44 protein-coding genes (1 of these 44 cut by a window edge) are annotated in these 57,671 nt (G+C 42.5%); 13 read left to right on the forward strand and 31 right to left on the reverse strand.

Going from position 1 to position 57,671, the window contains the following annotated elements; genetic code table 11:
* Positions 1-117 precede the first annotated feature (117 nt).
* The 3 genes from BLW31_RS06095 to BLW31_RS06105 all read right to left on the reverse strand — a co-directional run bounded on the left by BLW31_RS06095 (position 118) and on the right by BLW31_RS06105 (position 2,346).
* Complete coding sequence (locus tag BLW31_RS06095; RefSeq protein ID WP_010538448.1) at positions 118-480, reverse strand: DUF2023 family protein; 363 nt, start codon at positions 478-480, stop codon at positions 118-120.
* Positions 481-513: 33 nt separating this feature from the next.
* Complete coding sequence (gene fldA / locus BLW31_RS06100; protein WP_010538447.1) at positions 514-1,020, reverse strand: flavodoxin FldA; 507 nt, start codon at positions 1,018-1,020, stop codon at positions 514-516.
* Positions 1,021-1,170: 150 nt separating this feature from the next.
* Positions 1,171-2,346 (reverse strand): phosphoribosylaminoimidazolecarboxamide formyltransferase, encoded by a 1,176-nt coding sequence (locus BLW31_RS06105; protein ID WP_010538446.1) that lies wholly within the window; start codon positions 2,344-2,346, stop codon positions 1,171-1,173.
* A 202-nt stretch (positions 2,347-2,548) separates the two neighbouring features.
* On the opposite strand from BLW31_RS06105, the gene BLW31_RS06110 reads away from it, so the two are divergent.
* Positions 2,549-3,253: a hemerythrin domain-containing protein gene (locus tag BLW31_RS06110; protein ID WP_010538445.1), complete on the forward strand. Its 705-nt coding sequence runs from the start codon at positions 2,549-2,551 to the stop codon at positions 3,251-3,253.
* Positions 3,243-3,854, forward strand: coding sequence for a response regulator transcription factor (locus tag BLW31_RS06115; RefSeq protein ID WP_010538444.1), 612 nt, complete (start codon positions 3,243-3,245; stop codon positions 3,852-3,854). The genes BLW31_RS06110 and BLW31_RS06115 overlap by 11 nt, the downstream gene beginning before the upstream one ends.
* 599 nt (positions 3,855-4,453) lie before the next feature.
* Here BLW31_RS06115 and BLW31_RS06120 read toward each other — a convergent pair.
* From BLW31_RS06120 to trpB, 13 genes are all read right to left on the reverse strand, one after another.
* Positions 4,454-5,077 carry an acyltransferase gene (locus BLW31_RS06120; RefSeq protein WP_010538443.1) on the reverse strand — a complete coding sequence of 208 codons (624 nt, stop codon included), beginning with the start codon at positions 5,075-5,077 and terminating at the stop codon, positions 4,454-4,456.
* A complete protein-coding gene (locus tag BLW31_RS06125; protein WP_371441465.1) occupies positions 5,059-5,796 on the reverse strand; it encodes a glycosyltransferase family 2 protein in 738 nt (245 codons plus the stop codon). The genes BLW31_RS06120 and BLW31_RS06125 overlap by 19 nt, the downstream gene beginning before the upstream one ends.
* Positions 5,797-5,985: 189 nt before the next feature.
* Complete coding sequence (locus BLW31_RS06130) at positions 5,986-7,146, reverse strand: sugar transferase (RefSeq protein WP_010538441.1); 1,161 nt, start codon at positions 7,144-7,146, stop codon at positions 5,986-5,988.
* Between the two features lie 12 nt (positions 7,147-7,158).
* Complete coding sequence (locus BLW31_RS06135) at positions 7,159-7,524, reverse strand: response regulator (RefSeq protein ID WP_008763087.1); 366 nt, start codon at positions 7,522-7,524, stop codon at positions 7,159-7,161.
* A gap of 240 nt (positions 7,525-7,764) precedes the next feature.
* Positions 7,765-10,179 carry an LruC domain-containing protein gene (locus BLW31_RS06140; RefSeq protein WP_010538440.1) on the reverse strand — a complete coding sequence of 805 codons (2,415 nt, stop codon included), beginning with the start codon at positions 10,177-10,179 and terminating at the stop codon, positions 7,765-7,767.
* Between the two features lie 212 nt (positions 10,180-10,391).
* The gene (locus BLW31_RS06145) at positions 10,392-11,432 is read right to left on the reverse strand and encodes an asparaginase (RefSeq protein WP_010538439.1); all 1,041 of its coding nucleotides are present in this window, start codon (positions 11,430-11,432) and stop codon (positions 10,392-10,394) included.
* A gap of 265 nt (positions 11,433-11,697) precedes the next feature.
* Positions 11,698-12,468: a tryptophan synthase subunit alpha gene (gene trpA, locus BLW31_RS06150; protein WP_010538438.1), complete on the reverse strand. Its 771-nt coding sequence runs from the start codon at positions 12,466-12,468 to the stop codon at positions 11,698-11,700.
* Between the two features lie 19 nt (positions 12,469-12,487).
* Positions 12,488-13,111 (reverse strand): phosphoribosylanthranilate isomerase, encoded by a 624-nt coding sequence (locus BLW31_RS06155; protein ID WP_010538437.1) that lies wholly within the window; start codon positions 13,109-13,111, stop codon positions 12,488-12,490.
* Positions 13,112-13,132: 21 nt separating this feature from the next.
* Positions 13,133-13,924 carry an indole-3-glycerol phosphate synthase TrpC gene (gene trpC / locus BLW31_RS06160; protein WP_010538436.1) on the reverse strand — a complete coding sequence of 264 codons (792 nt, stop codon included), beginning with the start codon at positions 13,922-13,924 and terminating at the stop codon, positions 13,133-13,135.
* A gap of 27 nt (positions 13,925-13,951) precedes the next feature.
* Entirely contained in the window at positions 13,952-14,950 is a 999-nt protein-coding gene (gene trpD / locus BLW31_RS06165; RefSeq protein WP_010538435.1) for an anthranilate phosphoribosyltransferase, read from the reverse strand.
* 4 nt (positions 14,951-14,954) lie between these two features.
* On the reverse strand, positions 14,955-15,521 hold the full coding sequence (locus BLW31_RS06170) for an anthranilate synthase component II (protein ID WP_010538434.1): 567 nt from the start codon (positions 15,519-15,521) through the stop codon (positions 14,955-14,957).
* 69 nt (positions 15,522-15,590) lie between these two features.
* Positions 15,591-16,997, reverse strand: a complete 1,407-nt coding sequence (locus BLW31_RS06175) for an anthranilate synthase component I family protein (protein WP_029425599.1) — start codon at positions 16,995-16,997, stop codon at positions 15,591-15,593.
* A gap of 43 nt (positions 16,998-17,040) precedes the next feature.
* Positions 17,041-18,225 carry a tryptophan synthase subunit beta gene (trpB, locus tag BLW31_RS06180; protein ID WP_010538432.1) on the reverse strand — a complete coding sequence of 395 codons (1,185 nt, stop codon included), beginning with the start codon at positions 18,223-18,225 and terminating at the stop codon, positions 17,041-17,043.
* Between the two features lie 369 nt (positions 18,226-18,594).
* On the opposite strand from trpB, the gene BLW31_RS24380 reads away from it, so the two are divergent.
* Positions 18,595-18,735 (forward strand): hypothetical protein, encoded by a 141-nt coding sequence (locus BLW31_RS24380; protein ID WP_022301897.1) that lies wholly within the window; start codon positions 18,595-18,597, stop codon positions 18,733-18,735.
* Between the two features lie 78 nt (positions 18,736-18,813).
* A complete protein-coding gene (locus tag BLW31_RS06190) occupies positions 18,814-19,959 on the forward strand; it encodes an iron-containing alcohol dehydrogenase (RefSeq protein WP_010538431.1) in 1,146 nt (381 codons plus the stop codon).
* A gap of 118 nt (positions 19,960-20,077) precedes the next feature.
* On the opposite strand, the gene BLW31_RS06195 is transcribed toward BLW31_RS06190, so the two are convergent.
* A complete protein-coding gene (locus tag BLW31_RS06195) occupies positions 20,078-21,694 on the reverse strand; it encodes a PAS domain-containing sensor histidine kinase (RefSeq protein WP_010538430.1) in 1,617 nt (538 codons plus the stop codon).
* 345 nt (positions 21,695-22,039) lie between these two features.
* On the opposite strand from BLW31_RS06195, the gene BLW31_RS06200 reads away from it, so the two are divergent.
* Positions 22,040-23,899, forward strand: coding sequence for an SLC13 family permease (locus BLW31_RS06200; RefSeq protein ID WP_010538429.1), 1,860 nt, complete (start codon positions 22,040-22,042; stop codon positions 23,897-23,899).
* A gap of 67 nt (positions 23,900-23,966) precedes the next feature.
* Here the strand turns inward: BLW31_RS06200 and BLW31_RS06205 are convergent, their stop codons facing one another.
* On the reverse strand, positions 23,967-24,896 hold the full coding sequence (locus BLW31_RS06205) for a Ppx/GppA phosphatase family protein (RefSeq protein ID WP_010538428.1): 930 nt from the start codon (positions 24,894-24,896) through the stop codon (positions 23,967-23,969).
* Positions 24,893-27,010: an RNA degradosome polyphosphate kinase gene (locus BLW31_RS06210; protein ID WP_010538427.1), complete on the reverse strand. Its 2,118-nt coding sequence runs from the start codon at positions 27,008-27,010 to the stop codon at positions 24,893-24,895. Before BLW31_RS06210 ends, BLW31_RS06205 begins: the two co-directional genes overlap by 4 nt.
* A gap of 172 nt (positions 27,011-27,182) precedes the next feature.
* Between BLW31_RS06210 and BLW31_RS06215 the strand changes: the two genes are divergently transcribed.
* A complete protein-coding gene (locus BLW31_RS06215) occupies positions 27,183-27,761 on the forward strand; it encodes an HdeD family acid-resistance protein (RefSeq protein WP_010538426.1) in 579 nt (192 codons plus the stop codon).
* Positions 27,762-27,949: 188 nt separating this feature from the next.
* On the opposite strand, the gene BLW31_RS06220 is transcribed toward BLW31_RS06215, so the two are convergent.
* The 6 genes from BLW31_RS06220 to dapF form a co-directional block, all read right to left on the reverse strand.
* Complete coding sequence (locus tag BLW31_RS06220; protein WP_010538425.1) at positions 27,950-30,139, reverse strand: glutamine synthetase III family protein; 2,190 nt, start codon at positions 30,137-30,139, stop codon at positions 27,950-27,952.
* Positions 30,140-30,183: 44 nt separating this feature from the next.
* Complete coding sequence (locus tag BLW31_RS06225; RefSeq protein WP_010538424.1) at positions 30,184-31,644, reverse strand: ammonium transporter; 1,461 nt, start codon at positions 31,642-31,644, stop codon at positions 30,184-30,186.
* An 80-nt stretch (positions 31,645-31,724) separates the two neighbouring features.
* The gene (locus BLW31_RS06230) at positions 31,725-32,081 is read right to left on the reverse strand and encodes a P-II family nitrogen regulator (RefSeq protein WP_010538423.1); all 357 of its coding nucleotides are present in this window, start codon (positions 32,079-32,081) and stop codon (positions 31,725-31,727) included.
* Between the two features lie 143 nt (positions 32,082-32,224).
* Complete coding sequence (locus BLW31_RS06235; protein WP_010538422.1) at positions 32,225-32,986, reverse strand: hypothetical protein; 762 nt, start codon at positions 32,984-32,986, stop codon at positions 32,225-32,227.
* A 195-nt stretch (positions 32,987-33,181) separates the two neighbouring features.
* Positions 33,182-34,414: an LL-diaminopimelate aminotransferase gene (locus BLW31_RS06240; RefSeq protein ID WP_010538421.1), complete on the reverse strand. Its 1,233-nt coding sequence runs from the start codon at positions 34,412-34,414 to the stop codon at positions 33,182-33,184.
* Between the two features lie 71 nt (positions 34,415-34,485).
* Complete coding sequence (gene dapF / locus BLW31_RS06245) at positions 34,486-35,307, reverse strand: diaminopimelate epimerase (RefSeq protein ID WP_010538420.1); 822 nt, start codon at positions 35,305-35,307, stop codon at positions 34,486-34,488.
* Between the two features lie 415 nt (positions 35,308-35,722).
* Here dapF and BLW31_RS06250 point away from each other — a divergent pair, with 415 nt between their 5' ends.
* Positions 35,723-36,019: a thioredoxin family protein gene (locus tag BLW31_RS06250; protein WP_022301891.1), complete on the forward strand. Its 297-nt coding sequence runs from the start codon at positions 35,723-35,725 to the stop codon at positions 36,017-36,019.
* Positions 36,020-36,120: 101 nt separating this feature from the next.
* On the opposite strand, the gene BLW31_RS06255 is transcribed toward BLW31_RS06250, so the two are convergent.
* From BLW31_RS06255 to gltB, 5 genes are all read right to left on the reverse strand, one after another.
* Positions 36,121-36,858, reverse strand: a complete 738-nt coding sequence (locus BLW31_RS06255; protein WP_010538418.1) for a glycerophosphodiester phosphodiesterase — start codon at positions 36,856-36,858, stop codon at positions 36,121-36,123.
* Between the two features lie 210 nt (positions 36,859-37,068).
* On the reverse strand, positions 37,069-37,914 hold the full coding sequence (locus tag BLW31_RS06260) for a hypothetical protein (protein ID WP_010538417.1): 846 nt from the start codon (positions 37,912-37,914) through the stop codon (positions 37,069-37,071).
* A 79-nt stretch (positions 37,915-37,993) separates the two neighbouring features.
* Positions 37,994-39,673 carry an asparagine synthase B gene (asnB, locus tag BLW31_RS06265; protein WP_010538416.1) on the reverse strand — a complete coding sequence of 560 codons (1,680 nt, stop codon included), beginning with the start codon at positions 39,671-39,673 and terminating at the stop codon, positions 37,994-37,996.
* Positions 39,674-39,836: 163 nt separating this feature from the next.
* The gene (locus BLW31_RS06270; RefSeq protein WP_010538415.1) at positions 39,837-41,177 is read right to left on the reverse strand and encodes a glutamate synthase subunit beta; all 1,341 of its coding nucleotides are present in this window, start codon (positions 41,175-41,177) and stop codon (positions 39,837-39,839) included.
* Between the two features lie 73 nt (positions 41,178-41,250).
* Positions 41,251-45,798: a glutamate synthase large subunit gene (gltB, locus tag BLW31_RS06275; RefSeq protein WP_010538414.1), complete on the reverse strand. Its 4,548-nt coding sequence runs from the start codon at positions 45,796-45,798 to the stop codon at positions 41,251-41,253.
* Between the two features lie 361 nt (positions 45,799-46,159).
* Between gltB and glmS the strand changes: the two genes are divergently transcribed.
* From glmS to BLW31_RS06300, 5 genes are all read left to right on the forward strand, one after another.
* A complete protein-coding gene (gene glmS, locus BLW31_RS06280) occupies positions 46,160-48,004 on the forward strand; it encodes a glutamine--fructose-6-phosphate transaminase (isomerizing) (RefSeq protein WP_010538413.1) in 1,845 nt (614 codons plus the stop codon).
* Between the two features lie 20 nt (positions 48,005-48,024).
* Positions 48,025-49,908 (forward strand): amidophosphoribosyltransferase, encoded by a 1,884-nt coding sequence (locus BLW31_RS06285; protein WP_010538412.1) that lies wholly within the window; start codon positions 48,025-48,027, stop codon positions 49,906-49,908.
* 27 nt (positions 49,909-49,935) lie between these two features.
* The gene (carA, locus tag BLW31_RS06290) at positions 49,936-51,090 is read left to right on the forward strand and encodes a glutamine-hydrolyzing carbamoyl-phosphate synthase small subunit (RefSeq protein ID WP_010538411.1); all 1,155 of its coding nucleotides are present in this window, start codon (positions 49,936-49,938) and stop codon (positions 51,088-51,090) included.
* Positions 51,091-51,099: 9 nt separating this feature from the next.
* Positions 51,100-54,405 carry a carbamoyl-phosphate synthase large subunit gene (gene carB / locus BLW31_RS06295; RefSeq protein ID WP_010538410.1) on the forward strand — a complete coding sequence of 1,102 codons (3,306 nt, stop codon included), beginning with the start codon at positions 51,100-51,102 and terminating at the stop codon, positions 54,403-54,405.
* 265 nt (positions 54,406-54,670) lie between these two features.
* Complete coding sequence (locus BLW31_RS06300) at positions 54,671-55,717, forward strand: mannose-1-phosphate guanylyltransferase (protein ID WP_029425597.1); 1,047 nt, start codon at positions 54,671-54,673, stop codon at positions 55,715-55,717.
* Between the two features lie 3 nt (positions 55,718-55,720).
* On the opposite strand, the gene BLW31_RS06305 is transcribed toward BLW31_RS06300, so the two are convergent.
* The gene (locus BLW31_RS06305) at positions 55,721-56,614 is read right to left on the reverse strand and encodes an AraC family transcriptional regulator (protein ID WP_010538408.1); all 894 of its coding nucleotides are present in this window, start codon (positions 56,612-56,614) and stop codon (positions 55,721-55,723) included.
* Positions 56,615-56,775: 161 nt separating this feature from the next.
* Between BLW31_RS06305 and BLW31_RS06310 the strand changes: the two genes are divergently transcribed.
* A protein-coding gene (locus BLW31_RS06310; protein WP_010538407.1) for a TolC family protein crosses the window boundary here: on the forward strand, positions 56,776-57,671 show its 5' portion. It continues 373 nt past the right edge of the window; only the first 896 of its 1,269 coding nucleotides appear in the window; its start codon is at positions 56,776-56,778; the stop codon falls past the right edge of the window.

A 57,671-nucleotide genomic window follows, 5' to 3' on the forward strand; every position in this document is an offset into this window, starting at 1 on the left:
TTTCTTATTAAACAAGTTTCCAATGGAAAATGTTCTAAAGGAAACCTGTTTTTATGAAACGATTCTACTCGAGACAAACTACATACAAAACAAAGCTAACAATGCAAAAGTTATTTTTTAAACGGCTATCTTTATGCCTTCTTTTTTATTACAATACCGCTTGCATTGTTGGCAAAGGTCATATCCCAGCATGGCTCCCAGAATGAAATCTTCCTCAGCTGTCAGTTGGTTTAAGGGACGAATGATGATGTGCCGCATGGCTTCCATGCATTCAGGCTTGCCAAAAAACAGGTTAATCTTGTTAGTACCTACTTCTTGTATCATATAACTGATCTTCTGATTCTTCAGCCGGCGGATAGCAAATTCTTCGTGCTCTCTGCTCATCGTATAGAGTACCATATTGCGTACGCCTTTCTTGAACTCATAAATGTGGTTGAGGAAAATCCGGATTTCTCCGGGAATGATTCTTTCGGTAGCCATAATGCAAACTGTTATTTAATATGGAGATAAAGATTAGCTGATTTCTTGCTTTATTTGTTCAGCCCATGTGCTGATACGTTCATCGGTCTGACCGTCTTCATTGACTTCGTCGAGTGGGAGACCCACGAATTTACCGTTCACGACAGCGGTAGAAGAATCGAATGTATAACCGGCAGTGTCTACTGCTCCACAAAACTTGCAATGAGTGCCTTTCAACTCTTCATAAAGAATTCCGATGGCATCACAGAAAGTATCACTGTAAGAATCGGAATCACCGCAACCAAACAAGGCTACATGTTTGTGAGACAGGTCGCATTTCTTTAAAACTTTAACTCCGTCATACCAGTCGTCCTGTAATTCTCCGGCTCCCCATGTGGAGCTACCTAATACCAATACATCATATTCATTAACCAAAGCTTCAGTGAGTTTGGATACATCATAAATATGTGTGGAAGGAACTTCTAGTTTTTCTGCAATCCGACGGGCGAGGTCTTCTGTTGTTCCGGTTGTGGAACCATAAAATACTCCAATTTTATTCATCTTTGATTCTATTTTAATGTGATGGTGCAAAGATAGAGGGTATCGGAGACATAGAAAATCCCCATTTATAATGGAATAATTGCTTCATTCTCATTATAAATGGGGATAAAATAGAATATGGAACTGTAAATTAGTTGAGACCAATCCTTTTTAATGGTGGAACAGGCGAATACCTGTGAATGCCATCGCCATATTATACTTGTCGCAAGTACTGATAACATGGTCATCGCGTACAGAACCACCCGGCTGTGCGATATAGCTTACACCGCTTTTATGCGCGCGTTCGATATTGTCTCCGAAAGGGAAGAATGCGTCAGAGCCTAAAGCCACTCCTGTCATTGTATCCAGCCACGCACGTTTCTCTTCACGGGTCAGCACTTCCGGCTTTTCTGTGAAGAATTGCTGCCAGATACCTTCTGCTAATACATCGTCGTGATCTTCTGAGATATAAACGTCAATCGTATTGTCACGGTCTGCGCGGCGGATCTTTTCAATCCAGGGCAGATTCATCACTTTCGGGTGTTGGCGGAGATACCAGATATCAGCTTTGTTTCCGGCAAGGCGTGTACAGTGGATACGTGACTGTTGTCCGGCACCGATACCAATCGCTTGTCCGTCTTTTGCATAGCATACGGAATTGGATTGTGTATATTTTAAGGTGATTAGTGCAATAATCAGGTCACGCTTTGCTTCAGCCGGAATTTCTTTGTTTTGCGTAGGCATTTCTTTCAAAAGACTCTCGTCTATTTTCAGTTCGTTTCTGCCTTGCTCAAAAGTAACTCCAAAAACATCTTTATGCTCAATAGGGGCCGGACGGTAAGCCGGATCTATTTTGATGACATTGTAAGTTCCTTTTCTTTTGTTTTTTAGAATTTCCAGGGCTTCGGGAGTATAATCAGGTGCAATTACACCATCAGATACTTCACGATTGATGATGCGTGCTGTTTCTTCGTCACAAGTGTCGGACAGTGCGATAAAGTCTCCGTAAGAAGACATACGGTCGGCACCACGTGCACGTGCATAGGCAGTAGCCAGTGGCGATAGTTTTACATCATCTACAAAATAGATTTTCTTCAGCGTGTCGCTCATTTCTACGGCAACAGCAGCCCCTGCCGGGCTGACGTGTTTGAATGATGCAGCCGCCGGAAGGCCGGTAGCTTCTTTCAGTTCTTTTACTAGTTGCCAACTGTTGAATGCATCCAACAGATTGATATAACCGGGGCGTCCGTTTAATACCTCAATAGGTAGTTCGCCTTCTTTCATGAAGATACGGGCAGGCTTTTGATTCGGGTTGCAGCCGTATTTCAGTTCGAGTTCGTTTGCCATATTTTTAATTATGAATTACTGATTACAGATTGATAGCGACAAAATTACTAAAAAAAGAATAGCCAGCCTACACTCCTGTTATAAATTAGTAACATGTAATTAGTATTTGGAAAACTGTAAACAGCGAAAATACCTATTTGTGGTGATTGCATATCCTCGAAATATTCCGTTTCTTTGCAGTCGCTAATATAAATAGGTGTAAATGGATAATTTGCAAAAATACAAACCAACTGATAAGATGATCGATCTCATCAGTGATAACTATTCCTTGTTACAAGTGATGAGCCGTTTCGGTCTTTCGTTGGGATTTGGTGACAAGACAGTGAAAGAAGTCTGTGAGCTCAATGGAGTAGATTGCCGGACTTTCCTGATTGTAGTCAATTTTATGTCTGAAGGTTTCTCCCGAATGGATGGAAGCAGTGAGGATATTTCTATTCCTGCACTGATTGATTATCTGCGGCAAGCCCATATTTATTTCCTGGACTTTTCTCTCCCTGCGATTCGTCGTAAATTGATTGAAGCAATTGACTGCTCACAGGATGATGTCGCTTTTCTGATCCTCAAATTCTTCGATGAATATACACGGGAAGTGCGTAAGCATATGGACTACGAAGAGAAAACGGTATTTAAGTATGTGGATGCGCTGATAAATGGCAATGCTCCCAGAAATTATCAGATCAGCACATTCTCCAAACATCATGACCAAGTGGGAGAGAAGCTGACAGAGCTGAAGAATATCATCATTAAATATTGTCCAGCCAAAACCAATGAGAATCTGTTGAACGCGGCTCTTTTCGATATATATGCTTGTGAGGCCGGTTTGGAATCTCATTGTAAAGTTGAAGATTATATTTTTGTTCCTGCCATTCTGAAGCTGGAAAGGAGGATTAGGGAAAATGAAAAATAACGAAGCCGTTCGAATAGCGATTGCCGAAACCTCAGTAATTATTCGAGGAGGGCTGACCGCTGCCTTGAAGCGCCTTCCTAATGTGAAGGTGCAGCCTATAGAATTACTATCGGTTGAAGCACTGAATGATTGTCTGCGTACGCAGTACCCGGAAATGTTGATTGTAAATCCTGCTTTTGGTGATTACTTTGATGTGAATCGGTTCCGGGAAGAAACTGCTGGCAAGAAAATACGTTTGATTGCCTTGGTTACTTCTTTCGTAGATGCCGCTTTGCTGAGTAAATACGATGAGTCTATTTCCATCTTCGATGACTTGGATATTCTTTCTAAAAAGATTCATGGACTGCTGAATCTGGTTTCGGAAGAAGAGGAGGTTGACAGTCAGGAAGCGCTTAGTCAACGAGAGAAAGAGATCGTGATTTGTGTGGTGAAAGGCATGACAAATAAGGAGATTGCGGAAAATCTGTTTTTATCTATCCATACTGTTATTACTCACCGTAGAAATATCAGCAAAAAGCTACAGATACATAGTGCGGCTGGATTGACTATTTATGCCATTGTAAATAAGCTTGTTACACTTAATGATGTGAAGGATTTATAACCTTCAAATTATGTTATAAAATCTGAAACCGTTTGCGAACACGGAAACTTTTCGTACCTTTGCAGAGCAGTTGAGAAATTGCTATTAGTTTAAAAGGTAAAAGAAAAGATTATTAAGGTATTAGATTTAAATAATAAAGGTATTAAATTTTTTAGTGTTCAATAGGACATTTTTTGGTAAAAGGTAAAAAGGATAGCAATAGGTAAGAAGTTTAAAAGGTAAAAAGAAGATTGGTTTTCAGGAATTGAGGTAATAAAAGAAAAGCCTTCCTGGCTTTTCTGATGCTGTGGCGAGTGGTTCCCTTTTAGGAATTGACTCGTTTTTTTGTTTATAGATGCGGGGCACCGGAAAAGAAACAAACTGAAAACAACCGGGGTTTCGGATTGATCCTAAAGAATCGATATAAAAACAAAATCCCGACGAAATCGCTTCGGCGGGACTCTATTTCATTTTTTACTTAAATGTGGCTACGTAATAAAATTATGACTAATTAATTCAATTCTGATACTGCAAAGATAGTGTGTTTCAGTATCTGTCACAATCCCCTTTATGAGGTATATTGCGTAGTTGTTCTCACTATTAATAATTAGAGGTAGGTATCATTTTACTTTTTTCCACTCTTTGGTTGCGAAATCATAGGATTTGATCACTTTTGCAGGGCATCCGGCACAGATAGAGTATGCCGGGATGGAGCGGCTGACAACGCTTCCGGCAGCTACTACACTGTGTTTTCCTAGAATTACTCCCGGTAGTATGACAGAATTTGCTCCTATCCACACATCATCTTCAATAGTAACGGGTTGGGTACTTACTCCCTGTTCATCGATTAATTTCTCCGCATCTTGATAATTGTGATTAAGTCCTGTGACTGTTATATTCTGGGCAAGATTCACATGGTTTCCTATGCGAACCGGACCGATTAGGGTATTTCCCAGTCCGATACGGGTATAATCTCCAATAAATAAGTCTCCCACCGCATTATTAAGGCAGCAGAAATCCTCTACTACTGAATAACATCCTAACGAGAACTGATTGAAAGGAGGAAGGTCTTTGCGGACACTGCGATAAATAACGGAACCTTTTCCACGTTTCAGATATACAAAATAGAAGAGTCGTATCCACCAGTTGGGACGTGTTTTTACAGGATGCATAATAAAACGGTGTACAGCTTTTTTTAATGCTGGATTCTGTTTGATTCGCTGTTTTAGTGTCTTTTTCTCCATATTGAATGTTTTTGCTTTTTTTTATCTTCTACTAAATAATCCGGTATTGCCAGGCTGTATGTTATTGCCGATCCTAAGAGCAGTATCCACCATTTGAGCGACGAAGTCCAGCTGTATCCTGTTATCAATAAAGTCCAGATGCTGACAAAGGTACACAATTTTATCGGAGAAGGGATCAGTTGTTGGGCTATGCGGTTACAGAAATTCCAGTTTCCCTCTAATAGAGATGGCAATAGATAAGAGAGAGTCTTTCGTATGCGTCTGCGATAAGGATAAACAGGAGCTGAATCACAGTATACAATTACGTCAGGTAGGTATTCAATATATATATTCTGTTTGAATAACTTTCGTTCGAGATTTGTTCTGGCAGTTTTTTGATTCTTTTGTAGCCATTCCAGGTCAAAAGCCATATTGGTTCCGAAGAGGTTTGAAGAAAAGCCGATCTGAGTATTTCCTGATCTGAAGAGACTATTGTTTATTTCTTCGGATAGGACATGAAAATGTTTTCGAATTCCTTTATGTTCATTGACAACTGTATGTAGTTGTATGGCTTGTATTCCGGCATCGTAGGCATTATAAATCTTTTCTAGAAAATGGGATGATAAAGAACTGCTCTTGTCAGAAAGAAGAATAACTAACTTATATCGTTCTTTATCCAATGAATGAATTGCTTCCAGCAAGTCTTTGTATGTGATGAACTCATATGCTTCTTGATACATTGAAGGAAGAAGACTTCCGGCTGGAACCAATATAGCGCAATGATATTGTTTTTGAGCTTTAGGGTAATTTGTTCGTTTGAAATGTGAAGCAACAACCAATATGAAAAGATATAGGAGCAAAAGTCCTATACAAAAAAATAAAAAATCATCTGTTATGTAGATAAAGTTATCCATTCTGTAGTGAATGAGTTATACGTTCTCTTTTTGAACAAATGCAGTAACTGTTTTCAGAATGATTTTTATGTCCAGTCCGAAGGAGAATGTTTTTGCATATTGGATATCCAGTTGCTTGCGTTCTTCCGCAGAGAGTTTGCCTGCTTCACCTCTTTTTTCAACCTGCCATAGTCCGGTAAGTCCGGCGGGTCCCATGAACCGGTCGATATGTTCATCGCTGGTCAGTAACTCTGCTTCGTAAAGTGGGAGAGGGCGATTACCTACTATAGACATATCTCCTTTGAGGATATTGATAAGCTGTGGTAGTTCATCAATGCTGTATTTACGTATGAAACGCCCTACCTTTGTTATTCTTGGGTCATTTTCCAATTTTACAAAAGCGTTGCTCTTCTCTTTCGATTTTTTGTGAATATAGTCTTCTTCCGAAATAACGAAATCATCGGATATCAGGAGGATTTCTTCTTCATCTGCTTCTTCAGATATGCCGGATTCTTCTCCCCAGATATCATCTTCTTCCTGTTCTTCCTGCTGATACTGGTTGAGAGCATTAAAATCCTTCAGATGTTTATCGGCGTCGGTATACATCGAACGAAATTTGAGAAAATCGAATATCAGGTAGTTGCTTCCTACACGTTTGGATTTGTAGATAATCGGTCCTTTACTCTCCATGCGAATAGCTATAGCTGTGGCTATTAAAAGAGGAGAGAGAAAAAGTAATGCTATTCCGGAAAAGATTATATCAAAGATTCTTTTCCATGTGGGCAGACAAAAAGCATTCAGATTTTGTGTTTTGAGTTGTAGAGCCTCTATTTTTTGCTCTTTTCTACGTGTGAGGAAAGTTGATAAATCTTTTAGTACTTGACTGTTGGTTTCGTACTTAATAGTGTTGTTAACCCCCGCTTTCAGGTATTCTGTAGCTTCTTCCTTAGTGATGCTATCTATAACCAGTACCATATAAAGTCCCGGATATCTTTTGCGCAGAGAACGGATATCCGCGATATCTTTTGATAGTTCGATCTGCTCAATAAATAAAGCTGCATCGTATTTTTCTCGTATCTTGTCTAACACTTTAGTTGCTTTATGGCAGTTTGGTGCTGCATAGAATACTCCGGTACTTAACTTCGAAAACAGTTCTATCGTTTTGTTGTGTCTACCTATGTAAACAAAATATTGCATTTAAAGGCTGTATTAGTCGATAATCTTTTTGATTCGGATTTTTAGTTCCAAAGGATTGAATGGCTTCAGGATATAGTCCTCTGCTCCTTCTTCCAGTAATTTAATTCTTTCCGTAGTACTTTCTTCGCTGGATAGCATAACGATAGGAATTGACTTGAATAACTCATTGGCTTTCATATATCTGAGGAATTCATCTCCTCTCATTAACGGCATACGGATATCGGAAATAATGAGATCGGGTACATTACCTTCATTAAGCCAATCTATTGCTTTAATAGGATTTTCCAAGTACATAACATCGTAATCTTTACCTAAATATATACTTGCAACTTTTCCAATAGTCGCTTTATCATCAACTAATAGTATTTTTTTTTTCATACAAATAGAACCTTTCTATTGCCTGCTTTGTTACTTGATTTATATAGATTAAATTGAATCTCTTGTATTTGTTTCACTTCGTGCAAATATATATATAATTTTAGAATAAACTTTCAATTAGCAGAAGTAAAATTCATAGAAACTATTATTTTTATTTATTAATAGGACATATCAGATGCGTTTAGTGAGGAAAAAACACGGATTTCATGATTTTTATGAAACCCGTGCTGATAAGGGAGGTTAGTTTTTATTTGTTTGGAATACTTTATTTACATCAAAATCATTCCACCATTTTTCATTTTCTGTGCCACCGCTCGTAACCCAGTCACCGAATTGTGAATAGGCAGTCTTGATATTTACATACTCTAAAGGCCATTTGAAATTAGAAGGAACCATAATGCCCCATGCTAGATTCTCTTTACTTATGTAGTATTTCTTACTGCCCGAATGACTGTTGTCGTTGTTTCCGCCAAACAGATCTGTATTTGCCAGCTTTGTTGGTTGATATCCTGCAACATGTATTTCCTTTCGTTGGTTTCTATTGCCATCCACAATAATAAAGACATTCAGTTTATTGATATTGAAAGCCTCTGCTGATATTGTCGGATTATTGAATACAATAGAGAAACTGATATTTTTAGGTTTGGTATTACCAGCGTAATCTGAAAACGTATTAATCTGTTCATATCGATCTCTTCCCAATACTTTATGGGCGTCATCAAACAAAGGTATTACAGCATAATCCTGACCATTTTCAATATTGTTATTATTCAGATTGAAGTTTCTGACAAGAGTCTTGTCGTTGAATTCTACTGATTGGGTAATTGCTGTGGCAGGCACATTGTCCAGCATGATAGCTGCTCCGATGCTTTTTGTTGCTCCGGCTGCGGATAGGTCAATACTCAATTCGAACTTTGTTACCTTATTTTTTTTATTAGTGAATATTTGCCTTTTCTGAATGGTCAAGACGATGTCATTCATGTCATAATCTCCATATAATGGCCATTGATCTTCAAAAAGGTAGGTGTAATTCTGATTATCTTCCACTTCAATGGGGAATTCCGGATTTACAGGTGGAGTAGGAGTCCCTCCATTATATCCGTTACTACATTCGGACTCAGGTATTGAAACAGTGTTTTTACCTTCTTCTCCCCATTCTGCTCCACCTGTCATTGTCCAACATATATTCCAGTCATCTATCTTTTCAATTACATGATCAGAACAAACTATCTGGAGGTTACCTGAATAATGGATAAGATTTGGGCTTAATGTTTTAGCGACAGCTTTCTTAATGATCAGGAGTGCTTTTTCAGCTCCTGTCCCTTTAAATCCTTTGTCTTTGTCTTGGTATCCGTATTTAGCTTTTTCTGTAATTTCAAACAGTGCTTTAGCTCCTAATTCTATTTTTGCATTGTTCATGTATAGCTCTTTGCATTGGACAAAGCCGCCACCATCAACTATTAAATGACCTTCTGTCATTTCAAATTCATCAGTTACTATCAGTTTACATTTATTATAACAATAGTCATTCCATGCAGATATTTTCATATCTTCTGTGGTCCATGATCCTTCATTAACCCAAGAAGCTCCGGTACTGTTGATTACTGTTTCCTCTGCTTCTATAGTACCCGTGTTAATTATGTGACTATTTCCTTGAGCATATATTTCCTCCGCTTTTAAGTTTCCAGAATTGGATATCGTGCTTTGACCATTTTCTCCACTTAATCTGTCTTCAATGTTGGCAGTACCAGCATTGAAGAAGGTAGAAGAGTTGGTGCAGATTAATTTTTCGGCAGTAATTGTTCCTAAATTGTAAAGTTTATAATTATTGTCTAATTGTATTGTTTTAGTTACTGTCAAAGTTGCTCCAGTACCAATCGTAATCATGCAATTGGCTTGTCCGTTATTTTGGGCCTGAGGCATGGAAACTTTTTTCCCAGGGAGAATATATAAACAAGAGCCTTCAGTAAGATAAATCTGCTCAGATAGTTCAATATCTTCAGTTATATATAATTTTATATTTTTTATCCATAAACTGATTCTCTTCGTGGAAGAAGTAACTTTATAGCTGTTGCCTTCTACGCATTTTTCAGCGTTAAAATTTTCAATGTTACTAGGACATTCTAAAGGAAATAAAGACGTATCATCGGGATTGGGGTCTGTTATTGTGGTAAAACCGCGAGTCGTAGCAGCAAGACTCCGCACAGAAGGTGTAGTTGTTTTGAAATTGCAGTTGGCAATTCCATCTGTAATCTCTGCTGTTCTGATAGTAGCAAGTCCCGTTGGAGTGATTTCTTTTACAAAAATAGTTTTGATTGTACTTTCGATTGAAATTTCTGATGTATATGGTTCATTTCCTTTGGCTACACCTTTATCTAGAAGGTGTGCATTTGGCGAAATAATAGGATTTGTATCATATATCTCAACTACATAATAAAATTCATCATCAGTCTGAGCATTAACTTCTACATTGACTTTTACATTGGAGGTTGTTGCCCAATTAAATCCATCCGGTGCAGCAAAACCATCCCCCATTGGATTGGATGTCTGATAAGACGGATCATATAAATCCTTTTCAGAATCTACACAACTGAATAACATACTTACTATTGCTATCGCAATAACCGGCGTAAGCAGAATTGTTTTTTTCATCATAATGTCTATTGTTTGATTGTTCTTTTGTTTGTTGCAAAGATAGTTGTATATTTTGAATTAAAGATGTATTTTTTGATATTTATTGTGTGGAAAACAACTATATTTCCGTTTTGGTTCACTTTTTTCGAAAAGTGAAAAGATGTTTGTCTTGTTTTTCTTTTGTCGAAACATTAGATAGTAACAATCAGGGGATTACTATGATGGTTATTTCTCTAAGGTTTGGTTATTTCTCCTATTAAACAAGAGTTCATTTTGTATCGTATCTCTTTATTAGGCAGTCCGTGTCCTAGCAAAAACATTAGTTTGGTTACAGCACATTCTGGAGTGCTGTCATATCCGCTGATGACGCCTGCTTCTAACAGATGCATTCCTGTTTCATAACGCCCCATTTCTACTGCTCCGGAAGCGCATTGCGTGATGTTTACAATAATAATTCCACGATCAGTAGCCTCTTTTAATTCCCGGATGAACCATTCTTTTTGTGGTGCATTTCCTGATCCGAAAGTTTTCATAACAACAGCTTTTAATCCTGGAACATGGAGAAGTGAATGAATGATTTCCTCCTGAATGCCGGGAAAGAGAGTTAGTATGACTACATTCGTATCAAATAGATAATGTGGCTTTAACGGTTTGTCAGGGTCGGGTTTGCGAATAAGATTAGGTTCGTATTTAATGTGAATGCCCACACGTGCCAATGGCGGATAATTGAAAGACCGGAAGGCATTAAAGTTCTCGGCATTAATTTTTGTAGTACGATTGCCGCGCATCAGATGGTTTTCGAAGAAAATGCATACTTCGGGGACAATAGCCGTACCGTCCGGATTCTTGGCAGCGGCAATTTCGATTGCTGTAATCAGATTTTCTTTTCCGTCTGTACGCAGTGTTCCGATAGGCAACTGAGAACCGGTAAGAATAACAGGTTTATTCAGATTTTCGAGCATGAAACTCAGTGCAGAAGCTGTATAGGCCATTGTATCTGTTCCATGTAGAATTACAAAGCCGTCGAAGTAGTCGTAATTATAGTTGATTATTTTTACAAGTTTCGCCCAATAAGCAGGTTCCATATCAGAAGAGTCGAGAGGGGGATCGAATTGATAGGAAGAAATGCGATAGTTGAATCTTTTCAGTTCAGGCACGTGTTTGAGCAAGTGGTCGAAATTAAAGTTTTCTAAGGCACCTGTCTCCGAATTTTCTATCATTCCGATAGTTCCACCTGTGTAAATTAACAAAACGGAAGGGGTCTCTATACTCATAATTGATAAATTTCTGTTAAAACGCTGACAAAGATATAGATTAATTGTGAATTATGAATAGTAAAAGATGAATTTGTTCGTAGTTTGCTGTGAAATGTTATAAATATGAATATTTATGCGAAAAGCTGCGATGGATTAAAAGAAAAAATGAGGTGAGTCATAAAAAGTAGTAAGGTAACTAAGATAATCGGGTAAAATCGTAATGCAAAGCAAAATGATGTTATCCGATTATTTTAGCTACTTGCTGTTAAGCTGTTTCCTATGGCTATCTGAGTGCTTCTTTCAGTTTTAGAATGGCTTTTTCCGGATCTTTTTCTTCTTCAAGCAGAGTGACAAAGCGGCTGCCTATAATAGCTCCGGAAGCATGTTCGCAAGCCGCTTGGAAAGTTGCTTTGTTAGAGATGCCGAACCCTACCATTAACGGGTTGCGCAAATTCATATCTTCAATCTTCTTAAAATAGGCACGCTTCTGTTCGTTGAAGTCTTGTTGTGCGCCCGTAGTTGCTGCAGATGAAACCATATAGATGAATCCATCTGTATGTGCATCAATCTCCCTTACCCGCTCTTCACTGGTTTCCGGGGTAATGAGCATGATTACTTTGATTCCATAACGCTCGGCAATGATGCGGTAGTGGTCTTGATAATCCCTAAAGGGCAAATCGGGGATGATAACACCATCTATTCCACATTCTACACATTGATGGCAGAAGTTTTCAAATCCGAACTGCATGATCGGGTTTAAATACCCCATAAATACCAATGGAATGTTTACATCCTGACGAATGTTGCGTAATTGTTCGAAAAGGATCTTTAATGACATTCCATTACGTAAAGCCTGAGTAGCCGCATTTTGGATAACAATACCGTCTGCCATAGGGTCACTGAATGGAATACCGACTTCGATCATACTGACTCCATGTTTTTCGAGCGTACGGATAACGTTGGCTGTTCCATCTAATGTAGGATCACCTGCACAAAAATAAATAGAAAGAATGTCTTTCTTGTTGCTATTGAAGAGTTGATTAATTCTGTTCATGACTATTGAAAATTTAAATTTATGATTTTAGTTCATTTAGAAACATCCGAATGCGTTCCGGGTCTTTTTCTCCTGCTTTCCGTTCGAAGCGGCTGTTCAGGTCGTAACCTGCCAGTCGGGGATGATTGAATTCTTTCAATGCGTTGGCACTGTGACAATTGATGCCGCCGCTCAATAAGAATGGAACTTGTCCGTTGTAGGTATGCAGGATATTCCAGTCGAATTGATTTCCTGAGCCACCATACTGCTCACATTTCGTATCAAACAGGAAGAGATTGCAAGCTTTTTCATACTCGCTTACATGATTCAAATCTTTCGGACGGGCTACGGAAAAAGCTTTGATGATTTTCAGACCGGAGGCGCGCAATGACTGGCAGTATTCCGGTGATTCTTTGCCGTGAAGCTGGATATATTCCAGTCCGAAACGATCGGCGTACATCGTGATTACTTTTTTGTCTTCATTCACAAAAACTCCGACACGGCGGGCATGAGTAGGCAAGTAGGCAGGAAGTTCGTAGAGATAACGGGGAGATTTGGGATAGAAAATAAATCCCATCATATCCACTTTCTGTAGTGATTCCACGTCCCGTATATTCTGGGCTTCACGCATACCGCATACTTTGATGATTTTTCCGTTGATCATAGGTCTGTCCGTTTTTGATGGTTAATAAATTTGTTGGATGGCTTTTAAGAAATTCTGCAAAGTTTCTCCCGGTTGTGGAGTTTTCATAAATGTTTCTCCGATAAGGAATCCCCGGAATCCCGCTGTCCGAAGACGTTTTACCACTTCCGGATCGGAAATGCCACTTTCCGATACCAATACTGTATTTAGTGGAAGTTGTCCTGCCAGCCGGAAAGAGTTCTCTACATCTGTGTAGAAAGTACCCAGATTGCGATTATTAATTCCTACCATGTCTATTTGGCTATTAATATAAGGCAATTCTTCCGTGCTATGTATTTCCAGTAATACTTCCAGTCCCAGTTCATGTGCCTGTTCCGCCAGTTCTTGACATTTCCCTTGTTCCAATGCGGCGGCAATAAGGAGTACAGCATCTGCGCCGACTATTTTAGCTTGATATAGCTGATATTCATCAATGATGAAATCTTTCCTTATAATAGGTATGTCGACTAAAGGACGTGCAGTGCGGATGTCTTTCAGGCTTCCTCCAAAGAATTTTTCATCAGTGAGAATAGAGAGGGCAGAAGCACCTGCAGTGACATAGGATGGAACAATTTCTTCGGGACGTGCCTCCTGCTTGATCCACCCTTTAGATGGCGAACGACGCTTAAATTCGGCAATGATACCGGAATCGGAAGAAGCTAAGGCTTTTTTCATGGAGTGGGAAGCCGGAATTTCATGGATACCTTCCTGCAATTGCTCGATGGAAATAGCTTGCTTCTGCAAATCAACTTCAAATCGCTTGTTAGCTATAATTTCGGATAATATATCTTTCATTTATTTTGAATTATTACTTATCACCTATTATTTATTATTCAATTCAATGAATTTCTTTAATGTAGTCAATGCCCGGCCACTTTCCAGAGATTCCTTAGCGAGGGTGATGCACTCTTCAATCGTTTTTTCCGGATGAACTACCTGAATAGCGAAAGCTGCATTAATAACAACTACGTTCTTTTGTGCTTCCGTAGCCGTATTATTCATGATGTTATCAAAGATTTTGGCGGCGTCTTCCGGTGTTTGCCCGCCATCCAGATCAGCATCTTGATAACGGGAAAATCCGAGACTTTCCGGAGTGTAGATCTTCTCATTCCCACAGGTTGCTACCTTGAACTCGTTTGTCAGAGAAATTTCATCATATCCGTCCAGACTATGGACAACTGCAAATTTAGTCTTACTTTCCTGATAAGTATAGGTATAAAGGCGCAAAAGCGGAAGATTATATACACCTAAGAGCTGATAAGCCGGTAATACCGGGTTAACCAACGGACCGAGCATATTAAAGAAGGTACGTACTGCCAGTCCTTTACGAATCGGGGCAACTGCTTTCAGTGCCGGATTAAACAATGGAGCATGCAGATAGGCGATATTACATAGTTCCATGCTGCGACGCATCTGGTCTACATCACTTGTGAATTTGACACCATGCTGTTCCATTACATTGCTGGCGCCACTGACTGAAGTTGCTCCATAATTGCCATGTTTCACCACCGGAATACCTGCTCCGGCTACTGTAAAGCAGGCGGCTGTCGAAATATTGAACGTATTTTTCCCATCACCTCCCGTGCCGACAATATCTATCGGAGAGAACTCGCTCAAGTCAACCGGAACCCGCATTTCCAATAATGCATCACGAAATCCGCATAACTCCTCTACAGAGATATTACGCATCAGAAAGACAGTGATCAGTGATGCCACCTGTACATCATTGTATTTTCCTTGTGCGATGTTTTGCAAGATAGTACGGGCTTCATCGCGTCCCAGATATTGGTGCTCGAAAAGTTTGTATAGAATCTGTTTCATAAGTTTATTCGTTTAAGAAGTTTTTGATAATTTCTTTTCCTTGTGGCGTCAGTACGGACTCGGGATGGAACTGGATTCCATGTACATTGTAGGTCTTATGGCATAGTGCCATAATTTGTCCTTCCCGGCTTTCTGCTGTTATCTCCAGGCATTCTGGAAAACCTTCCCGGCTGACTACCCAGGAATGATAGCGCCCGACAGGTATCTCTTTGCCTAATCCTTCAAAAAGTACCTCTTTCTGTAGGATACTGATCGGTGTCTGTACACCATGATATACTTCTTTCAGGTTTTCCAGATGTGCGCCAAAAGCCTCGCCGATAGCCTGATGCCCCAGACAAACGCCTAAGATACTCTTTGTCGGTGCATATCTTTTGATGACGGGCAATAACAATCCTGCTTCTTCAGGTATCCCCGGACCCGGCGAGAGAATAATTTTGTCAAATCGTTCCACTTCATCAAGGTCTATCTGGTCGTTGCGGGCTACTTCGATGTCTGTAGCTCTCAGTTCTTTCACTACATGCAACAAGTTGTAGGTGAAAGAATCGTAGTTATCTAAAAGTAATATTTTCATTTTGTTTTCATTGTAAAATTGTTGTTCAAATGGTTATTCTGACTTTTTCAGACGGGCTACTTTGAACGATTAGTTTTTTAAATTGACAGCCAAATCGATTGCTTTTTTCAGAGCTCCTAATTTATTGTTCACCTCTTGCAACTCGTATTCATCCTGGCTACGTGCTACGATGCCTCCTCCGGCTTGAAACCATAATTCATTATTCCGACTGACAAAAGTACGAATGGTAATCGCTTGATTTAGTTCTCCGTTTAGTCCGATAAAACCGATACAACCACCATAAGCACCTCGATTGTGAGGTTCAATTTCGCTAATCAACTGCATGGCACGTACTTTAGGTGCACCGCTCAATGTCCCCGCAGGGAAAGTATCGATGAAAGTTTTAATCTTATCCGCTCCTTCATTCAACTGGCCGCTTACACGGCTGACCAAGTGAATTACATGGCTGTAATACTGTGGCTCCTTATAAAACAATACCCGTACATCGTGACAGTTACGCGAAAGGTCATTTCTTGCCAGATCAACCAGCATCACGTGCTCTGCATTTTCTTTTGGATCTGCAAGGAGTGCTTCAGTCAGTTCGCGGTCTTTTACCGTATCTCCGGTACGGCGGGTTGTTCCGGCGATCGGGTCGATATAGGCACGTCCGTCTTCAATTTTACAATGTGTCTCCGGTGAAGAACCGAAAATACGATATCCTCCGAAGTCGAAATAGAAAAGATAAGGAGAAGGGTTGATACTTCGAAGAGCACGATAAACTTTGAAATCATCTCCGGCGTACGGTTGGACGAATCTTCTGGAAAGAACAATTTGAAAAACATCCCCACGCATACAATGTGCAATTCCCTTGCGAACATTCGCTTTATGTTCTTCATCGGAGATCGGACTGGTGACAGGACCTGTCACCGAGAAATTGTAAGAAGCATAATTCCTGTTCTCGATAGCAGCTTCCAGTTCCGGCAAACCGCTTTCTTCTCCTTCACCCAGCATCTCTACCAGAGTCAATTCATTCTTGAAGTGATTGAAAACAATGATATACTTATATAATATGTATAGCAAATCCGGAGCATCATTCTGTTCATCATGACTTTCTTTTACCGGAATATGCTCGAAATATTTTACCGCGTTGAACGTGGTATATCCGTAAAGTCCGCAAACATTTTTGTTCTCTCCGGTCACCAGAAACTGGCTGATGAATTGATTCATCGCTTTTTCTACGGTGAATGATTTGGTTAACGGTTCTTCCTTCCGGCTATTGTCGGGATAACTCGTCGTGACAATTCCACTATTGACACCTATACTTGCCAGTGGGCATAGAGCGATGAATGACAGGGAATTTTCTCCAGCATGGTAGTCGGAGCTTTCCATCAATGCGGATTGCGGATACATATCACGTACTTTCAGATAGATACTGACCGGAGTATGCATATCTCCGAGTACCTGTTTGCTATGGGCTGTATAACTGAATGTTTTCATTTTTATAAATTCTAAATCCAAACTACAAATTAGATGTTGATAATCACTTTTCATTGAAAGACAAATAAGTTTCAATGTCCTTGTCGCCTCGTCCCGATACGGTCAGTACAACCACATCTTCCGGTTTGAACTTCAGTTTTTTCAGTGCACCGATTGCATGGGCAGATTCCAGTGCGGGAATGATTCCTTCAAGTTGGGTCAGTTCATAAGCGGCGTCTATTGCTTCGTCATCATTGACCGCCAATACGGTAGCACGTCTTTGAGCGGCAAGATTAGCGTGTATCGGACCGATTCCCGGATAATCCAGCCCAGCAGATATAGAGTAAGGCTCTTCAATCTGTCCGTCCTCGTTTTGGATAACGTAAGTACGTGCTCCGTGAATGATTCCCATTTTACCAAGTTGGATCGTAGCGGCGGTCATTCCGGTCTCTATTCCTTTCCCGCCTGCTTCTGCCAGAATGATGCCTACCCGTTCGTCGTTGATATAATGATAAATAGTTCCGGCGGCATTACTTCCTCCACCTACACAAGCTATCAGATAATCAGGGTAATCACGACCTTCTTTTTCCAAAAGTTGTTTTTTGATTTCTTCGCTGATTACAGATTGCAGTCGCGCCACCATGTCAGGATAAGGGTGAGGACCTACTGTAGAACCGATGATATAATAAGTGTCGGCAGGATGACAGCACCAGTCGCGGATCGCTTCGTTAGTCGCATCTTTCAGCGTCATATTTCCGGAAGTGACAGGGATTACCGTAGCTCCCAGCATCTTCATTTTTTCTACATTGATGTGTTGGCGTTCAACATCCGTTTTACCCATGTAGACGATACATTCCATATCCATCAGTGCACATACGGTAGCTGTAGCCACACCGTGTTGTCCCGCTCCGGTTTCGGCGATGATACGTTTCTTACCCATGCGTCGTGCCAGCAGAATCTGCCCGATGGTGTTATTGATCTTATGAGCACCCGTATGATTCAGATCTTCCCGTTTCAGATACATTTTGCAACCATACTTCTCTGAAAGCCGGCGTGCCAGATAGAGTGGGGAAGGACGTCCTACGTAGTCACGCAATAACTGGTCAAATTCTCTTTTAAATTCCTCACTTTCGAGTACTTCAAGATACCTGTTCTTTAATTCTTCTACACATTTGTGGAGAATTTCCGGTACATAAGCACCGCCGAACTCTCCGTAATAGCCATCCTGGTCAACTAAAAAACTTTTCATAATCCTATTTGTATTTATTGTTTTATTTATTCGATTTTCAAAACGGGTAAATAAAAAGAGCCCTGTCGCAGGTTGCGACAGGGCTCTTTCAAATCTGTTATATTTTTAATGAGGTATATACATACGAGCGCTGCTCCCTTACGACTGTCGGAGTTGTAACGGGCGCCACCACCAATATGTATTTACTAACATTGTTCTCATTGTCTTTCGTTATTTAATTGTTATTTAACGGGGGCAAATATAGACACTTTGTTTGAAACAACAAACAAAATCTGACTTTTTTTCTTTTTCTCCCTCATTTTTCTGATATAGAACAATTCTCAGTCAAATCTGTTCTTATAAATATTGAATATTTAAACAAAAACAATTATGAAACAGAGAAAAGTTTTAGTAGGTATAGCTATTGCTATTTTTATTATACTATTGTTGTATTGGTTATTGGTAGCTGAAGACATGAAACCGTGGTTGTCTGCTATGGTCCCTTCGGTAGCACAGCAATTCATTGTCTGATCTCCGGGAGGTTTCAGATAATTGGTGTATATTTGCAAGGTTAGTAACTAATAACCAAAATAACAACAATAGACAGATATGGAAAATTTTATCTTTCAGAATCCCGTAAAGCTGATTATGGGGCATGGAATGATTGCCCGACTGAGTAAAGAGATACCATCCGACAAACGTATCATGATTACCTTTGGTGGAGGCAGCGTGAAAAAGAATGGTGTGTATGATCAGGTGAAAGAAGCACTTAAACATCATTTTACAGTAGAGTTCTGGGGTATTGAGCCCAATCCTGCCATTGAAACGCTTCGAAAAGCGATAGCTTTAGGTAAGGAGCAGAAAATAGATTATTTATTAGCTGTGGGTGGCGGTTCGGTTATTGATGGTACGAAGCTGATTTCCGCAGGTTTGCTGTACGACGGTGATGCCTGGGACCTGGTACTTGCCGGACGCCCGGTAACCAAAACCGTTCCTCTTTCTACCGTACTGACACTCCCTGCTACAGGTTCGGAAATGAATAACGGAGCTGTTATCTCCCGTCACGAAACCAAAGAGAAATATCCTTTCTATTCCAACTTCCCTTTGTTTTCTATCCTCGATCCGGAAGTAACCTTTACTTTGCCTCCCCATCAGGTAGCCTGCGGATTGGCAGATACATTCGTTCATGTAATGGAACAATATATGACTGCCGCCGGACAGAGTCGTGTGATGGACCGTTGGGCGGAGGGAATTCTGCAAACTCTGGTGGAAATAGCTCCGAAGATTCGTGAGAACCAGCATGATTATCAACTGATGGCGGATTTTATGCTTTCGGCCACTATGGCATTGAACGGATTTATAGCAATGGGGGTATCTCAAGACTGGGCAACTCACATGATTGGTCATGAAATCACTGCATTGCATGGGCTGACGCATGGCCATACGCTGGTGATTGTTCTCCCCGCAACTTTGCGTGTGCTCCGGGAAGCAAAAGCGGACAAGTTATTGCAGTACGGTGAAAGAGTATGGAAGATCACTTCCGGAACGAAAGAAGAACGCATTGAGGAAACGATTCGTCGTACTGAAGAATTTTTCCGTTCATTAGGATTGACTACTCGTTTGCACGAAGAAAATATTGGTGAAGAGACCATTCTGGAAATTGAGCGTCGTTTTAATGAACGTGGTGCAAAGTATGGAGAAAATGAGAATGTGACAGGTGCTGTTGCCCGTAAAATATTGGAAACTGCTCTCTGATCACTTCTTCTTTTAATATAAACGAACAAAGCTGTCCGAAAAGGGTCTGTTTACTATCACTTTGATAGAGGTAAACGTACTTTTCGGACAGTTTTTTACTTATAAGCAGTATCAGACTTTATACTTTTTGATGCATCGGAAGTCTGAACCAGAAGCATGAACCTTCTCCTTCCCTGGAATTTGCTCCGATGGTACCTTCTAACCGTTCTACAATTACACGACAGATAGCTAACCCAAGTCCTGTACCCTTTGCAAATGTGTTTAACTTAACAAAACGTTCAAATACTTCGTCTATTTTATCTGCCGGTATTCCAATGCCTGTATCTTTTACATAGAAGTAAATTTCATCTTTTGTTTCATCAATCCTGTATCCCATTTGGATAGAACCTTCTGAAGTGAATTTCATTGCATTGTTTGTGAAGTTGATGATAACTTGTGAAAGACGTACGCGGTCTGTATGAAAAATACACTCTGTTGCTTTCTCCGTAAAAGTGATTGCTACATCGGGAGAAGTATTTTTCTCTTGCATTTGTCTGCAGATACCTTCCATTAACTCATTGATATCAGTAGGAGCAAAGGTAAATTCCATGGTGCCGGCTTCGATTTTGGACAGGTCGAGAATGTCATCTATCAATTGCAGCAACAGCTCATTATTACTGGATACTATCTTCATGTATTCCTGTTTCTCTTCCTCTTCACCCATTTGACAGATCATGTCAGAAAATCCAATAATCGCATTCAACGGAGTACGTATCTCGTGACTCATATTGGCAAGAAAGGCTGATTTCAGGCGATTTGATTCTTCCGCCCGTTCTTTGGCTTCCTGAAGCATTTTGTCCATTTTCAGTTTTTCGGTGATATCCTCGAAACGCAGCAGGCCGCCGATAATTTCTGTTCCTTCATGATCGTATACCGGAGTAGCTGTTACCTCAAAGTCTACCTGATCAATCCGGATGGTGTGACGTATGATTTTTCCTTGTTCAATCGCTTTCTGAAAGGCACATTGCCCGCATGGAGTATCGCGCAGTGCACTCGTTTTATAACAGATTTGTCCCGGTATATAACGCCTTCCTTTCACCATATTAGTAATTTGCGTTGTCTCTTCCCATTGTACCAGGTAGTTTTTATCGATATAGATGAGTCCGAAATTCACGCTCTTCAGTGCTAACTTCTGTTTGTTTAGTGCTTTTTCCAACTCTTCTTTGGCTGCAATCAATTCCCGTTCGTAGGTTTTCAACCGGGTGATATCCCATCGGACTACTAACAGCCATTTTTTCTTTTCTTTCCATTTGATGATTGATTTTACAGCGATTGTATCATGTGCTACTCCGTCTGCTGTACTGTAACTTTCTTCTGCCCGATATATCTTTCCTGCCTGTACAAGAGACTCATCCACTTCACGATATCTTCTGCCCCGTTCTTCTCCATAGATTTCATAATCAGTATATCCCACTGCTCCTTCCCGCTTGATACCGGATTGCAGTTCGGATTCTTTGTTCCAGTAGTAATATCGAAAGCTGTCCTGGATATCTTTTACCATAATAGGGAAAGGGAGATTATCAAGTATATCGAATAAAGAATGGTAGTAATTCTTTTCTTTTCCTGTATTCTTTTTCAGTTGTTTCAATCTGTATAATAAAAAGCAGATAATCAGGAGTAAAATGCCTATTAGTAAATAATAATAGCTCCAATGCTGGTCTGTATTCCAAATAATGGATAGGATATTGTTTGCCATAATTTATGTTTGTACTAAATCTGTGGTAAATATATGCATTTTCTGTAATACTTAAAGGGAAATTCTAAAATATATTGTTGTTTAATCTTGTAAAGTCTGTCGGGAGGGCTGTGCATGTCCGGTTTGTGGAATTTTGGTGCACTTAATTTCCGGTTTGGTTTTAAAATATTTTGATTGAACGTCTTTTTGTAAAAAGTAAGAATGTATTAAAATATTAAATGATGTCCTGTGAACTAAAAACAATTCTAATTTGTTTTTATAGCGGCAAAGTATTTTTTAATTTTGCTCATCCAAAACAAATCTTTGATACATTCAGGATAAAACAATCATTTTATTTTTTTGCTTATGTTGATAACCATTACCATTCTCGTTCTTTCGGCTATCTTTTTTGTAAACGGTAAGGTACGTTCGGATCTTGTGGCACTATGTGCGTTAGTAGCTTTACTTATCTTTCAGATATTAACACCTGATGAGGCCCTTTCCGGTTTCTCCAATTCGGTAGTCATTATGATGATCGGACTGTTTGTGGTGGGTGGAGCTATTTTTCAGACAGGTCTGGCAAAAATGATTAGTTCTCGTATTCTTAAACTTGCAGGAAACAGCGAAATTCGCTTGTTTTTGCTTGTTATGCTGGTCACTTCTGCTATTGGTGCATTTGTCAGTAATACCGGTACGGTAGCATTGATGCTTCCTATTGTGGTTAGTCTGGCGATGAGTGCCAAGATGAATCCGAGCCGGTTGCTGATGCCATTAGCTTTTGCCAGTAGTATGGGAGGAATGATGACGCTGATCGGTACACCACCGAATCTTGTTATACAAAATACATTGACTTCCGCAGGTTTCGAACCGCTTTCTTTCTTTACCTTCTTGCCCGTAGGTCTTGTGAGTGTGGCAGTCGGTACACTGGTTTTGATGCCTCTTAGTAAGTGGTTTCTTTCTAAAAAAGGGCAGAAAGATGATAATAGCCGTTCGGGTAAGTCACTAAAAGAATTGGTAAATGAATATGGACTTTCGAGCAACCTGTTCCGTATGCAAGTGATAAAAGATTCGCTTCTTTTGGGAAAGACTATTCTTGATTTGGATATTCGTCGTAAATATGGACTCAACATTATGGAAGTCCGTCGTGGAGACGCCTCGCAACATCGTTTTCTGAAGACGATCACTCAGAAACTTGCCGAACCGGATACTATGTTGGAAGCGGAAGATATTCTGTATGTGTCTGGAGAATTTGATAAAGTACAACAGTTTGCCGAAGATTACTTGCTCGATATATTGGATGATCACGCTACGGAAGAGACGAAAAGTACTACCAATTCTCTTGATTTTTATGATATAGGTATCGCTGAAATAGTATTGATGCCTGCCTCTAGTCTGATTAACCAGACCATCAAGGAGTCCGGATTCCGTGATAAATTTAATGTGAATGTGTTGGGTATCCGTCGTAAGAAGGAATATCTGTTGCAGGATTTGGGGAATGAGCGGATTCATAGTGGTGATGTGCTTTTAGTGCAGGGAACCTGGAGTAACATTGCCCGTCTTAGTAAAGAGGATTCGGATTGGGTGGTGTTAGGACAGCCTTTGGCAGAAGCGGCGAAAGTAACTTTGGACTATAAAGCTCCCGTTGCCGCCTCTATCATGGTGCTGATGGTGGCAATGATGGTATTTGACTTTATCCCGATTGCCCCGGTAACAGCCGTTATGATAGCAGGTATTTTGATGGTTCTGACAGGATGTTTCCGTAATGTAGAGGCTGCTTATAAAACGATTAACTGGGAAAGTATCGTGTTGATTGCAGCTATGCTTCCTATGTCGCTGGCATTAGAGAAAACAGGTGCTTCGGAATATATCTCCAATACTTTGGTCAGTGGGTTGGGAGCTTACGGGCCTGTAGCATTGATGGCGGGTATTTATTTTACAACTTCATTGATGACTATGTTTATCAGTAACACGGCTACAGCTGTCCTGCTTGCACCGATTGCTTTGCAAAGTGCTATGCAGATTGGTGTTAGTCCGGTTCCTTTCCTGTTTGCAGTGACGGTGGGTGCAAGTATGTGTTTTGCTTCTCCGTTCTCTACACCGCCTAATGCGTTGGTAATGCCTGCCGGACAATATACTTTCATGGATTATGTGAAGGTGGGATTACCGTTGCAGATTATCATGGGAATTGTGATGATATTTGTGCTGCCATTGATTTTCCCATTCTGATAGATTATACCCTTATAACGTTTAAGAAACTGCCCTGTAATCCAGTCCGGATTTACAGGGCAGTTCTTTATATATGGGTGGAAGAGGTGTCAAAGGATGCCATATTTTGTGTATACAGACTATCAATAATTCCATCTGACAGTCCGATAGTAGGTACAATGATTCCGGTCGCTTTTACATAAGTAGCTACTTCCAGGAATATTTCCGCAGCCGGAACGATGACATCTGCCCGGTCCGGTTTTAGCTTATATTGTTTGATACGTTGCTCGGCAGGAAGAGTTTGCAATGCTTCGTAGATTTCGCGTAGCGATTCAACGGGTAGGAAAGAAGCCTTTTTATCTTTTTTGTCTGCCAGACGGAACAGTTTGTTGATGTTTCCTCCCGAACCGATGATGCTGATAGGTGCATATTCCGTGGCAAGCCCTGTCAGATCGGTATGTAAAGCCTCTCTTTCTTCTTCTTTCACCATGCCGCTGAGCATACGGACCGTGCCGATATTGTATGAGCGGGAGCTCTTCAGTTCTCCGTTGCTGATCAGATTAATTTCAGTACTACCGCCGCCGACATCTACATACAGGTAGTTCTGCCCGGAGGCGAAAAGCTGTTCGATGTGATTGTCGTACACGATGTGTGCCTCCTCCTGTCCGTCGATGATATCTACACGTATACCTGTTTTCTTAGCTATTTGTCGGACGATGTCTTTACCGTTCCGGGCATCGCGCATGGCAGATGTAGCGCAGGCACGGTAGTCTACCACATCATATATCTTCATCAACTGTTTGTAAGCTTTCATCAGGCGGATTAGCTTTTTCTCTTTTTCTGCGGAAATCACACCCATTGTGAAAGCATCTTCTCCCAGTCGTAAAGGGATGCGAATGAGTTGCACCTTACTCATTAGTTCGGGGGCATTTTCTTCGTTTACGCATTTTATCAGTAATCGTACGGCATTGGAGCCGATGTCGATGGCTGCATAATTCACTTTCTTCATACTAATCATAATGTATTCTTGTATTCTTTGTATAATTCTTCTTGTGAGCGGAAAAGTACGTTTGTCTTGTCTGCTTCGACGAAGGCAGGAGTGGAGCCTTTGCAAAGAGTGGAACGGAATCCTTTCCAAAGCCGATTTTCTCCCGTACCGTCTACTATGCGTCCTTTCGCTGTATCCCGGTATCCGTAACAGACGATTCGCTTTAAGTCTGCCTGTATCTCCTTATCATAGACCGGAGCCAGTACTTCAATGCGGTTATCCAGGTTTCGTGGCATCCAGTCGGCAGAACCGATATAGTATTTTTCGTCTCCGTCATTGGCAAAGATGAAAATACGGGAGTGTTCCAGATATCGGTCGATAATACCATTGATATGTATATTTTCGCTGATACCTGGGATACCTGTTACCAGGGAACAGTTACCGCGTACTACCAGCTCTATCTGAACTCCGGTAGCCGAGGCTTCATATAATTTTTCAATGAGTGCTTGATCGGTAATATGGTTCACTTTTGCCAGAATATAGGCTTCTTTTCCTTGTTCCTTGTTCTTAATTTCTTTGTTGATGAGGGCGATCAGTCGTTTACGCATGTCATTAGGAGAAACGAGCAACTCTTTGAAGTTGACAGGAGTGTACGGTTTTTCAATAAAGTCGAATACTGCATTTACTTCCCGGACGATAGGGCGATGGGCAGTCATAATTGTATAGTCAGTGTACATACGTGCGTTTCCTTCATGAAAGTTGCCTGTACTGACACAGGCAATATCTCCGTGGCGGGTACCGATGTGCACTAGCTTGGAATGGATTTTCAATCCTTCCACACCGAATATGACATGAATACCTGCATCCTGCATTCTTTTGCTCCAGTTGATGTTGGAAGCTTCGTCGAAACGCGCCAGCAGTTCGATGACTACCGTTACTTTTTTCCCGTTCTTGGCTGCGCAGATCAGTGCTTTTATCACTTTTGATTCTTTGGCCAACCGGTAAAGTGTCATTTTGATGCTTTTTACTTCTTTGCTGATAGCCGCTTCACGAAGCACACGGATGAAAGTATCAAAGCTATGAAACGGATAGTGTAATGAGCGGTCTTTTTGTCGGATCAGCGTCAGAAGGCTTTCCTTACCGTTTAGTTCCGGTTTGAAAATCGGTTCCCAGACGGGATACTTCAGGTCATTACGCCCGCATACCGGAAACTTCATCAGATCTTTGAAGTTATGATAACGTCCTCCTGCCACACGGGTATCGTTTTTGTCTACATTCAGCCGGTCAACTAATCTTTTCAGCAAATCTTTGGGTATCTGTTCATCATAAACAAATCGAATCGGTTCTCCTCTCTTGCGGCTTTTTACTCCTTTTGAAATCTTCTGAAGTACGCCTGTTCGCAGATCGCTGTCTATCTCCATTTCGGCGTCTTTGGTGAATTTGAAAGTATAAGCTTCGTAATCAGTGTACTTCATTCCGACAAAAATCATAGGCAGGCAATAACGGATCACATCATCGAGAAACATCAGATATGTTTTCCCGTCCGAATCCGGTAGTTGGATGAAACGTCCGAATTCTCCGGCTGGTAATTCGATAACAGCATAGTCTTTTTCCTTTATTTTTCCTGTTTCGTCTTTGCGAAGCAAACGGATAGCGAGATAGATATCCTCATCTGTCTGGTCGTCTAAAGGTCGGGCTCCATTGAGGAAAAGCGGATTGGTAGAGCCGTTCAGTTTATTTCGGTAGAAAGAGGTGATGAATGTTTTCTGTTCATCGTTCATCTCCGTTTCTTTGATTACATAGATATTCTCCTTTTTCAGTTCTTCCATGATGGAAGCGAAAGTATCTTCAAATTGTTCGTAGAAGCGATTGTGTAGTTTACTTATCTGTTTGAGTGTGCGTGTGGCGGTTTCCTGCTCTTTTAATATGTTCTTATCAGCATATTCTATGATTCGGTTCAGTGTGGCGACGCGGACACGAAAGAACTCGTCCAGATTGTTAGAATAGATGCCGAGAAAAGTCAGGCGTTCCAGAAGGGGTACTTCCGGACGGGCAGCTTCGAGGAGGATACGCTGATTAAAATACATCCAGCTGATGTCACGTTCTACATAAGGACACTTCTTTTTTGCTTCGCTTGATTTCATGATGAAAGACCTGTTTTTTTATTTTCTGCAAAAGTATCTAAGTGAGGTGTAATGGCTATAACGATTTTGTTACGAACTTATTACAATCTACGTTTGTTATTTTTATATATGGATAGAAACACTTATATTCGCAAAAGTATTGAAACAGACTTCGTTAAAAAATATAGAATATATGAAAACAATGAATTATTCTCTGATTCGCATTTTGTTTGCGCTTGTCATAGGTTTGGTGTTGGTGCTTTGGCCCAATGCGGCAGCTAGTTATATTGTCATCACGGTAGGGGTGGCATTTCTAATTCCCGGTGTAATCAGCCTTTTCGGTTATTTCGGACGGAAAAGACCGGAGAATGTCCCGGCTCCCCGTTTTCCGATTGAGGGGGTAGGGAGTTTGCTGTTCGGTCTTTGGCTGATAGTGATGCCCGAGTTTTTCGCAGATGTGCTGATGTTCTTGTTAGGTTTTATCCTGATTATGGGTGGAGTACAGCAAATAGCTTCTTTGTCGATGGCACGTCGATGGATGCCTGTTTCGGGAGCGTTTTATCTGATTCCTTCGCTGATTCTTATTGCAGGTATCGTTGCTCTGTTTAATCCGACTGGTGCCCGTAATACAGCATTTATAATCATTGGTATCAGTAGTTTGGTTTATTCGTTGTCTGAGTTGATAAACTGGTTTAAATTTACACGCCGCCGCCCTAAGAACCCAATTACACCTGATGATGAAGATATTGAAGATGCTAAAATTATAGAATAAAGGTCAGATTTCGGTTGCTATATAAAAAAGAAGAGGACTACCTCGCGGTACCCCTCCCCTGCAAACTTAAAACAACCAACAAAAGAAATAGATAATTTCAATTAAATGAGGAATGAAGAATTAGCTGTGCGTTTATCACAACCTGCATAGTAATTCTTCATTTTTAGTTCTTCATTTATATTATATGCTTATCTTACAAACAGTAACTCTCTGTATTTTGGGAGTGTCCACATTTGGTTGTCAACAATCAGTTCCAACTTGTCAATGTGATAACGGATCTCTTCCAATGCCGGCACGATTGTATCATGATAAGCGATAGCCTTTTCACGTTCACTCTCAATCTTATTTGCAACCTTACGCGCTTCGATCATGGCATCTACATGTTCCTTGATGAAGGCGGTGCGGTCAGCGATTTCTTCAATCAGTTCCAGGTTTTTGGCTGACAGTTTTGCTGCCTTTTCTGCCGGAAACAGGGATTGCATCTTGTAGACATTGTTAATCAGGTCTGTCTGATATTGAGTAGCTACCGGAATGATATGATTCATTGCCAGGTCGCCTAATACACGGGCTTCGATCTGAATCTTTTTGGTATATGTTTCCCATTTCACTTCGTTTCGAGCTTCGAGTTCCTTTCTCGTCATTACACCGATTGCTTCGAACATAGCGATGGTTTCCGGTTTCAGATAGTTGTCAAAGATGACAGGGACGCTTGTTTCACAATCCAGACCACGACGGGCAGCTTCTGCTTTCCATTCGTCGCTGTAACCGTTACCGTCGAAATGAATGGCTTTACATTCCTTGATGTATCCACGGATGATTTCAAGTATGGCAGAAACTTTCGGCTCTCCCTTTTCAATCAAGGCATCTACATCTTTTTTAAACTTCTTCAACTGGTCTGCTACGGCAGAGTTTAGGGCGATCATGGCAGAAGCACAGTTTGCTTCGGAACCTACGGCGCGGAACTCAAAACGGTTGCCGGTGAAGGCAAATGGGGAAGTACGGTTACGGTCTGTATTATCAATCAGCAGTTCGGGAATTTGCGGGATATCCAGTTTCATACCTTGCTTGCCGCTAAGACTGATCAGGTCATCCTTTGTGCTGTTCTCAATATGATCCAGCACTTGAGACAACTGTTTGCCTAGGAAAGAAGAAATGATTGCCGGAGGTGCTTCGTTAGCTCCCAGACGGTGCGCATTGGTAGCGCTGGAGATGGAAGCTTTCAACAGTCCGTTGTGATGATAAACTGCCATCAGGGTGTTGACGACGAATGTCACAAAACGCAGATTATCTTCCGGTGTCTTGCCCGGTCCCATCAATAAAATACCAGTGTCGGTACCCAGAGACCAGTTATTGTGCTTACCCGAACCATTTACTCCCTTGAATGGCTTTTCGTGAAGCAATACGCGGAAACCGTGACGACGGCTTACTTTACGCATCAGCGACATGATTAGCAGGTTATGGTCATTGGCCAGATTACATTCTTCGAAGATAGGAGCCAACTCGAACTGGTTTGGAGCCACTTCGTTGTGACGGGTTTTTACAGGGATACCCAGTTTGAGAGCCTCAATTTCGAGGTCTTTCATAAAGGCAGCTACGCGGGTAGGGATAGCACCGAAATAGTGATCTTCCAACTGTTGGTTCTTGGCACTGTCATGTCCCATCAGCGTACGTCCTGTCATGAGCAGGTCAGGGCGTGCGGCATACAGACCTTCGTCTACCAAGAAATATTCCTGTTCCCAGCCCAGGTAGGCAACTACTTTCTTCACTTCCGGATTGAAGTAGTGACATACGTCTACGGCAGCTTTATCTACGGCACGCAATGCTTTCAGTAATGGAGCCTTATAGTCGAGAGCTTCACCGGTGTATGCGATAAACACAGTGGGGATACAGAGCGTATCATCTACAATGAATGCAGGTGAGGAAGGGTCCCATGCGCTATAGCCACGGGCTTCGAATGTGTTGCGGATACCGCCACTCGGGAACGAAGAGGCGTCCGGTTCCTGTTGAACCAGTAGCTTGCCTGAAAACTCTTCCATCATACCGCCCTTGCCGTCATGTTCAATGAAAGCGTCATGCTTTTCTGCCGTGCCTTCGGTAAGCGGTGCAAACCAGTGTGTATAATGAGTGACACCCATTTCGACCGCCCATCTTTTCATTCCGGCAGCTACTTCGTCAGCTATGCTACGATCTAGGGGAGCCCCATTGTCAATAGCGTCAATCAGCGCATTGTACACCTTACTGGGAAGGTATTTGAACATCTTTTCTTTGTTGAACACATACTTGCCGAAATATTCCGAAGGACGTTCAGCGGGTGTCGGCACTTCAACAGCTTTCTTCTTGAACGCTGTTTCTACTACTCTGAATCTAAGTTTTGACATAATACCTAATTTGATTTGTTGTTAAATATGTTAGAGTAAAAAATTTAGTTATAAGCAGATTCTCCGTGTTCGTAAATGTCGAGGCCTTCTTCTTCGACACGTGCCGGAACTCGCAGACCATGAACCTTATCAAGTACTTTGAAGATGGTGAATCCCATACTTGCTGCCCATGCTCCGACTACTAATGCTCCGAAAATCTGTGCACCAAGGAAACCTGCTCCGTGTCCGTAGAATAAACCTTCACTGGTAGAAAATAGCCCCGTGAGAATTGTTCCCAGAAAACCGCAGACTCCATGTACGGATGAAGCACCGACAGGGTCGTCAATTTTCAATACCTTATCGATAAAGTCAACGGCGAGTATCATTACTACGCCACAAATAGCGCCAATCACTACTGCTCCTGTCGGAGATACTGCATCGCATCCTGCTGTGATACCTACCAGACCTGCCAAAACTCCATTTAGTGTCAGAGATAAGGATGGCTTGCCATACTTCATCCAGCTAACTACCAGCGCAAAGAAACCACCGGCGCAAGCGGCCAGGTTGGTTGTCAGGAAGACATGAGAGATTGCAATTGCATCCGCTTCAGTACTTGCAGCCAATTGTGAACCAGGGTTGAAGCCGAACCATCCGAACCAGAGAATGAATACACCTAATGCTGCGACTGTCAGATTATGTCCCGGAATAGCTTTTGATCTTCCGTCTTTTCCATACTTACCGATACGCGGTCCCAAAATAGCAGCACCTACCAGAGCAATCCAACCACCTACAGAGTGAACGACTGTTGAACCTGCAAAGTCATGGAAGGTGGTTCCAAAGAGATTCATCATGAAAGAGCCTTCTTCACCGTTCATCAGCCAACCACCTCCCCATGTCCAATGACCGGAAATTGGGTAAATAAGCACACTGATAAAGATTGTGTATACTAGATACATTGAGAATTTTGTACGTTCTGCCATTGCTCCGGACACGATGGTAGCTGCTGTTGCACAGAACACTGTCTGGAAAACAAGGAAACCTTCTTTGGGCAAATCGCTATCCAGAAAAGACAAGTTAAAGAAGTGAGGCATTCCGATGAATCCTCCTGCACCGAACATCAGCCCGAAGCCAATAAACCAATAGAGCAGTGAGCCGAACATGAAGTCTACAAAGTTTTTCATTAAAATATTGGCAGTATTCTTCACCCTTGTGAAACCGGCTTCGACTAATGCAAATCCCGGCTGCATAAAGAATACCAGCATTGCTGCAAGCAGCATCCAAACAGTATTTAATCCGAGTGCCAGCTCTCCAATTGTATCGGAAGCACTTATGGCAGCTTCTTCAGATGTTGTTGCTACTTTAACAGGGTCTGTCGCAATTTCAGTGATGGTCTCTGTAACCGCCGTAACAGTATCGGTGACAACAGTTTTTTGTGCGAAAACGCTCGTAGTGAGACAGCTGAAAATGAGCATAGCAGTAGCTATCCACAGCTTTACAGAGCTGTGCTTTTTATATATTGTATCCATAATGATTATCTTATTTAATACCTTTTTATTATGTTATAATCCGCAAGGAAACCTGATTCCGGCACCTTGCCGGTTGTTGGTTAGCGTTCTTGTTCGGCGTTATAGAGGGCAATGTCGCCTCGCTCGGCAGTGCGGATGCGGATGGCATCTTCGATGGGAATGACGAAAATACGTCCGTCGCCGATTTCTCCGGTTTGGGCGGCTTTGATGATTGCCTGTACCGTTTTCTCTGCGTTTTTGTCGCGTACTACAATCGAAATCAGGATACGTTCGATTGTACTGGTATCATATACAACTCCACGATAGATACGTCCTTGCCGTGCTTTACCGATGCCTCTTACATCATAATAGGAGAACCATTCGATATCTGCTTCAAGTAAAGCATCTTTTACGTCCTCGAATTTGGTTTTACGGATAATAGCTTCAATCTTTTTCATATACCTTAAATATTAGTGTGACTTGTAAAAAAAGAGGTATAGGGGGCAGCCATAGCAGGTTACCATACAACAAACCGATAAAATCTAAACTCTAACTACCTTTTCTATTCCCTATACACTCTTTAGATATAAAATTCTCTCTCTTAAAAACTTAATCCGAATGTGAAGTGAGCACCTTCCGTGCGTGGATTGACTGATACTTTGGCAAACGCCGGAACCGAGAAAGAATCAGTGACTTTGATTTCTTTGGTAGCTCCGAGGCTGATATCCGATACGCAGAATCCACTTGTATACCCATTATAAAAAGATGTTTCCCAAGGTACTATGCCTAAATCTACCATCCAGTCGAGTCCACCCAATTGGAAGGGTGCGCTTAGTGCGAGGTAGGATGAATAGGCTCTTTTCCCATTCCCTTTCACTCCGTCAGCTCCTGCAAAGTTGGTATACCAATTGACAGCCAGCGGACCAAAATCATATCCAATCTGTGCTTCAAAAACATGGGCGGTTGAATGAGCGCCATATTTGAAATACTTGTTGGTAGAATAGATCGTTTCTCCTTCATCGTCTACTCCTGACGGAACCTGAGTATTAAACCAGTAATCAGTGATCGAAACACTAAAACCATTTATTGAATAGCCGAGTGTTAAATCGAATTCTTTAGTGTCTGATGACTCAAATCCTGCTGATCCCCATACTCCGAGTGAAAAACCTTTGTAAGAGATTCCCAGTGAAGGTTGGATACTTACTCCACCCAGGTCCTGACCACGCCAGATATAACCGCTTACCAAATCTGCTCCTACAGAAGCTTCTACTTTATTTTGTGCCTTCATGGCGGATGGCACAATCCCCGTTAGTAATAATGCTACTATTATTACCCCCAATTTTTTGTTAATCGTCGTTTTCATCGTCTTTTTACCTTTAAAAGTTAGAAAAATGTGGATGTACGGTCCAGTGTTATATAGTAGCGCGCAAAATACTATCAGTTAAATGAAGAATTAAGAATGAAGAATCAGAAACAACAAGTTAAAATGATAAACTCAAAAGAACTATAGTCGAGATGGGGGTATCTCATACTGCAAAAAAATCTTCATTCTTCATTTCTAAAGCCAGTTTTTAATCCTTCTCATCGCTTCGATACAGTCGTTACGATCGCCGAAAGCTGTCAGTCGGATATATCCTTCGCCGCTGGGTCCGAAACCTACACCGGGAGTTCCGACTACGTTAGCTTCATATAGCATCTGTTCGAAGAATCGCCAGGAAGAGAGTCCGTTCGGAGTTTTCACCCATAAATAAGGCGCATTGACTCCGCCGTATACTTTCAGTCCGGTAGCTTCCAGTCCTTCTTTCATTATTTTTGCATTGGTCATATAATAATCAATCGTTTTTTTGATCTGTGCTTTTCCTTCTGCACTGTAGACTGCTTCCGCTGCCCGTTGAGTGATGTAGGAAGTGCCGTTGAACTTAGTACATTGGCGACGGTTCCACAATCTGTTGAGTGGAATACGTTCACCTTCCAGAGTGGCAGCGGTCAGTTCCTTCGGTACTACGGTGTAGCCGCAACGTACTCCGGTGAATCCTGCTGTCTTTGAAAAACTACGAAATTCGATCGCGCATTTCTTTGCACCTTTTATTTCGTATATAGAGTGGGGGACATCCGCGTCCTGAATATAGGCTTCGTATGCGGCATCGAACAAAATCAGTGTATCATTTGCCAATGCGTAATCTATCCACTTCTTTAGTTCCGGTTTCGTTAGTGTGGTTCCTGTCGGGTTGTTCGGATAGCAGAGATAAACAATGTCTATCCGTTTGTCGGGAATCTCCGGAATAAAGTTGTTCTCACTTGTGCAAGGCATATAGGTCACATTGCTCCATTTGCCTGTTTCTTCTTCCAGTATTCCGGCACGTCCGCACATAACGTTGCTGTCTATATATACCGGATAGATAGGGTCTGTGACACCGACACTGTTGTCATGACGAAGAATGTCTCCTATGTTACCTGTATCACTTTTTGCTCCGTCACTGACAAATATCTCCGATGACGAAAAATGGATTCCCCGGGGAGCAAAATCATTTTTTATAATGGTTTCAATCAGAAAGTCATATCCCTGTTCAGGACCATATCCGCGAAATGTATCTTTACTTGCCAGTTCTTCTACTGCCTTGTGCATAGCTTCGATACAGGCTTGGGGAAGCGGCTGGGTGACATCTCCGATACCTAACCGGATGATATCCTGTTTAGGGTGCGTTATTTTGAACGTATTTACCTTTTTCGCTATATCCGAGAATAAATAGCTTCCCGGTAGTTTTAAGAAATGTTCGTTTACTAATGCCATATTGTTATTGTTTTAAGTTTTGCTATATTCTTATCTTTAATTGATTGTTCGGAAACGCTTATTTCATCAGCCTATTTGGGTTGGCCGTTGTCTGCTTCTATTTCTCCATCGAAAACTTTGGTTGCCGGTCCTGTCATTAATATATGTCCCGAGGCTTCTTCCCATTCGATAGTGACAGTTCCTCCGTCCATTATAATATCGCTTTTTCTTCCTGCAAGTCCGTTGATACAGGCTGCTACTGCTGTTGCGCACGCACCTGTTCCGCAGGCTTGAGTTATTCCCGATCCTCTTTCCCATACTCTCATTCGTATGGTATCTTTCCCAATTACTTGGGCGAATTCTACATTTGTCCTGTCCGGGAAGAGATGATATTTTTCTAGCTCAGGGCCTATTTTCGGCAGATCGATCTGAGAGATATCTTCTACAAAAGTAACCAGATGAGGATTTCCCATTGATACTTGGGTAGACCGGAAAGGATATTCTTTTCCAAAACAGACTTCACCTGTTTCCAGTGGACTCCCCATATCTACCGTGACTGCGCTAACCGCTTTTCCATTTATATGTAGTTTCAGGATTTTAATACCTGACAATGTATCAAGGGTGATTTCTGTCTTATCCGTCAATCCGTACTCATATACATATTTGCCTACACACCGACTTCCGTTACCGCACATCATCGCTTCGGAACCATCTGCATTGAATATACGCATGCTGAAATCAGCTTTGTCAGAAGTACCAATCAATATAAGTCCGTCACTTCCGATTCCCGTATGGAATCTGCTCCATGCAATCGCCTTCTTTTCAGGATCTGCTATCGGATATCTGGTAGTATCTACATAGATGTAGTCATTTCCTGCCCCGTGCATTTTGGTAAATTTTATTGTATTTGTCATTTTGATCCTTATTTATTGATTGTTGTAACCTTTTGTTTTATTACAATGCAAAGATATGACTTTTTGCTTTATGTTTTAGTTGAAAGTATGTCTAATATCTATTTATTTTTATCAAACTTTCAATTGATTTGTATACAGGGATCTTTAGTGTTAATCTGAAATTTTACATGTGCTTATTTTGATAAATTATTATTTGGTGGATTCGTTTTGCATATCTTTTCATAATATATGAGGATTTTATAGTCAATTTCTCCTGTATATTACTATAAAAACAAGAAATGACTTCTTTTGGTTTTGACGATATGAAAGTGAATTTGCTTATTTGTATGACATATTGTTTATCGAATATGGAGAAGAACCTTTTTTATATATTCATTGTTCTCTTCCTAACAATAACATAATAAATGTAGGAGATATGGATATAGAGAAACAATTGGAAGTTGCCGCACAGAGCAATCATTTGGTATTGGTTGTGTTTTACGCTGACTGGTCGCCTCATTATGAATGGATAGGACCTGTGCTCCGCACTTATGAGCAGAGAGTGATAGAACTGGTAAATGTGAACATTGAAGGAGATAAAGCCGTAGCCGATTCATATAATATTGAGACGGTACCTGCTTTCCTCCTATTGCATAAAGGACATGAACTGTGGAGGCAAGTAGGTGAGTTGACGGTAGAAGAGTTGAAAGAGGTATTGGAAGATTTCAAATAGCTTCTATTGGGATTTTATGTAAAAAGCACCATCATGCATATTGGTTTACTGCATGATGGTGCTTAATATTGTTTTAGCTCTTAGAAATTTTCTGTGAGTGATTATTTTAGCATATCTTGTGCCACAATCGGTTCATTGGTCGTAATGAAATCCACCTTCTGGTCAATCAGCCACTTCATGTCTTCTGCTTTGTCTACCGTCCAGACATTGACTTTCAATCCGAGATCATGTGCTTCTTTGATCCATTCGGGATGTTTTTTGATTACTCCCATGTGGTAGTCAAGTCCGGCAGCGCCGAGGTCTTTCAGTTCTTTGGGAGATAGTTCTCCGTTGAGGTAGAATACCGGGGTTCCGGCAGGTGCCAGACGGATAAACTCTTTCATTGCGTGCAGCGAGAAAGTGATATATTCCATACGATCTTCCAGTCCCATCTTTTTCACCATGGCAAGGATTTCCTGTACGGCTTTTGTTTCACGTTTTTTGCTGTTATGCGCTTTCAGTTCAAGTATTAGCTTAGTATTGCATTTTTTGCCGGCTTCCAGATATTTTTGCAGGCTGGGCAGATTTTCTCCGTTTGATAGTTTCAATCCTGTAAGAGCATCTCCCTTGGAATATTCCATGTATTTCATCTTGTAGACAGGATCGTGGTTGACAACCAGCTTATTGTCTTTGGCAAGCCATACATCAAATTCGGAACCATAGCAATGTATAGAATCCGCCTTTTGCAAAGATGTGATGCTGTTTTGGGCAGAACCTGCTGTTTTCCAATAGCCACGATGAGCGATAACCTGTGACTTTTGTGCTTGAACGCTAGCTACTGAAATGATAAGGGCGGCCATTAGAATAATTCTTTTTATTTTCATTGATAGTACGTTTAAAGAGTTTATGAGTCCAAAAATATAAAAAATAAAACACAGATTAGCTTGTTATTATGCTAATCTGCGTTAATTGGCTGCTTTTATGCATAGAAATATAGACTTTTTATTCTTGACTTTACAAACTGATGAATAAACATTGGCCGATATCATCTATGGAGAAGATAATGACAACTAATCAGGAGTTTCATCATTTGAGCTTTTGATGATAATAGGGAAAGTGAAATGTTGATATTCCGGACGGTATTTCCCATTAATATATAAAACCTCCCAAGGATAGATTTCTTTTAGCTTCTTTTTGATGGCTGTTATTATCGGATGGCTCTGGTCTTCGGTCATGACTTTATCCAGTCGGATTTTGACATTGCTGTCTATATAGTGTCCGTCAGCGGATAAATCGAAATCAGATAAAAAGATAATATGTCTTTTTCCGCTTATTTCGGGGAACTTTTCCCAAGGGAAATGTGCCTGTAGACTATCTCTGATTTGTAATAGCTTGATCCCTTCCTTTCGGCTATTGTGATAAAACACTTTATCTGTGACAACACCGTCTTTGATAGTCAATACACACTCCTCCATGTAGTTTCTGTCGAAACCTCCGGCACCAAAACGTATAATATCACCCCGGCCTAACCGTACTTTTCCGCTAAACCAGGAAGCAAAGATTCCATCGTCTGTTTTATATTCACTAAAAAAAGAATCTATTCCCTTAACTTCTCTCTTTTCTGTGCTATGGTTTTCCGATATTTCAATAATGACCTTTTGAAGGTACAATTGATTATTCTTTATTTCCCAGACTCCTGTATATCCGTCCCAGTTTGCAGTCGTCCAATGTCGCTCTTTGGGCAAAAATTCTCTGAATTTAGTGTTATGTATGGAATCTATGTCAATCGGTTGGGCCAGCATATCCCATTTCACTCCGTCTATGAATAGTATTTCTGATTCTTGTGAAGTAGAGAATGCAGAAGTAATACTTAGCAAGGAAAAGATGCACCAGCACCATAAAAACTTAATGTTCATTTGTTTATTGAATGATAGATGATAAATATATTCTCAAAGGTATGAGTTTATTTCAGACATCTATCATTTTTCAACCGATTTATTTTATCCGTTCGTCATAAGCCTCTTCATGTATTCCTTTTACCGCTCTGCCGCTTGGCTCATTTAAATTTTTGAAAGCTGCATCCCATGCGAGTGCTTCTGCTGTGGAACATGCTACACTGGGTACGCTCGGTACGCTGCGTGCCGCACTTTCACTGGGGAAATACTCTTCAAAAATACTCCGGTAATAATATTCTTCCTTGTTCTGTGGGGTGTTGATCGGGAAACGTTCGGCTGCATGTTTCATCTGTTCGTCGCTGACGGCAGCAGCTGTCATTTCTCTTAATGTATCAATCCATGAATATCCTACACCATCGCTGAACTGTTCTTTCTGCCTCCATGCCACGCTTTCCGGCAACATGTCGGCAAAAGCTTCACGTACAATTCGTTTTTCGATCTCTTTACCGGGACACATTTTAGCCTTCGGATTCAAAGTCATTGCCACATCCAGAAATTCTTTATCCAGAAAGGGAACACGTCCTTCTACACCCCAGGCAGACAGACTTTTGTTGGCACGGAGGCAGTCGTACATGTGAAGTTTTGAGAGCTTGCGTACGGTTTCCTCGTGGAAAGCCTGTGGAGTAGGGGCTTTATGGAAGTAAAGATAGCCTCCGAAAACTTCATCGGCCCCTTCACCGCTCAGCACCATTTTGATTCCCATTGATTTGATAACACGTGCCAGCAAATACATAGGGGTAGAAGCACGTACAGTAGTCACATCATATGTCTCGATAAAATAAATGACATCCCGGATAGCGTCCAGTCCTTCCTGAACCGTATAATTAATTTCGTGATGAACCGTACCGATGTATTCTGCCACTTCACGTGCCTTGCTCAAATCGGGTGCCCCTTTTAGTCCGATAGCAAAGGAGTGGAGTTGAGGCCACCAAGCGTCACTTGCTCCGTCTGTTTCGATACGTTTTGCTGCATATTTCTTGGCGATAGCGGAAATGACGGAGCTATCTAGCCCGCCTGAAAGAAGGACTCCATAAGGAACATCACTCATCAACTGGCGATGAACAGCATCTTCCAATGCTTCTTTTACGTCATAGGCTTTGGCTCCGTTGTTTTTTACAACTTCGTAGTCTGTCCATTCACGGGTATACCAACGTTTCATTTTCCCCTCTTTACTATAAAAGTAATGTCCCGGGAGGAACGTCTCGTATTTTTCACAGAAGCCTTCGAGTGCTTTCAGCTCACTGCCAAAATAGATTTTTCCATCCTTGTCTTTCCCTATATATAAAGGTATGACACCGATAGGGTCCCGGGCAATCAGGAATTCGTCTTTTTCTTCATCATAAAGAACGAAAGCAAAGATACCGTTGATATCTTCCAGGAAATGAATGCCTTTATCTTTGTATAAAGCAAGGATTACTTCGCAGTCACTTCCTGTTTGGAAGTTGTATTTACCGGCATATTTTGCACGGATATCACGGTGGTTGTAGATTTCGCCATTTACGGCAAGCACTTGTTTGCGATCGGGAGAGTAGAGGGGTTGCCCGCCACTTTGCGGGTCAACGATGGAGAGACGCTCGTGTGTCAGAATGGCGCTTCCGCCTACGTAGATGCCACTCCAGTCCGGTCCGCGGTGACGGATTTTCTGAGCCATTTTCAGTGCTTTGCTTCTTAGTTCCTTAGTCTGAACTTTTATGTTGAGTATACCTGCTATTCCACACATAACTTTAAGTGTTTGGGGGTTATATAATATATTGTTTTCTCGCTATTCTTTTTAAATGGATTGGTTATAATTCTTTCGTTCCACCTAGGTTTTTCTTTCGTTCTACCCAGGTGGAACGAAAGAATCATAGTAATCCAACTTTTTCTTATTACCTGTCGTAGTACTATTTGGTCAGGTAATCATCTATCTTAGCTGCTGCCGCCCGTCCTCCTGCCATAGCCCGTACTACCAGACTTGCGCCTGTATCCGCATCTCCGGCAACGAATACGTTTTCCGGGAATTTAGGTTGCTCCGGTTTCAGGAATCCCATAGCCAATAGTACCAGATCCGCCTCGATTACTTCCTTCTTGCCTGTAGGCTTCATCGTTGGACGTCCGCCGTCTGCTGTCGGAGTCCATTCCACCTCTTCCACTTCTACACCTGTAACCTTACCGTCTTTCCCGAGGAACTGGTTGGAGGCCAGGCACCAGCGACGTGTACAACCTTCTTCGTGGCTGGAAGTCGTTTTAAATACTACAGGCCATTGAGGCCACGGAGTAGCCGGATTGTGACCTACGGGCGGTTTGGGCATGATTTCAATTTGTGTAACACTGGTTGCTCCCTGTCGTACACTGGTTCCGATACAGTCTGATCCGGTATCGCCGCCACCGATGACAAGTACCTTTTTGCCTTTAGCGTTCACTAACTTATCCTTTGCGAAAGTCTGACCTTCCAGAGTCCGGTTTTGCTGTGCCAGCATTTCGAGTGCAAAGTGAATACCTTTCAGTTCACGTCCCGGAATACTCAAGTCACGGGCAACGGGGGTTCCGGTACAAATGCAGTAAGCGTCAAAACCTTTCGGCAAATGATGGACGTCTACTTCTACTCCCATCTCAAACCGGATACCTTCTGCTGCCAATATTTTCATACGCCGGTCAATGACATTTTTATCCAGTTTGAAATTTGGAATGCCGAAACGTAACAATCCTCCCGGTGCTTCGTCCTTATCAAACAGGGTGACGGTGTAACCTTTCTGGTTCAACTGATTGGCAGTTACCAGTCCGGCAGGACCGGCACCGATCACTGCTACACTTTTTCCGTTTCTTCGGGGTGTTTGTACCTGTATATATCCTTCACGAAAAGCGGCTTCTACGATAGCCGCTTCATTCTCGCGAATCGTCACCGGCTGGTCGCAGGATAGTTTCAGCACACAGGACTTTTCGCAAAGGGCAGGGCATATACGTCCGGTAAATTCCGGAAAGTCGCAGGTTGAGGATAAAATTTCATACGCTTTTTTCCATTTTCCTTTGTATAATGCGTCCTGCCATTCCGGCTGTTTGTTGCCTATCGGACATGCCCAATGGCAGAATGGTACGCCACAGTCCATACAGCGGGAAGCCTGCAACTTGCGGCTGTTTGTATTCAATGTCTGTTCTACCTGACTATAGTCAGTGATGCGCTCGCTTATGGGGCGGTATCCCGCTTCCTGGCGAGGTATATTTAAAAATGCTTTTGGATCTCCCATTGTCTTTAATCTTAAATATTAAGTATTAGCCGTAGCCTTCTGTATCGTTAATACCTGATACCTATTACTTGAATTAATAGTCTCTCTGCATATCTGCAATTTTCTGCTGTAACTTTCTCATCTGCTCTTCCTGCAGCACCTTTTTATATTCGATAGGTACTACCTGAATAAACTGATCGGCATAATGGTTCCAGTCATCGAGCATGGTACGTGCCAGTTTCGAACCGGTGTACAGATAGTGCTGTCGAATCAGTTCGTGCAGTTCTTTTCGGTAACTGGCCTCTTCGATCAGTGATAATTCTACCATCTCCATGTTGCAGAAATAATCGAAATTGCCGTCTTTGTTCCACACATAAGCTACACCGCCGCTCATACCAGCTGCAAAATTTCGTCCCGTTTGTCCCAGAACCACTACGCGGCCTCCGGTCATATATTCACAGCAATGGTCGCCTACACCTTCTACTACAGCGACAGCTCCCGAATTACGTACGGCGAAACGTTCGCCGGCACGCCCATTGATGTATACCTCGCCACTGGTTGCCCCATAAAGCAGGGTATTACCTGCAATTGTGTTCTTCTCGGCTTCGAAGTTGCTGCGGATAGGAGGCAGGACGGCGATACGTCCGCCACTCAAACCTTTACCCAGGTAATCATTGGCTTCACCTTCCAGCTTGAAATTTACGCCCGGCACCAGAAAAGCGCCGAATGACTGTCCCGCAGAACCTTTGAACTTTACATTCAAGGTATGTTCCGGCAAGCCTTTTTCTCCGTACTTCTTGGCAATGACACCGGAGAGCATGGCACCTGTCGCCCGGTCCGTATTGGCAATCGTATATTCCAGCGAAACTTCTTTTTCGTGTTCAATCGCCTCTTGGGCAGCGTCTATGATTGTCACATCCTTTACGGTCGAGATGCCGTGCTCCTGATCGGTGACGTGACGGATAGCCGCACTGTTGTCTATACGTGCCAGTAATTTGGTGAAGTCGATCAAGGCATGCTTCGGGTTCGGATCACCCGCAACGGATTTGCGTTCAATCAGGTCTGTGCGTCCGATGATGTCATCCATCTTGGTAAATCCCATTTCTGCGAGATATTCACGGACTTCCTGTGCCAGGAATGTGAAGAAGTTGACCAGATATTCACTACGTCCGTGAAAACGTTTGCGTAATTCTTCGTTCTGAGTAGCTACACCTACCGGACAAGTATTCTGATGACATTTACGCATCATCACACATCCCAATACGATCAGTGCGGAAGTAGCGAAACCATATTCCTCGGCTCCCATCAATGCCATTAAAATAATATCGCGTCCGGTTTTCAATTGTCCGTCGGCTTGCAGAACGACTTGTCCGCGCAGGCCGTTCAGAACCAGTGTCTGTTGTGTCTCGCTCAATCCCAATTCCGGAGAAATACCTGCATAGCGGATGGATGAAGCAGGAGAGGCTCCCGTACCGCCTTCGGCACCGGAAATGACAATCAAATCCGCTTTTGCCTTTGCCACACCCGCGGCGATTGTGCCGACTCCACTTTCTGCCACCAGTTTGACACTGATTTTGGCTTGTGGATTCACGTTTTTCAAGTCAAATATCAATTGTGCCAAATCCTCGATGGAATAAATATCATGGTGGGGAGGAGGAGAAATCAGCGAGATCCCCGGAATGGAGTGGCGTGTCTTGGCAATCACATCGTTCACTTTGAATCCCGGAAGCTGTCCGCCTTCACCCGGTTTGGCTCCCTGAGCTATTTTAATCTGTATTTCATCAGCATTAACCAGATATTCAGCGGTGACACCAAAGCGTCCGGAAGCTACCTGTTTGATGGCGCTTCGCATGGAAGTTCCGTCCGGCAGCGGGTGGAAACGGGAAGCGTCTTCACCACCTTCCCCTGTGTTGCTGCGTCCATGGATGGTGTTCATGGCAATTGCCATCGCTTCGTGGGCTTCCTTGCTGATAGAACCGAAAGACATGGCACCCGTCACAAAACGTCGGAGGATATTCTCTATAGGTTCCACTCGGTCGATAGAGATAGGATTGCGACGGAAACTCAGGAAATCACGCAGAAAAATAGGACTCTCCTTATCGTCTGCCAAATGAGTGAACTCTTTGAATTTCTTGTAGCTGCCTAAGCGGGTAGCCAGTTGCAACGTGCTGATTGTTTCCGGATTCCATGCATGTTTTTCTCCGTCTTTCCGGAAGGCATACAATCCTCTATTCAGTAACTCTTCACTCTTCACCTCCCGGATACCTTCATCGTGGAAAGCGATTGCGTCTTTGGCTACCTCTTCCAGACGAATACCTCCGATTGGTGACCCGATTCCACCAAAGTAAGCCTTACTCAATTCCTCACTGAGCCCGACAGCTTCGAAAATTTTCGCACCACGATAAGAGCGGATGGTGGAGATACCCATCTTGCTCATGATCTTGAACAGACCTTTGCAGATAGATTTGATATAGTTTTTCTCTGCTGTAGCATAATCCAGCTGAATATCTTTGTCCTTCACCAACTTGTCGAGGATAGCAAATGCCATATATGGATTCAGTGCGCTTGCTCCGAAGCCGAGCAATAAGGCAGCGTGCATAACTTCACGTATTTCTCCGCTTTCTACAATCAAAGCTGTCTGAACACGTTTGCCTACGGAAATCAGATGATGGTGAACGGCGCTTACTGCCAGCAATGAAGGGATTACCGCATGGGTGGCATCTACCTCACGGTCGGTCAGCACAATGTAGTTTACACCTTCCGTTACCGACTCTTCCGCCATTTTGCACAGCCTGTTCAGTGCTTCCTGCAAGCCGGCTTTTCTTTTCGATACTTCAAACAACATCGGCAATTTCACAGTCTTGAAACCCTTGTAGCGGATATTGCAGAGAATATCCAGCTGTGTGTTGCTTAGAATCGGATGATTCAGACGTACCATTTTGCAATGGCTTTCACTGGGAGTCAGAATGTTCATGCCTACCGCTCCGATATATTCCGTCAGAGACATGACGAGTTCCTCACGTAGCGGGTCGATCGGTGGATTAGTCACTTGTGCGAATTGCTGGCGGAAATAGTTGTAAAACAACTGAGGTTTATCGGAGAGTACAGCTAAAGGCGTATCATTCCCCATTGAATGAATCGGTTCCGCACCTGTGCTTGCCATCGGCATAATCAACCGTTCGATGTCCTCTTTGGAGTAGCCGAAAGTACGGAGCATCCGGTTATAATTTTCTACGTGATGAGGTACTTTGCGCCCGCTTTTCAGTTCATCCAGTTCGATACGGTTGGTCGACAACCACGTACGGTACGGTTTCGCTTCGGCAAGTTGTTTTTTCAATTCACCGTCATAGTAGATTTCTCCTTTTTTTGTATCAATCAGCAGAATCTTTCCCGGTTGCAGGCGTCCTTTTTCTTTTATGTCTCCCGGTTCGAAGTCCATTACACCTACTTCGGAGGCAACTACCATCAGGTCGTTTTTAGTGATCAGATAGCGGGCAGGGCGCAGACCGTTACGGTCGAGCATACCACCGGCAAAACGTCCGTCACTGAAGAGCAGGGCTGCCGGTCCGTCCCATGGTTCCATCAGGATAGAATGATACTCATAGAAAGATTTCAGGTCCTCGCTGATCGGGTTTTTCTCGTTGAAAGATTCCGGTACGAGCATTGCCATGGCATGTGGCAGGCTTAATCCCGACATAACCAGAAACTCCAGCACATTGTCCAGAGAAGCGCTGTCACTCATGCCCGGCTGTATAATCGGTCGGATCTCTTTGATATCTCCCAGATCAGGAGTGGAGAGTACACTTTCACGGGCCTCCATCCATCCGCGGTTGCCGCGAATCGTATTGATTTCGCCGTTGTGGGCCAACAAACGGAAGGGTTGTGCCAATCCCCATGTCGGGAATGTGTTGGTACTGAAACGGGAGTGTACCAGTGCCAGTCCACTGGTAAAATAGCTGTTCGTCAGATCGGGATAATAGTTGCGTAGCTGCAATGACGAAAGCATACCTTTATATATAATACTCTTGGTAGAGAGCGAAACGACATAAAAATCATTTCTTGTCGGAATGGCTGACAATCTGACTTTATTCTCTATCCGCTTACGGATCAGATACAATTTGCGGTCGGCAGCTTCCGTTTCCGTAAATCCGGTGATGAATACCTGTTTGATGTCCGGTTCATTAGCCAGAGCTGCTTCACCCAGAATTTCCGGGCAGGTAGGTACATTGCGCAAGTGCATCAATGTAAGTCCTTCTTTCTCTATTTCCTCAATAATGATACTTAAAATAGCTGCCTGGTCTTCCTCATTTTTCGGCAGAAAAAGCAGGCCGGTACCATAGCGTCCTTTTTCGGGAACAGGAATGCCTTGCAGTAAAATAAACTCATGCGGAATCTGTAACATAATACCTGCACCGTCTCCGGTTTTGTTATCCGCCCCTTCAGCACCACGGTGGCGCATGTTCTCCAATACTTTTAAAGCCGACTCAACAAGGTCGTGTGACTTTTTTCCGTGAATGTCCACCAGCATGCCAACTCCGCAGGCATCGTGTTCGTATGCCGCGTCGTACAACCCCATCTGTTGAGGTGCTCGTTGGTAGGTGAATCCTTCTGTTGCGTTGTTAAAAAGTTCTTGTTTTTTCATTCTTTCTAGCTTTATTGTATGATAATACCTATTTATTCTATCAAAATGTTCGGCAAAATTAATGATTTAATTTCATAATGATAGTATTTTGTTAGTTTTGTGTAACACGAAATAAAAAGCCTGCTCTTTATTCTTTTAGATTGTAATCAAAATCTGCGGATTTGTATCAAATTTATTAGTTGTTTGCTTTTATTTTATTCTGATTGTAACTTGTTTCTTTTTGAGCTAAAAATAATATATTATTTAACTTTTTGATGTGTTTACAACTTTTTTATGTGCTTATGTCAAATAAATATAGGAAAATTTATCTTTATGTCATTTGGAATTCGTATATTTGCAACCGAAATAAAAATATCATAATATGTGTGGAATAGTAGGCTATATTGGTAAAAGAAAAGCCTACCCCATCCTTATTAAAGGGTTGAAGCGGCTGGAGTATCGTGGATATGACAGTGCAGGGGTAGCATTGATCAGTGATAACCAACAATTAAATGTGTACAAGACGAAAGGAAAAGTCTCCGAACTCGAAAATTTCGTCACACACAAAGATATTTCCGGTACAGTCGGAATTGCCCATACCCGTTGGGCTACACACGGGGAACCTTGTTCAGCTAATGCCCATCCTCATTATTCTTCTTCCGAAAAGCTCGCTCTCATTCACAACGGTATCATTGAAAACTACGCCGTTCTCAAAGAAAAACTTCAGGCCAAAGGTTACACCTTTAAAAGTAGTACCGATACCGAGGTGCTTGTTCAACTAATCGAATATATGAAAGTTACCCATCAGGTTGATTTGCTCACTGCCGTTCAGTTGGCATTGGGCGAGGTGATTGGTGCTTATGCGATTGCGATTCTTGATAAGGAGCACCCGGAGGAAATTATTGCGGCCCGCAAAAGCAGTCCGCTGGTGGTAGGTATTGGTGAAGAGGAATTTTTTCTGGCGTCGGATGCCACGCCGATTGTAGAATATACAGATAAGGTAGTATATCTGGAAGATGGTGAGATAGCGGTGATCAACCGGGGAAAAGAATTGAAGGTAGTCAATCTGAATAATGTGGAAATGACCCCCGAAGTGAAAAAGGTAGAGTTGAACCTCGGACAGCTGGATAAAGGGGGCTATCCGCATTTTATGCTGAAGGAGATTTTTGAGCAGCCGGACTGTATCCGTGATTGTATGCGCGGACGTATCAATGTGGAAGCGAATAATGTGGTGCTTTCGGCCGTGATTGACTATAAAGAGAAGTTGCTGAATGCCAAACGCTTTGTCATTGTGGCTTGTGGTACTTCCTGGCATGCGGGACTGATCGGTAAACACCTGATTGAAAGTTTCTGCCGTATTCCGGTAGAAGTGGAGTATGCTTCCGAATTTCGTTATCGTGATCCGGTGATCGACGAGCATGATGTGGTGATTGCCATTTCGCAAAGTGGAGAAACGGCGGATACACTGGCGGCAGTAGAACTGGCGAAAAGTCGCGGTGCTTTTATATATGGTATATGCAACGCGATTGGTTCCTCTATTCCCCGTGCCACTCATACAGGTTCGTATATCCACGTCGGCCCGGAGATTGGAGTAGCTTCTACCAAAGCATTTACAGGACAGGTGAGTGTACTGACAATGTTGGCATTAACTCTCGCCAAAGAGAAAGGTACGCTGGATGAGGCGCATTATCTCACAATTGTGCAGGAACTGAACAATATTCCCGAAAAAATGAAGGAGGTGCTGAAACTGAATGATAAGTTGGCGGAATTATCAAAAACTTTCACCTATGCGCATAACTTTATTTACCTCGGACGCGGATATAGTTATCCTGTTGCTTTGGAAGGTGCGTTGAAATTGAAAGAAATATCGTATATTCACGCCGAAGGTTATCCGGCTGCCGAAATGAAACACGGACCGATTGCCTTGATTGATGCTGAAATGCCGGTAGTCGTCATTGCTACCCAGAACGGACTGTACGAGAAAGTACTGAGCAATATTCAGGAAATCAAGGCACGAAAAGGCCGGGTAATTGCATTTGTAACTAAGGGAGATACAGTGATCAGTAAAATAGCCGATTGCAGTATCGAACTTCCGGAAACAATCGAGTGCCTTGATCCGTTAATTACTACGGTACCTCTCCAATTGCTTGCTTATCACATTGCGGTGTGCAAAGGAATGGATGTAGACCAACCTAGAAATCTGGCAAAGTCGGTAACTGTGGAATGATTAAATAGTAAATAAATTAGATGGAACAATTGAAACATGAATGTGGCGTTGCCATGATACGGCTGCTCAAACCTCTGGAGTATTACGAGAAAAAGTACGGAACATGGATGTACGGTCTCAACAAACTCTATCTGTTAATGGAGAAACAGCACAATCGGGGACAGGAAGGAGCAGGACTGGCATGTGTGAAACTGGAAGCAAATCCGGGTGAAGAATATATGTTTCGTGAACGTGCATTAGGTTCCGGTGCTATCACTGAAATCTTTGAAAACGTACAAAGTAATTTTAAAGACCTGACTTCCGAACAATTGCATGATGCAGCTTTCGCCAAACGTACTTTACCTTTTGCCGGTGAAGCATACATGGGGCATCTGCGTTATTCCACCACCGGAAAATCCGGAATTTCCTATGTACATCCGTTTTTGCGAAGAAACAACTGGCGTGCCAAGAATCTGGCTCTCTGCGGAAACTTCACTATGACGAATGTCGATGAAATATTTGCCCGTATCACCGCTATCGGACAGCATCCCCGTAAGTATGCCGACACCTATATCATGTTGGAACAGGTAGGCCATCGCCTTGACCGTGAAGTGGAACGCCTCTTCAATCTTGCCGAAGCCGAAGGACTGACGGGCATGGGGATCACTCACTATATAGAAGAACATATCGAGCTGGCGAACGTGCTGCGTACCTCCAGCCGTGAGTGGGACGGGGGATATGTGATCTGCGGTCTTACCGGAAGCGGCGAGTCGTTTGCTATCCGTGACCCGTGGGGTATCCGTCCGGCTTTCTGGTATCAGGATGATGAAATTGCCGTATTGGCTTCCGAGCGTCCGGTGATTCAGACAGCTCTGAATGTTCCTGTGGAAGAAATCAAAGAACTGCAACCCGGACAGGCATTGCTTATCAGTAAAGAAGGCAAGCTACGGACATCGCAGATCAATAAGCCACGCGAAAGACGCGCTTGCTCCTTTGAGCGTATTTACTTCTCCCGTGGAAGTGATGTCGATATCTATAAAGAAAGGAAACTTTTGGGAGAAAAACTGATTCCCAGAATTTTGAAAGCCATTCATAACGATATCGATCATACCGTTTTCTCGTTTATCCCCAACACGGCTGAAGTTGCTTTCTACGGAATGTTGCAGGGGCTGGATGATTATCTGAATGAAGAAAAGGTACGCCAGATTGCTGCATTGGTACACAATCCCTGTATGGAGGAGCTGGAAGTTATTCTTTCCCGCCGTATCCGCAGTGAGAAAGTGGCTATAAAAGACATAAAGCTCCGTACCTTTATTGCAGAGGGAAACAGTCGGAATGATCTGGCTGCTCACGTATATGACATTACTTACGGAAGCCTTGTCTCCGGTGTCGATAATCTGGTGATTATCGATGACAGTATTGTGCGTGGTACTACCTTGAAGCAAAGTATTATCGGTATTCTCGACCGTCTTGGTCCGAAGAAGATAGTGATTGTATCCTCTTCACCGCAAGTTCGTTACCCGGATTATTATGGGATCGATATGGCAAAGATGAGCGAGTTTATCGCTTTCAGAGCGGCCATCGAATTGTTGAAAGAACGTGATATGAAAGATGTCATTGCTGCGGCTTACCGGAAGTCCAAAGATCAGGTCGGCTTGCCGAAAGAGCAGATGGTAAACTATGTGAAAGAAATTTATGCCCCATTTACGGATGAAGAAATATCTGCCAAAATGGTGGAACTGCTGACACCGAAGGGAACGAAAGCCAAAGTGGAAATTGTCTACCAACCGTTGGAAGGGCTTCATGAAGCCTGTCCGAACCACTTGGGGGACTGGTATTTCAGTGGCAATTATCCTACGCCGGGTGGTGTGAAAATGGTGAATCAGGCATTCATCAACTACATTGAGCAGATGTATCAATTCTAACAACCATACAACGATTCAGAAATAAGAATGAGAAATGTGACATTAATCCTTGACGACGGGAGCCGGTTTTCCGGTAAGTCGTTTGGTTACGAGAAGCCGGTGGCGGGCGAAGTAGTTTTCAATACCGCCATGACCGGATATCCGGAGAGCCTCACTGACCCTTCCTACGCCGGACAGCTGATGACTCTTACCTATCCTCTGGTAGGAAACTATGGAGTTCCTCCTTTTACCATCGAACCGAATGGACTCGCCACTTTTATGGAAAGTGAGAAAATACATGCGGAAGCGATTATCGTAAGTGACTATTCTTATGAATATAGCCACTGGAATGCAGTGGAAAGTTTGGGTGAATGGTTGAAACGTGAACAAGTGCCGGGTATCACGGGCATCGATACGCGTGAACTGACCAAAATACTTCGTGAACACGGAGTGATGATGGGAAAGATTGTCTTCGACAATCCAATTGACAATGGACAATTGACAATTGACAATTACGCTGCCGTGAATTACGTAGACCGTGTTTCCTGCAAAGAAATAATTTCCTATCTTCCCGACGGGACATCCCGTTCTTTTCCATTAACCATGCCCATTGCGCAGCTTAATTGTCAATTGTCAACTGTCAATTGTCAATTGAAAAAAGTACTTCTGGTGGATTGCGGAGTCAAGACAAATATAATCCGTTGCTTGCTGAAACGGAATGTGGAAGTTATTCGTGTACCATGGGACTATGATTTCAACGGACTTGAATTTGACGGGTTGTTTATATCCAACGGACCGGGTGATCCGGATACCTGCGATGCAGCTGTACAGAATATTCGCAAAGCAATGGCAAACGAGAAACTTCCTATCTTTGGAATCTGCATGGGAAACCAGTTGCTTTCGAAAGCCGGAGGGGCAAAGATTTACAAACTTAAATATGGACACCGCAGCCATAACCAACCGGTACGCATGGTAGGAACGGAACGCTGTTTCATTACTTCACAGAATCATGGTTATGCCGTGGATAACAATACGCTGGGTGCAGATTGGGAACCGCTGTTCATCAATATGAATGATGGCTCCAACGAAGGAATCAGGCACAAGAAAAATCCCTGGTTCTCCGCACAGTTCCATCCGGAAGCTGCGAGTGGTCCTACGGATACGGCATTCTTGTTCGACGAATTTGTAAACCTGCTAAAATAACCGACCATCATGAAAGAAAATATAAAGAAAGTATTGCTGCTGGGTTCCGGTGCCTTAAAAATCGGTGAGGCCGGTGAGTTCGACTATTCCGGTTCGCAGGCGCTCAAAGCCTTGAAAGAAGAAGGGATTGAAACCATTCTTATCAATCCGAACATTGCTACGGTACAGACCTCTGAAGGAGTAGCAGATCAAATTTATTTCCTTCCGGTCACTCCGTATTTCGTGGAAAAAGTGATTCAGAAAGAGAAGCCGGAGGGTATTATGCTGGCATTCGGCGGACAGACTGCGCTGAACTGTGGCGTTGCTTTATACAAAGAAGGAATCCTTGAGAAATATAATGTTAAAGTGCTCGGTACTCCGGTACAGGCCATTATGGATACGGAAGACCGTGAACTCTTCGTGCAGAAACTGAACGAAATTAATGTAAAGACCATTAAAAGTGAAGCTGTAGAAAATGCAGAAGATGCGCGCCGTGCTGCGAAGGAACTGGGATATCCGGTCATTGTCCGTGCCGCTTATGCATTGGGTGGTCTGGGCTCCGGTTTCTGTGATAATGAGGAACAACTGGATGTGCTGGTAGAAAAAGCCTTCTCTTTCTCTCCGCAAGTGCTGGTCGAGAAATCGCTTCGCGGATGGAAAGAAGTAGAATATGAAGTGGTGCGCGACCGTTTCGACAACTGTATCACGGTTTGTAATATGGAGAACTTTGACCCGCTGGGTATCCATACCGGTGAATCAATTGTTATTGCTCCCTCCCAGACGCTGACTAACAGTGAATATCATAAACTCCGCGAACTGGCGATACGTATCATCCGTCACATTGGTATTGTGGGCGAATGTAATGTTCAGTACGCTTTCGACCCCGAATCGGAAGATTATCGGGTGATTGAAGTGAATGCCCGTCTTTCCCGTTCTTCGGCCTTGGCTTCTAAAGCAACCGGATATCCGTTGGCTTTTGTAGCAGCCAAATTAGGACTCGGCTACGGACTCTTTGATTTGAAGAACTCTGTGACAAAGACTACTTCCGCTTTCTTCGAACCGGCACTGGATTATGTCGTATGCAAGATACCTCGCTGGGACTTAGGAAAATTCCATGGTGTAGACAAGGAATTGGGATCTTCCATGAAATCGGTAGGGGAAGTGATGGCCATCGGACGTACTTTTGAAGAAGCTATTCAGAAGGGACTGCGCATGATCGGACAGGGAATGCATGGCTTTGTAGAAAACAAGGAACTGGTTATTTCTGATCTCGATAAGGCATTGCGCGAACCGACCGATAAACGTATTTTTGTAATTTCGAAAGCTTTCCGGGCAGGATATACCATCGATCAGGTGCATGAACTTACAAAGATTGATAAATGGTTCCTTCAGAAATTGATGAATATCATGCAAACCTCCAAGGAGCTTCGTCAATTGACAATTGACAATGGACAATTGACAATGAGGAAAGAAAAAGAAGCGCATGCAATCGAAGATCCGCAAGGTAATTGTCATTTGTCAACTGTCAATTGTCAATTGCCATTTGTCCATTCTCTATTAAGAAAAGCGAAGCAACAGGGCTTCTCTGATTTTCAGATTGCCCGTGCCATTGGTTATGAAGGTGATATGGAAGATGGAAGCTTGTATATCCGCAAATATCGGAAGGCTGCCGGCATTCTTCCGGTTGTAAAACAGATCGATACGCTGGCTGCCGAATACCCGGCACAGACCAACTATCTGTATCTGACTTATAGCGGAGTGGCAAATGATGTACATTATCTGGGTGATCATAAGTCTATTGTCGTGTTGGGTTCCGGTGCCTACCGTATCGGTTCTTCTGTAGAATTTGACTGGTGCGGCGTACAGGCTCTGAATACCATTCGCAAAGAAGGCTGGCGCAGTGTGATGATCAATTATAATCCGGAAACGGTATCTACGGACTATGATATGTGCGACCGTCTCTACTTTGATGAACTGACATTCGAACGGGTAATGGATATTCTTGAACTGGAAAATCCGCATGGTGTCATTGTCTCTACCGGTGGTCAGATTCCGAATAACCTTGCCTTGCGTCTGGATGCTCAGAATATCCACATACTGGGAACAAGCGCCCAGAGCATTGACAATGCCGAAGACCGCGAAAAATTCTCTGCAATGCTCGACCGTATCGGCGTAGACCAGCCACGCTGGCGTGAGTTGACATCGTTGGAAGATATCAACGAGTTTGTCGATGAAGTCGGGTTTCCGGTTCTTGTTCGTCCGTCCTATGTGCTTTCGGGGGCTGCGATGAACGTCTGTTCCAATCAGGAAGAGCTTGAACGTTTCTTGAAGCTGGCTGCTAATGTATCAAAAAAGCATCCGGTGGTAGTAAGCCAGTTTATCGAACATGCGAAGGAAGTGGAAATGGATGCTGTCGCGCAGAATGGCGAGATCATAGCTTATGCCATCAGCGAACATATTGAGTTTGCCGGTGTGCACTCCGGTGACGCTACCATTCAGTTCCCGCCGCAGAAACTGTATGTCGAAACTGTCCGCCGTATCAAACGCATTAGTCGTGAGATTGCCAAGGCGCTGAATATATCCGGTCCGTTCAATATCCAGTATCTGGCAAAAGATAATGATATCAAGGTGATCGAGTGTAATTTGCGTGCCAGCCGTTCCTTCCCGTTTGTCAGCAAGGTGCTGAAGATAAACTTCATAGAACTGGCTACCAAAGTGATGCTTGGACTTCCTGTGGAGAAACCGGAAAAGAATCTGTTTGAACTGGACTATGTAGGAATAAAGGCTTCGCAGTTCTCTTTCAACCGCTTGCAGAAAGCCGACCCTGTATTGGGAGTGGATATGGCTTCTACGGGTGAAGTCGGCTGTATCGGAAGTGATACTTCCTGTGCTGTGCTGAAAGCTATGTTGTCTGTCGGCTACCGCATTCCTAAAAAGAACATACTGCTTTCTACAGGTACAATGAAGCAGAAAGCTGATATGATGGATGCGGCGCGCATGTTGGTAAACAAAGGATACAAGCTATTTGCAACCGGTGGTACTCATAAAACCTTTGCGGAGAATGGTATTGAGAGTACGCTTGTCTACTGGCCGAGTGAGGAGGGACATCCACAAGCGCTGGAAATGCTTCATAATAAAGAAATCGACATGGTGGTCAACATTCCGAAGAATCTGACTGCCGGAGAACTGGACAATGGATATAAAATCCGTCGCGCAGCTATTGACCTGAATGTTCCGTTGATTACGAATGCCCGTCTGGCAAGCGCATTTATCAACGCCTTCTGTACGATGACTGTGGATGATATTGCCATCAAGAGCTGGGAAGAATATAAATAAGATGTAATCAGTTGTTGTATAATAAGTTGAAAAGGCTGTTCCTGTATACTCAGGGACAGCTTTTTTTAGTGTCACTATCCTGTCGGTATACTGTCACTATCGCAGGGTGATAGTGACAGTATACTAACGTGATAGTGACACTATCTTTTTTGAAGGAAGCGGGTAAGAATTTTTTTTAATGCGCATTAGTTGCATGATTGGACAAATTGGTGTAAATTGCGCAATCAATTCAAAAATATTCTAAAAACAGGGGAGTAATATGAGCATGGATAATCATATCGTAATTATGGCCGGAGGCATCGGCAGCCGTTTTTGGCCGATGAGCACACCGGAATGTCCCAAACAGTTTATTGATGTAATGGGATGTGGACGTACGTTGATTCAACTGACCGCTGATCGTTTTGACGGTGTCTGCCCACGGGAGAATGTGTGGGTAGTGACGTCCGAGAAATATATTGATATTGTCCGGGAGCAATTGCCGGAGATTCCTGAAAGTAATATTCTGGCGGAACCTTGTGCGCGGAATACGGCTCCCTGCATCGCTTATGCTTGCTGGAAAATAAAGAAAAAACATCCGAATGCCAATGTGGTGGTGACTCCATCGGATGCATTGGTCATTGATACGGGAGAATTTCGCCGGGTAGTAGAGAAAGCTCTTCGTTTTACTGACAACAGCAGTGCTATCGTGACACTGGGAATCAGACCGACTCGTCCGGAAACCGGATATGGATATATTGCCGCCGGAGATCCTATCATGACTGACAAGGAGATTTTTACTGTAGATGCATTCAAGGAAAAACCGGATAGGGAGACTGCTGACAGATATCTTGCCGAAGGTGGCTATTTTTGGAATGCGGGAATCTTTGTATGGAATGTACGCACTATCACTTCTGTGATGCGTGTATATGCTCCGGGTATAGCGCAAATCTTCGACCGTATTTTCCCGGATTTCTATACAGAGAAGGAAAATGAAACGATTAAAAAGCTATTTCCTACCTGTGAAGCTATTTCTATAGACTATGCAGTCATGGAGAAGGCACAGGAAATCTATGTACTCCCGGCTTCTTTTGGCTGGTCGGACTTAGGGACATGGGGAGCGCTTCGTGGACTGTTGCCGCAAGATAAATCAGGAAATGCTACAGTAGGTCCCGATGTCCGTCTGTATGAAAGCAAGAATTGTATCGTACATACCAGTGAAGAGAAGCGTGTTGTTATTCAGGGACTGGATGGATATATCATTGCCGAGAAGGATCAGACACTGCTGATTTGCAAACTGGATGAGGAACAGAGAATAAAGGAATTCTCAAAGTAATCCTTAATTCTTTTGATATTCCTGAGGCGTCATTCCTGTCATTCGCTTAAAGAACTTGCTGAAGAAGGACGGATTGGGAAAGTTTAATTCATCAGAAATTTGATAAACAAGGCGATTGCTGTGTTTGAGCAGCACTTTTGCCTCTAGTATAATGGACTGGTTGATCCAGTCCATTACTGTTTGTTGACTGGCTTGCCGGATCACTGTATTCAGATAACGGGGAGTAAGGCAAAGTTTGTCTGCATAAAAACTGACGTTCCGTTCTGTCTTGCTATAAGTGTTGACCAAAGAGATGAAACGTTGAAAAATATCGTTCTGATGTGTCAATGGGCTCGACTCGGACTGTCCTTTGTTTTTGGCTATATATTCTATATTATATAGTAATCCTGCCAATAGATGCTGGATTACTTCTTTTCTGAATACAGGTTCTTGTAATACATCCCACATGACTGTTATAAAATTCTCTATTTGTACCTGCTCAGTGGTAGTCAGTGGAAGCAGCAGATTCTTTTTCCGTTGGAGGAAATGGGCAAAGAATTCTTCTTTACCGGATACTGGCAGGAAATTATGCTCTATCGCCATCATATGAGCATCAAAGTCTTGGGAGGTCTCTATAATTTGTATGATAGAGCCCGGGGCGATCAGAGAGATATAATTAGGACGAAAGATATACTCGATCAGATTAATGAGAACTCGTGCCCGTCCATTGGTAATGATTGCGATACGGCCTTCCTGTAACCGGTAAGGTTGTCCGATTTTGAAAATGGTCGTTTCCATTTTCGAGAAGCTCGTTACAAACCCGAACTCGGCATTGATGAAACGAAATTCGTTGTGACGTACTATATTGATATCCTTCAGTAGCTGGAGGCCTAATTCCATAGGTTCTTTCTGTTCCATTCCCTTTGCTCTTTTCCGGCAAAGATAAGAAATTGCCTCAAAATCTTCTCCTTTTTTAGGATAAATCGAACTAACGGGACATATTTCCCAACTATCGGAATGTGAAGCTATCGCTTAAACGGCTATCTTTGTCTTTTGAAGAATTCATAGAAAACAGGTGTATGAAAAGAATCATTTTTAGTATTTCGCTCTTGCTCTTTGTGACGGGAATGTATGGGCAGGCGAGACGTATAACATTAGAAGAATGTCAGCAGAAAACGCAGGACAACTATCCGTTGGTGCGTCAGTATGATTTGATAGAGAAGACGAAAGAATATAATTTGGAAAATGCGGCGAGAGGATACTTGCCCCAGTTCGCTCTTTCAGCAAAAGCGTCTTATCAAAGCGAGGTGACGGAGTTACCTGTTGCCATTCCCGGAGTGGATATCAAAGGAATGTCTAAGGATCAATATCAGGTGATGTTGGAGTTACAACAGCAGATATGGGATGGCGGAGGAATCCGGATGCAGAAGAAGCAGACTGAAGCGGAAGCGGAGATCAACAGAGAAAAGTTGAACGTGGATATGTACTCGTTGAATAGCCGTGTGAATGATCTGTATTTTGGAATTCTGATGTTGGATGAACAGTTGGCTCAGAATGCCTTGTTGCAAGACGAGCTGGGAAGGAACTTCCGTCAGATTACGGCTTATGTAGAAAATGGGATTGCCAATCAGGCTGATCTGGATGCTGTGAAAGTGGAGCAATTGAATACTCGCCAGAAAAGAGTAGAGTTGATATCTTCGCGCATGGCTTATTTGAAGATGCTTTCGTTGTTGGTAGGAGAGGTACTTTCGCAGGAGACTGTGTTTGAAAAGCCTGTTCCGCAAAACGAACTTTCGGCTGTCAGTGACATTCGCCGACCGGAACTGTCATGGTTTGATGCACAGGGAACGGGATTGCAGGTGCAGGAGAAAGCATTGAATGTGCGTCATCTCCCTCATTTTGGCTTGTTTGTGCAGGGAGCTTATGGTAATCCGGGATTAAATATGCTGAAGAATGAATTTTCTCCTTATTATAT

The organism is Bacteroides faecis MAJ27, assembly GCF_900106755.1.
In the GTDB taxonomy this organism is placed as follows: Bacteria; Bacteroidota; Bacteroidia; order Bacteroidales; family Bacteroidaceae; genus Bacteroides; species Bacteroides faecis.

Bases quoted from the DNA above. Each gene is read 5' to 3' on its own strand.
- carA (WP_010538411.1), top strand. From the start codon at position 49,936: ATGAGAAATGTGACATTAATCCTTGACGACGGGAGCCGGTTTTCCGGT.
- BLW31_RS06210 (WP_010538427.1), bottom strand. From the start codon at position 27,010: ATGAAATCAAGCGAAGCAAAAAAGAAGTGTCCTTATGTAGAACGTGAC.
- BLW31_RS06155 (WP_010538437.1), bottom strand. From the start codon at position 13,111: ATGATCAACGGAAAAATCATCAAAGTATGCGGTATGCGTGAAGCCCAG.
- BLW31_RS06270 (WP_010538415.1), bottom strand. From the start codon at position 41,177: ATGGGAGATCCAAAAGCATTTTTAAATATACCTCGCCAGGAAGCGGGA.
- BLW31_RS06135 (WP_008763087.1), bottom strand. From the start codon at position 7,524: ATGAAAAAAAAAATACTATTAGTTGATGATAAAGCGACTATTGGAAAA.
- trpC (WP_010538436.1), bottom strand. From the start codon at position 13,924: ATGAAAGATATATTATCCGAAATTATAGCTAACAAGCGATTTGAAGTT.
- glmS (WP_010538413.1), top strand. From the start codon at position 46,160: ATGTGTGGAATAGTAGGCTATATTGGTAAAAGAAAAGCCTACCCCATC.
- fldA (WP_010538447.1), bottom strand. From the start codon at position 1,020: ATGAATAAAATTGGAGTATTTTATGGTTCCACAACCGGAACAACAGAA.
- trpA (WP_010538438.1), bottom strand. From the start codon at position 12,468: ATGAACAGAATTAATCAACTCTTCAATAGCAACAAGAAAGACATTCTT.
- BLW31_RS06260 (WP_010538417.1), bottom strand. From the start codon at position 37,914: ATGAACATTAAGTTTTTATGGTGCTGGTGCATCTTTTCCTTGCTAAGT.
- BLW31_RS06190 (WP_010538431.1), top strand. From the start codon at position 18,814: ATGGAAAATTTTATCTTTCAGAATCCCGTAAAGCTGATTATGGGGCAT.
- BLW31_RS06105 (WP_010538446.1), bottom strand. From the start codon at position 2,346: ATGGCAAACGAACTCGAACTGAAATACGGCTGCAACCCGAATCAAAAG.
- BLW31_RS06195 (WP_010538430.1), bottom strand. From the start codon at position 21,694: ATGGCAAACAATATCCTATCCATTATTTGGAATACAGACCAGCATTGG.
- BLW31_RS06120 (WP_010538443.1), bottom strand. From the start codon at position 5,077: ATGGAGAAAAAGACACTAAAACAGCGAATCAAACAGAATCCAGCATTA.
- BLW31_RS06230 (WP_010538423.1), bottom strand. From the start codon at position 32,081: ATGAAAAAGATTGAAGCTATTATCCGTAAAACCAAATTCGAGGACGTA.
- BLW31_RS06255 (WP_010538418.1), bottom strand. From the start codon at position 36,858: ATGGCCGCCCTTATCATTTCAGTAGCTAGCGTTCAAGCACAAAAGTCA.
- BLW31_RS06300 (WP_029425597.1), top strand. From the start codon at position 54,671: ATGGATAATCATATCGTAATTATGGCCGGAGGCATCGGCAGCCGTTTT.
- asnB (WP_010538416.1), bottom strand. From the start codon at position 39,673: ATGTGTGGAATAGCAGGTATACTCAACATAAAAGTTCAGACTAAGGAA.
- BLW31_RS06225 (WP_010538424.1), bottom strand. From the start codon at position 31,644: ATGGATACAATATATAAAAAGCACAGCTCTGTAAAGCTGTGGATAGCT.
- dapF (WP_010538420.1), bottom strand. From the start codon at position 35,307: ATGACAAATACAATAAAATTTACCAAAATGCACGGGGCAGGAAATGAC.
- BLW31_RS06175 (WP_029425599.1), bottom strand. From the start codon at position 16,997: ATGAAAACATTCAGTTATACAGCCCATAGCAAACAGGTACTCGGAGAT.
- gltB (WP_010538414.1), bottom strand. From the start codon at position 45,798: ATGAAAAAACAAGAACTTTTTAACAACGCAACAGAAGGATTCACCTAC.
- BLW31_RS06130 (WP_010538441.1), bottom strand. From the start codon at position 7,146: ATGCAATATTTTGTTTACATAGGTAGACACAACAAAACGATAGAACTG.
- BLW31_RS06285 (WP_010538412.1), top strand. From the start codon at position 48,025: ATGGAACAATTGAAACATGAATGTGGCGTTGCCATGATACGGCTGCTC.
- BLW31_RS24380 (WP_022301897.1), top strand. From the start codon at position 18,595: ATGAAACAGAGAAAAGTTTTAGTAGGTATAGCTATTGCTATTTTTATT.
- BLW31_RS06305 (WP_010538408.1), bottom strand. From the start codon at position 56,614: ATGGAACAGAAAGAACCTATGGAATTAGGCCTCCAGCTACTGAAGGAT.
- trpB (WP_010538432.1), bottom strand. From the start codon at position 18,225: ATGAAAAGTTTTTTAGTTGACCAGGATGGCTATTACGGAGAGTTCGGC.
- BLW31_RS06200 (WP_010538429.1), top strand. From the start codon at position 22,040: ATGTTGATAACCATTACCATTCTCGTTCTTTCGGCTATCTTTTTTGTA.
- BLW31_RS06145 (WP_010538439.1), bottom strand. From the start codon at position 11,432: ATGAGTATAGAGACCCCTTCCGTTTTGTTAATTTACACAGGTGGAACT.
- BLW31_RS06215 (WP_010538426.1), top strand. From the start codon at position 27,183: ATGAAAACAATGAATTATTCTCTGATTCGCATTTTGTTTGCGCTTGTC.
- BLW31_RS06205 (WP_010538428.1), bottom strand. From the start codon at position 24,896: ATGATTAGTATGAAGAAAGTGAATTATGCAGCCATCGACATCGGCTCC.
- trpD (WP_010538435.1), bottom strand. From the start codon at position 14,950: ATGAAACAGATTCTATACAAACTTTTCGAGCACCAATATCTGGGACGC.
- carB (WP_010538410.1), top strand. From the start codon at position 51,100: ATGAAAGAAAATATAAAGAAAGTATTGCTGCTGGGTTCCGGTGCCTTA.
- BLW31_RS06140 (WP_010538440.1), bottom strand. From the start codon at position 10,179: ATGATGAAAAAAACAATTCTGCTTACGCCGGTTATTGCGATAGCAATA.
- BLW31_RS06240 (WP_010538421.1), bottom strand. From the start codon at position 34,414: ATGGCATTAGTAAACGAACATTTCTTAAAACTACCGGGAAGCTATTTA.
- BLW31_RS06110 (WP_010538445.1), top strand. From the start codon at position 2,549: ATGGATAATTTGCAAAAATACAAACCAACTGATAAGATGATCGATCTC.
- BLW31_RS06235 (WP_010538422.1), bottom strand. From the start codon at position 32,986: ATGAAAACGACGATTAACAAAAAATTGGGGGTAATAATAGTAGCATTA.
- BLW31_RS06095 (WP_010538448.1), bottom strand. From the start codon at position 480: ATGGCTACCGAAAGAATCATTCCCGGAGAAATCCGGATTTTCCTCAAC.
- BLW31_RS06125 (WP_371441465.1), bottom strand. From the start codon at position 5,796: ATGTATCAAGAAGCATATGAGTTCATCACATACAAAGACTTGCTGGAA.
- BLW31_RS06220 (WP_010538425.1), bottom strand. From the start codon at position 30,139: ATGTCAAAACTTAGATTCAGAGTAGTAGAAACAGCGTTCAAGAAGAAA.
- BLW31_RS06115 (WP_010538444.1), top strand. From the start codon at position 3,243: ATGAAAAATAACGAAGCCGTTCGAATAGCGATTGCCGAAACCTCAGTA.
- BLW31_RS06250 (WP_022301891.1), top strand. From the start codon at position 35,723: ATGGATATAGAGAAACAATTGGAAGTTGCCGCACAGAGCAATCATTTG.
- BLW31_RS06170 (WP_010538434.1), bottom strand. From the start codon at position 15,521: ATGAAAATATTACTTTTAGATAACTACGATTCTTTCACCTACAACTTG.